Source organism: Caldibacillus debilis DSM 16016 (assembly GCF_000383875.1).
In the GTDB taxonomy this organism is placed as follows: domain Bacteria; phylum Bacillota; class Bacilli; order Bacillales; family Caldibacillaceae; genus Caldibacillus; species Caldibacillus debilis.
Map to the genome: position 1 here is coordinate 1 of NZ_KB912884.1, position 56,738 is coordinate 56,738.

The 56,738-nt window shown below is 53.8% G+C and carries 57 protein-coding genes, 1 tRNA gene and 1 riboswitch (1 of these 59 running past the window's edge); of the genes, 49 read left to right on the forward strand and 9 right to left on the reverse strand.

Features of this window, described 5'->3' with window-relative positions; genetic code table 11:
* The first annotated feature begins 397 nt into the window (after positions 1-397).
* Together rnz and A3EQ_RS0106950 are read left to right on the forward strand one after the other, a co-directional pair.
* Positions 398-1,330 carry a ribonuclease Z gene (gene rnz / locus A3EQ_RS0106935; protein WP_020154457.1) on the forward strand — a complete coding sequence of 311 codons (933 nt, stop codon included), beginning with the start codon at positions 398-400 and terminating at the stop codon, positions 1,328-1,330.
* A 455-nt stretch (positions 1,331-1,785) separates the two neighbouring features.
* Positions 1,786-2,541, forward strand: coding sequence for an SDR family NAD(P)-dependent oxidoreductase (locus A3EQ_RS0106950; RefSeq protein WP_020154460.1), 756 nt, complete (start codon positions 1,786-1,788; stop codon positions 2,539-2,541).
* Between the two features lie 112 nt (positions 2,542-2,653).
* Here the strand turns inward: A3EQ_RS0106950 and namA are convergent, their stop codons facing one another.
* Positions 2,654-3,679 carry an NADPH dehydrogenase NamA gene (gene namA, locus A3EQ_RS0106955; RefSeq protein WP_020154461.1) on the reverse strand — a complete coding sequence of 342 codons (1,026 nt, stop codon included), beginning with the start codon at positions 3,677-3,679 and terminating at the stop codon, positions 2,654-2,656.
* 693 nt (positions 3,680-4,372) lie between these two features.
* Between namA and A3EQ_RS0106965 the strand changes: the two genes are divergently transcribed.
* The 4 genes from A3EQ_RS0106965 (at position 4,373) to A3EQ_RS20760 (ending at position 8,362) form a co-directional block, all read left to right on the forward strand.
* Entirely contained in the window at positions 4,373-5,338 is a 966-nt protein-coding gene (locus tag A3EQ_RS0106965) for an MBL fold metallo-hydrolase (protein WP_020154463.1), read from the forward strand.
* 213 nt (positions 5,339-5,551) lie between these two features.
* Positions 5,552-6,346: an SDR family NAD(P)-dependent oxidoreductase gene (locus A3EQ_RS0106975; protein WP_020154465.1), complete on the forward strand. Its 795-nt coding sequence runs from the start codon at positions 5,552-5,554 to the stop codon at positions 6,344-6,346.
* Between the two features lie 312 nt (positions 6,347-6,658).
* Positions 6,659-7,945, forward strand: coding sequence for a Y-family DNA polymerase (locus tag A3EQ_RS0106985; RefSeq protein WP_020154467.1), 1,287 nt, complete (start codon positions 6,659-6,661; stop codon positions 7,943-7,945).
* A 90-nt stretch (positions 7,946-8,035) separates the two neighbouring features.
* Positions 8,036-8,362: a YolD-like family protein gene (locus A3EQ_RS20760; protein ID WP_020154468.1), complete on the forward strand. Its 327-nt coding sequence runs from the start codon at positions 8,036-8,038 to the stop codon at positions 8,360-8,362.
* Between the two features lie 195 nt (positions 8,363-8,557).
* Here A3EQ_RS20760 and A3EQ_RS0106995 read toward each other — a convergent pair whose 3' ends face one another.
* Entirely contained in the window at positions 8,558-8,767 is a 210-nt protein-coding gene (locus tag A3EQ_RS0106995; RefSeq protein WP_020154469.1) for a CDGSH iron-sulfur domain-containing protein, read from the reverse strand.
* Between the two features lie 114 nt (positions 8,768-8,881).
* On the opposite strand from A3EQ_RS0106995, the gene A3EQ_RS0107000 reads away from it, so the two are divergent.
* Positions 8,882-8,971, forward strand: a tRNA-Ser gene (locus A3EQ_RS0107000).
* Between the two features lie 437 nt (positions 8,972-9,408).
* Here the strand turns inward: A3EQ_RS0107000 and A3EQ_RS0107010 are convergent.
* Together A3EQ_RS0107010 and A3EQ_RS0107015 are read right to left on the reverse strand one after the other, a co-directional pair.
* Positions 9,409-10,314 (reverse strand): hydroxymethylglutaryl-CoA lyase, encoded by a 906-nt coding sequence (locus A3EQ_RS0107010; RefSeq protein ID WP_020154471.1) that lies wholly within the window; start codon positions 10,312-10,314, stop codon positions 9,409-9,411.
* Positions 10,315-10,360: 46 nt separating this feature from the next.
* Positions 10,361-11,290 (reverse strand): aldo/keto reductase, encoded by a 930-nt coding sequence (locus A3EQ_RS0107015; RefSeq protein WP_026499804.1) that lies wholly within the window; start codon positions 11,288-11,290, stop codon positions 10,361-10,363.
* Between the two features lie 330 nt (positions 11,291-11,620).
* Here A3EQ_RS0107015 and A3EQ_RS0107025 point away from each other — a divergent pair, with 330 nt between their 5' ends.
* From A3EQ_RS0107025 to A3EQ_RS0107070, 8 genes are all read left to right on the forward strand, one after another.
* Positions 11,621-12,169, forward strand: coding sequence for an NUDIX hydrolase (locus tag A3EQ_RS0107025; RefSeq protein ID WP_020154474.1), 549 nt, complete (start codon positions 11,621-11,623; stop codon positions 12,167-12,169).
* Positions 12,170-13,333: an endonuclease Q family protein gene (locus A3EQ_RS0107030; RefSeq protein WP_020154475.1), complete on the forward strand. Its 1,164-nt coding sequence runs from the start codon at positions 12,170-12,172 to the stop codon at positions 13,331-13,333.
* Positions 13,334-13,427: 94 nt separating this feature from the next.
* Entirely contained in the window at positions 13,428-14,072 is a 645-nt protein-coding gene (gene spoIIM, locus A3EQ_RS0107035; protein WP_020154476.1) for a stage II sporulation protein M, read from the forward strand.
* A 122-nt stretch (positions 14,073-14,194) separates the two neighbouring features.
* A complete protein-coding gene (gene fur, locus A3EQ_RS0107040) occupies positions 14,195-14,674 on the forward strand; it encodes a ferric iron uptake transcriptional regulator (protein WP_020154477.1) in 480 nt (159 codons plus the stop codon).
* Between the two features lie 256 nt (positions 14,675-14,930).
* Positions 14,931-15,161 carry a YqzK family protein gene (locus A3EQ_RS0107050; protein ID WP_026499805.1) on the forward strand — a complete coding sequence of 77 codons (231 nt, stop codon included), beginning with the start codon at positions 14,931-14,933 and terminating at the stop codon, positions 15,159-15,161.
* 4 nt (positions 15,162-15,165) lie between these two features.
* Positions 15,166-16,056 carry a site-specific tyrosine recombinase XerD gene (xerD, locus tag A3EQ_RS0107055; protein WP_020154480.1) on the forward strand — a complete coding sequence of 297 codons (891 nt, stop codon included), beginning with the start codon at positions 15,166-15,168 and terminating at the stop codon, positions 16,054-16,056.
* Between the two features lie 394 nt (positions 16,057-16,450).
* Entirely contained in the window at positions 16,451-17,629 is a 1,179-nt protein-coding gene (deoB, locus tag A3EQ_RS0107065) for a phosphopentomutase (protein ID WP_020154482.1), read from the forward strand.
* A gap of 17 nt (positions 17,630-17,646) precedes the next feature.
* Positions 17,647-18,948 (forward strand): pyrimidine-nucleoside phosphorylase, encoded by a 1,302-nt coding sequence (locus A3EQ_RS0107070; RefSeq protein ID WP_020154483.1) that lies wholly within the window; start codon positions 17,647-17,649, stop codon positions 18,946-18,948.
* Positions 18,949-19,156: 208 nt separating this feature from the next.
* On the opposite strand, the gene A3EQ_RS22710 is transcribed toward A3EQ_RS0107070, so the two are convergent.
* Positions 19,157-19,360, reverse strand: a complete 204-nt coding sequence (locus A3EQ_RS22710; protein WP_153017609.1) for a hypothetical protein — start codon at positions 19,358-19,360, stop codon at positions 19,157-19,159.
* Positions 19,361-19,941: 581 nt separating this feature from the next.
* Entirely contained in the window at positions 19,942-20,400 is a 459-nt protein-coding gene (locus A3EQ_RS0107090; protein ID WP_020154485.1) for a methyltransferase domain-containing protein, read from the reverse strand.
* Positions 20,401-21,117: 717 nt separating this feature from the next.
* Between A3EQ_RS0107090 and A3EQ_RS0107100 the strand changes: the two genes are divergently transcribed.
* From A3EQ_RS0107100 to A3EQ_RS0107165, 9 genes are all read left to right on the forward strand, one after another.
* On the forward strand, positions 21,118-22,287 hold the full coding sequence (locus A3EQ_RS0107100; protein ID WP_020154487.1) for a D-alanyl-D-alanine carboxypeptidase family protein: 1,170 nt from the start codon (positions 21,118-21,120) through the stop codon (positions 22,285-22,287).
* 107 nt (positions 22,288-22,394) lie between these two features.
* A complete protein-coding gene (gene spoIIAA / locus A3EQ_RS0107105; RefSeq protein ID WP_020154488.1) occupies positions 22,395-22,745 on the forward strand; it encodes an anti-sigma F factor antagonist in 351 nt (116 codons plus the stop codon).
* 2 nt (positions 22,746-22,747) lie between these two features.
* Positions 22,748-23,188 (forward strand): anti-sigma F factor, encoded by a 441-nt coding sequence (gene spoIIAB / locus A3EQ_RS0107110; protein WP_026499808.1) that lies wholly within the window; start codon positions 22,748-22,750, stop codon positions 23,186-23,188.
* A 12-nt stretch (positions 23,189-23,200) separates the two neighbouring features.
* Positions 23,201-23,959 (forward strand): RNA polymerase sporulation sigma factor SigF, encoded by a 759-nt coding sequence (sigF, locus tag A3EQ_RS0107115; protein ID WP_020154490.1) that lies wholly within the window; start codon positions 23,201-23,203, stop codon positions 23,957-23,959.
* Between the two features lie 675 nt (positions 23,960-24,634).
* Complete coding sequence (locus tag A3EQ_RS0107130; RefSeq protein WP_020154493.1) at positions 24,635-26,107, forward strand: spore germination protein; 1,473 nt, start codon at positions 24,635-24,637, stop codon at positions 26,105-26,107.
* 599 nt (positions 26,108-26,706) lie between these two features.
* Entirely contained in the window at positions 26,707-27,066 is a 360-nt protein-coding gene (locus tag A3EQ_RS22455; RefSeq protein ID WP_154652833.1) for a hypothetical protein, read from the forward strand.
* 13 nt (positions 27,067-27,079) lie between these two features.
* Entirely contained in the window at positions 27,080-28,399 is a 1,320-nt protein-coding gene (gene lysA, locus A3EQ_RS0107150; protein WP_020154497.1) for a diaminopimelate decarboxylase, read from the forward strand.
* A 131-nt stretch (positions 28,400-28,530) separates the two neighbouring features.
* Positions 28,531-28,743, forward strand: coding sequence for a hypothetical protein (locus A3EQ_RS22715; RefSeq protein ID WP_169382658.1), 213 nt, complete (start codon positions 28,531-28,533; stop codon positions 28,741-28,743).
* 75 nt (positions 28,744-28,818) lie between these two features.
* Positions 28,819-29,214 (forward strand): GNAT family N-acetyltransferase, encoded by a 396-nt coding sequence (locus A3EQ_RS0107165; RefSeq protein WP_020154499.1) that lies wholly within the window; start codon positions 28,819-28,821, stop codon positions 29,212-29,214.
* A gap of 339 nt (positions 29,215-29,553) precedes the next feature.
* Here A3EQ_RS0107165 and A3EQ_RS20765 read toward each other — a convergent pair whose 3' ends face one another.
* Positions 29,554-30,015, reverse strand: coding sequence for a DUF309 domain-containing protein (locus A3EQ_RS20765; protein ID WP_020154501.1), 462 nt, complete (start codon positions 30,013-30,015; stop codon positions 29,554-29,556).
* Between the two features lie 97 nt (positions 30,016-30,112).
* On the opposite strand from A3EQ_RS20765, the gene A3EQ_RS0107180 reads away from it, so the two are divergent.
* From A3EQ_RS0107180 to A3EQ_RS0107260, 14 genes are all read left to right on the forward strand, one after another.
* Positions 30,113-30,859 carry a segregation/condensation protein A gene (locus A3EQ_RS0107180; protein WP_020154502.1) on the forward strand — a complete coding sequence of 249 codons (747 nt, stop codon included), beginning with the start codon at positions 30,113-30,115 and terminating at the stop codon, positions 30,857-30,859.
* Positions 30,860-30,864: 5 nt separating this feature from the next.
* Positions 30,865-31,437, forward strand: coding sequence for an SMC-Scp complex subunit ScpB (gene scpB / locus A3EQ_RS0107185; protein ID WP_026499809.1), 573 nt, complete (start codon positions 30,865-30,867; stop codon positions 31,435-31,437).
* Positions 31,438-31,705: 268 nt separating this feature from the next.
* The gene (locus A3EQ_RS0107195) at positions 31,706-32,875 is read left to right on the forward strand and encodes a D-alanyl-D-alanine carboxypeptidase family protein (protein ID WP_020154505.1); all 1,170 of its coding nucleotides are present in this window, start codon (positions 31,706-31,708) and stop codon (positions 32,873-32,875) included.
* A complete protein-coding gene (locus A3EQ_RS0107200) occupies positions 32,868-33,458 on the forward strand; it encodes a nucleoside recognition domain-containing protein (protein ID WP_020154506.1) in 591 nt (196 codons plus the stop codon). Before A3EQ_RS0107195 ends, A3EQ_RS0107200 begins: the two co-directional genes overlap by 8 nt.
* 34 nt (positions 33,459-33,492) lie before the next feature.
* The gene (locus A3EQ_RS0107205; RefSeq protein ID WP_020154507.1) at positions 33,493-34,029 is read left to right on the forward strand and encodes a spore maturation protein; all 537 of its coding nucleotides are present in this window, start codon (positions 33,493-33,495) and stop codon (positions 34,027-34,029) included.
* Between the two features lie 331 nt (positions 34,030-34,360).
* On the forward strand, positions 34,361-35,089 hold the full coding sequence (locus A3EQ_RS0107215; RefSeq protein ID WP_020154509.1) for a pseudouridine synthase: 729 nt from the start codon (positions 34,361-34,363) through the stop codon (positions 35,087-35,089).
* 172 nt (positions 35,090-35,261) lie between these two features.
* The gene (gene resA, locus A3EQ_RS0107220; RefSeq protein ID WP_020154510.1) at positions 35,262-35,792 is read left to right on the forward strand and encodes a thiol-disulfide oxidoreductase ResA; all 531 of its coding nucleotides are present in this window, start codon (positions 35,262-35,264) and stop codon (positions 35,790-35,792) included.
* Between the two features lie 12 nt (positions 35,793-35,804).
* Complete coding sequence (gene resB / locus A3EQ_RS0107225; protein ID WP_020154511.1) at positions 35,805-37,466, forward strand: cytochrome c biogenesis protein ResB; 1,662 nt, start codon at positions 35,805-35,807, stop codon at positions 37,464-37,466.
* The gene (gene ccsB, locus A3EQ_RS0107230) at positions 37,447-38,643 is read left to right on the forward strand and encodes a c-type cytochrome biogenesis protein CcsB (RefSeq protein WP_020154512.1); all 1,197 of its coding nucleotides are present in this window, start codon (positions 37,447-37,449) and stop codon (positions 38,641-38,643) included. Before resB ends, ccsB begins: the two co-directional genes overlap by 20 nt.
* 72 nt (positions 38,644-38,715) lie before the next feature.
* Positions 38,716-39,432 carry a response regulator transcription factor gene (locus A3EQ_RS0107235; RefSeq protein ID WP_020154513.1) on the forward strand — a complete coding sequence of 239 codons (717 nt, stop codon included), beginning with the start codon at positions 38,716-38,718 and terminating at the stop codon, positions 39,430-39,432.
* Positions 39,429-41,195, forward strand: a complete 1,767-nt coding sequence (locus A3EQ_RS0107240) for an ATP-binding protein (RefSeq protein ID WP_020154514.1) — start codon at positions 39,429-39,431, stop codon at positions 41,193-41,195. Before A3EQ_RS0107235 ends, A3EQ_RS0107240 begins: the two co-directional genes overlap by 4 nt.
* Positions 41,196-41,390: 195 nt before the next feature.
* Positions 41,391-41,921, forward strand: coding sequence for an RNA polymerase sigma factor SigX (sigX, locus tag A3EQ_RS0107245; protein WP_020154515.1), 531 nt, complete (start codon positions 41,391-41,393; stop codon positions 41,919-41,921).
* Positions 41,918-43,108, forward strand: a complete 1,191-nt coding sequence (locus tag A3EQ_RS0107250) for a hypothetical protein (RefSeq protein WP_020154516.1) — start codon at positions 41,918-41,920, stop codon at positions 43,106-43,108. Before sigX ends, A3EQ_RS0107250 begins: the two co-directional genes overlap by 4 nt.
* A gap of 438 nt (positions 43,109-43,546) precedes the next feature.
* A riboswitch (FMN riboswitch) is annotated at positions 43,547-43,681 on the forward strand.
* A gap of 161 nt (positions 43,682-43,842) precedes the next feature.
* Positions 43,843-44,427, forward strand: a complete 585-nt coding sequence (locus A3EQ_RS0107260) for an ECF transporter S component (protein WP_020154518.1) — start codon at positions 43,843-43,845, stop codon at positions 44,425-44,427.
* Positions 44,428-45,043: 616 nt separating this feature from the next.
* Here A3EQ_RS0107260 and A3EQ_RS0107270 read toward each other — a convergent pair.
* Positions 45,044-45,292 carry a ferredoxin gene (locus A3EQ_RS0107270; protein ID WP_020154520.1) on the reverse strand — a complete coding sequence of 83 codons (249 nt, stop codon included), beginning with the start codon at positions 45,290-45,292 and terminating at the stop codon, positions 45,044-45,046.
* Positions 45,293-46,170: 878 nt separating this feature from the next.
* Between A3EQ_RS0107270 and A3EQ_RS22720 the strand changes: the two genes are divergently transcribed.
* The 5 genes from A3EQ_RS22720 to A3EQ_RS0107310 all read left to right on the forward strand — a co-directional run bounded on the left by A3EQ_RS22720 (position 46,171) and on the right by A3EQ_RS0107310 (position 50,265).
* Entirely contained in the window at positions 46,171-46,764 is a 594-nt protein-coding gene (locus tag A3EQ_RS22720) for a CPBP family intramembrane glutamic endopeptidase (protein ID WP_020154523.1), read from the forward strand.
* Positions 46,761-47,108, forward strand: coding sequence for a hypothetical protein (locus A3EQ_RS21695; protein WP_020154524.1), 348 nt, complete (start codon positions 46,761-46,763; stop codon positions 47,106-47,108). The genes A3EQ_RS22720 and A3EQ_RS21695 overlap by 4 nt, the downstream gene beginning before the upstream one ends.
* Positions 47,109-47,183: 75 nt before the next feature.
* A complete protein-coding gene (locus A3EQ_RS0107295) occupies positions 47,184-47,642 on the forward strand; it encodes a DUF2663 family protein (protein ID WP_020154525.1) in 459 nt (152 codons plus the stop codon).
* Positions 47,643-47,896: 254 nt separating this feature from the next.
* Positions 47,897-49,189, forward strand: a complete 1,293-nt coding sequence (locus tag A3EQ_RS0107305; protein WP_020154527.1) for a Glu/Leu/Phe/Val family dehydrogenase — start codon at positions 47,897-47,899, stop codon at positions 49,187-49,189.
* Positions 49,190-49,296: 107 nt separating this feature from the next.
* The gene (locus A3EQ_RS0107310; RefSeq protein ID WP_020154528.1) at positions 49,297-50,265 is read left to right on the forward strand and encodes a YpdA family putative bacillithiol disulfide reductase; all 969 of its coding nucleotides are present in this window, start codon (positions 49,297-49,299) and stop codon (positions 50,263-50,265) included.
* A 275-nt stretch (positions 50,266-50,540) separates the two neighbouring features.
* On the opposite strand, the gene A3EQ_RS0107320 is transcribed toward A3EQ_RS0107310, so the two are convergent.
* Positions 50,541-51,509, reverse strand: coding sequence for an asparaginase (locus A3EQ_RS0107320; RefSeq protein WP_020154530.1), 969 nt, complete (start codon positions 51,507-51,509; stop codon positions 50,541-50,543).
* A gap of 71 nt (positions 51,510-51,580) precedes the next feature.
* On the opposite strand from A3EQ_RS0107320, the gene prsW reads away from it, so the two are divergent.
* From prsW to cmk, 6 genes are all read left to right on the forward strand, one after another.
* Entirely contained in the window at positions 51,581-52,255 is a 675-nt protein-coding gene (gene prsW / locus A3EQ_RS0107325) for a glutamic-type intramembrane protease PrsW (protein ID WP_026499811.1), read from the forward strand.
* Positions 52,256-52,841: 586 nt separating this feature from the next.
* Positions 52,842-53,615, forward strand: a complete 774-nt coding sequence (gene sleB / locus A3EQ_RS0107340) for a spore cortex-lytic enzyme (protein ID WP_244874566.1) — start codon at positions 52,842-52,844, stop codon at positions 53,613-53,615.
* Between the two features lie 11 nt (positions 53,616-53,626).
* Complete coding sequence (gene ypeB / locus A3EQ_RS0107345; RefSeq protein WP_040369218.1) at positions 53,627-54,982, forward strand: germination protein YpeB; 1,356 nt, start codon at positions 53,627-53,629, stop codon at positions 54,980-54,982.
* Positions 54,983-55,643: 661 nt separating this feature from the next.
* Positions 55,644-56,303: a flagellar brake protein gene (locus tag A3EQ_RS0107365; protein ID WP_020154538.1), complete on the forward strand. Its 660-nt coding sequence runs from the start codon at positions 55,644-55,646 to the stop codon at positions 56,301-56,303.
* Between the two features lie 45 nt (positions 56,304-56,348).
* Positions 56,349-56,534 carry a DUF5359 family protein gene (locus A3EQ_RS0107370; protein ID WP_020154539.1) on the forward strand — a complete coding sequence of 62 codons (186 nt, stop codon included), beginning with the start codon at positions 56,349-56,351 and terminating at the stop codon, positions 56,532-56,534.
* Positions 56,535-56,624: 90 nt separating this feature from the next.
* Positions 56,625-56,738: the beginning of a (d)CMP kinase gene (gene cmk / locus A3EQ_RS0107375; protein ID WP_020154540.1), read on the forward strand. The gene runs 594 nt beyond the window's last position; the window shows 114 of its 708 coding nt (coding positions 1-114); its start codon is at positions 56,625-56,627; the stop codon falls past the right edge of the window.

The window sequence follows — 56,738 nt, forward strand, 5'->3', positions numbered from 1 at the left end:
AAAGACAGACAAAGGAGCGTCCGAAAACAGCGGGAAGCCCGGAAAATCGTAAAGATGAGCGCAATATTGCATGAGAGAACCCGGCCATCAGTCGGGGTGCGGCACGGATCGATCGCGGTATACACGTGCAATTCAAGTGCCGTAGGAAGATTGCGGAAGGTCATCCATAATGGCCAACATTACTGACACTTCCGGAATCGATTTACAGGAACTGGCAAAAACATTAGTTGTGGTGTACAAAATGAGGGCGCCTGAATTATTGATCTGATAACCATCCCGAGAAAATCTTGACACATACCTCTTTTTTCGGCAAGTTGAAAAAAGGACGGAAAACATTGATAATAGTATTGATTGACGGCACATGCCGACGGGATTCAGGAATTGGAGGAGTTCAGAATTGGAAATCGTCTTTCTTGGAACGGGGGCCGGTATGCCCGCGAAGCAGAGAAACGTGACATCCATCGCCTTGAAAATTTTGTCCAAGGGAGCCATTTGGCTTTTTGACTGCGGCGAAGGGACACAGCATCAATTGCTGCACACGTCGCTGAAACCGCGGAAGATCGAGAAAATCTTCATCACCCATTTGCACGGAGACCATATTTTCGGATTGCCGGGGCTGCTCGGCAGCCGTTCCTTTTTGGGAGGGGAAGAGCCGCTTACGGTCTACGGCCCGCCGGGGATCCGTTCCTTTATCGAGACCTCCCTTTCCGTCAGTTCCACCCGCCTGAAGTATGATCTTTCCGTCGTCGAGATCGGGGAAGGAACCGTTTACGAGGACGACCAGTTCATCGTGGAGGCGAAAAGGCTGGATCATGCCGTTTTAACCTTCGGCTACCGCATTGTCGAAAAAGACCAGCCGGGCACGCTCTTGGTCGACAAGCTGATGGCGTTGGGCATTCAGCCGGGACCGATTTACAAGCGGATCAAATCGGAGCCGACCGTCCGGCTGGACGACGGAAGGGTTCTCGATTGCTCCGAATTTATCGGCCCGCCCAAAAAGGGGAGGATCGTGGCCATTTTGGGGGATACCCGCCCCTGTGAAAACGGGGTGGCCTTGGCCAAGGATGCCGACCTGGTCATCCACGAAGCGACCTTTGAAAAAAAAGCGGAAAGCCTGGCCGCCGAATATTTTCATTCCACGACCCGGCAGGCGGCGGAGATCGCCAAAAAAGCCAACGCGAAGGCGCTGTGTTTAACCCATATCAGTTCCAGGTACGAATTGAAAGACAATCCCCTTTTGGAAAGGGAAGCGAAGGAAATCTTTCCGAATTCGACGGTCGCCAAGGATTTTAAAAAAATCCTCATCCCGGTAAAAAAGGACCGGCATTGAAAAGCCGGTCCGGTTTTTATCACGGGGCAAAGGAACGATGCTCCTTTTTGGCCGGCCGCGATGCCCGCCGGATCTTTCCCGGATTTTGCGAAGAAGGCCCTTGTTTGCGCGAAGGGTTTCTTTTTTTTTCGGAAAGAAGTTTTAAAATCCGTCGATTTTCCTTTTTCATTGCCGGCGAAAGAATGGCGAAAATTTTGTGAACTATTTCACTAATCTATTTACTTTTTCTCCCGTTGTTTTTATAGTAAAAATAGAGAATAAATTTTTTTGGATAATAGGGACAAAAAATGTCCTAAAGGGACATATGTTGACCAACAGAATCGGAAAGACTTGCGGACGGCAATGTTCGCCAAACCCTTTAAGGATATTGACCAAAAGAATCGGACGGAAATTCTCCCGTGTTTAATTCCGGTTCACGGGATGAAAATAAAAATGTTGGTGAAGGAGGAAAAAGGATGAAATTGCAAGGGAAAGTGGCCATCGTCACCGGTGCTGCGGTCGGGATCGGAAGGGCGGTCGCCGAATTGTTCGCCAAGGAAGGGGCGAAGGTGGTTTTAACGGACATTAAGGAAAAGGAAGGAATGGAAGCGGCAAAAAGCATAAACGGCCATTCCGGCGAAGCCCTGTTTATCCGCCATGACGTTTCCAAGGAAGACGAATGGATCCGGGTCGTCAACGAAACGATGGAAAAGTACGGGACGATCGACATCTTGGTGAATAACGCCGGCGTCTATTATATTTGTCCCCTGGCGGAAACGACCTTGGAAAAATGGAATTGGCTGATGGGCATCAATGTCACAGGCGTATTTTTGGGCATGAAACATGTCTTGCCGATTATGGCCAAAAACCGGAAAGGATCGGTCATCAATTTAAGCTCGGTCGCCGGACTGGGCGGCGCCGCCGGGCATTGCCTGTACGGGGCGAGCAAGGGAGCGGTGCGGATCATGACCAAGGATGCGGCGGTCGAATACGGCCCGTTTAACGTCCGCATTAATTCCGTCCATCCCGCCTATATCCATACGGCCATGGCGGAATACGGAGCGGAGCAGGCCAAAACGGATGTCGAGAAATTGGGAGAAAATTATCCCCTCGGCAGAATCGGAAAACCTGAAGAAGTGGCCAAAGCCTGCCTGTTTTTGGCTTCCGACGATTCCTCGTTCATCACGGGAGAAGAAATGGTTATTGACGGCGGCATGACGGTCAAGCTGTAACGGTACGGGCTCATTCCGGGAAGCGGCGGACAGATGCGGAAAAACCCCGATGCGGAAGGATGAAAGAGGGTTGCGCCCTTTCTTCCTCCGCGATCGGGGTTTCGTTTATGACTCAAATCCAGCCGCGCCTGTATTGTTCGGGGGCCTCAAGCGGATGGCCCAATTCCTTTGCGGCATGGTACGGCCAATAGGGGTTCCGCAGCAGTTCCCTACCCAAAAAGATGAGATCCGCCCGGCCGTTTTGCAAAATTTCTTCCGCCTGGAGGGGAGAAGTGATGAGGCCGACGGCTCCGACGGGGATATCCGCTTCCCTTTTGATCTTTTCCGCAAAAGGAACTTGGTAGCCGGGATAAACGCGGAATTGCGCGTCCGGAACGACGCCCCCCGAACTGACGTCGATCAGGTCGACGCCCAATTTTTTCAGCTGTTTCGCGATTTCCACATAATCATCGGCCACAAGGCCTCCCGCATGGTGGTCGGAGGCGGAGATGCGGACGAACAGCGGCCCGTCCCAAACGGTTTTTACTTCCCCGATGATTTCGAACAGCAGCCGGCACCGGTTTTCCGACGTTCCTCCGTAGGCGTCCTTCCGCTGATTCGTCAGCGGGGATAGAAACTGATTGATTAAATATCCGTGGGCGGCGTGGATCTCGATCACGTCAAATCCGCTTTTTTTCGCCCGTTCCGCCGCATCTTTAAAGGCTTTGACGGTCCGCCGGATGTCGTCTCTTGTCATTTCCTTCGGAAGCTTGTATTCATCGGAAAAACGGAGGGGAGAAGGCGCGAAAATGTCGCCGTTTTTCACCCTGGCCTTCCTTCCGGCATGGGCCAGCTGGATGCCGGCCTTGGCCCCGTATTGTTTGATGGCCGATACGAGCTTCGCCAAACCTTCGATATGGGCATCGCTCCAAATGCCCAAATCCCGGTCGCTGATCCTTCCCTCCGGAAGCACGCCGGTGGCTTCCAAAATAATGAGCCCCACCTTTCCGACGGCCCGCGAGGTGTAGTGGGTAAAGTGGAAATCGCCGGGTTTTCCGTCTTCCTCGAAGCAGGAGTACATGCACATCGGGCTCATCACGATCCGGTTGGGAAAGGTGACGTTTTTGACCGTATACGGTTCGAATAACTTGACTGCCATCATGTTGACCTCCTTCGGCACATGGAATCTGATGGTAATTATAACATTGCTTCCGCTCGGTTCAAACGATCTGATTTCTTCAGCCAAACTTTTTTCAAAAAGCGCCGGATTTCCCGGGAGAACGGAAGGGGATGGGGGACGCTTGTTCTCCTTTGCCTGCGGGAAGGGATTCGGCAAAAACCTTCCGGCGTCCCGCGGGAATGTCCGGCATGTTCAACGGTTGGGCCATCATTTTCACATTTTTGTTCAACATGGGAAGAAATTTGTCCGGCATGGAAAAAAGAACCGTCATTCGGGAAAAAACGTCCATCATCACGGGAAAAATGTCCATCATTCCTCCCGTTGTCCAACATCCGTTTGCGGTTTGTCCAAAATCAGGGCACTGATGGCAAACGTTGGTTTGCAGGAGGAGGCGGACGAACGGATACCGGGAATTCTCCATTTGCTTGCCCGCCGATGTCCATGGGCTGTCAGAAAACATTTGAGAAACATCTTCCGGATGCGCCATGTATGAACGGGAAAGGGGAGCCGCCTGCAATGGCGAATGGCTGGACGAGGCTGCCGCCGCAGCCCGTCGGCAAACGGCCCCGGCGCCGCTCGGAGCCTGGAAACTTTCGGTATTTGTTTTTCTATGATAAAGTAATAATTTAGGAAGAAGATTTTGACATTGGATATAAAGTTAGGGGAATGCATATGGCGGAATGGTGCGGTAACATCGCGAAGATCTCCTTGCCGACGCCCTTTCCCGTCGGCGATGTGAATGTTTATGTCGTAAAAGGGGAGGCGCTCACGCTGATCGATGCCGGGGTGAAAACGGAAGCGGCCTGGCAAAGGTTCACGGAAGAATTGGGCAGCCTCCGTTTAAAGCCCGAAGACATCGAACAGGTCGTTCTGACCCACCATCACCCGGATCATACCGGACTGGTGGATTTTTTGCCTCAGGCGAAAGTGTACGGCCACACCCTTTGCCAGCGGTGGCTGGTCCGCGATGAAAGCTTTTTGCAGGAGTATCGCGATTTTTATCGCGGGCTGTTTGAAGCGCTGTCCGTTCCCCCGGAACTGATGGGAAATTTGCGGAGGATGGAAAAGACGCTGGACTTTGCCGGAAACCGCCCGCTGGACGGGACGCTGGCGGAAGGGATGGAAGTGGACGGCCTACCCGGCTGGTTTGTCATCGAAACCCCCGGCCACGCCCAAAGCCATATCAGCTTGTGGAACGAAAAGGAAGGGGTGCTGATCGGGGGCGACCATATTCTCGCGACCATCTCTTCCAACCCGATGCTGGAACCGCCTGTCTCCCGGGGCGCGGAACGCCCGAAACCCCAGCTCCAGTACAATGCCTCGCTGAAAAAAATCAAAGGGTACCCGGTCCGGCTTGTTTTCAGCGGACACGGCCAGGAAGTGCGCCACGTCCACGCCTTGATCGACCGGCGGATTTTGCGCCAGCACGAACGGGCGATGCATGTGAAGGAGATGCTGGAAGACCGGGCTTTGACCGGGTTTGAAATATGCAAAAACCTTTTCCCGCAGGCCTACGAACGGGAATTGGGCTTAACCATGTCGGAAACCGTGGGGCAGCTCGATTATTTGCAATCCATCGGGGCCATCCGCGTCGAGGAAGGAGAAAAGGGAGAGAAATATTTCCGGGCAGCCGTTTGATTTCCAAAAAAAGCGGGGAAAAATCCCGGGCGTTGGCCGGTTTTCGGGGGCGGACGGCAAGGGTTCCGCCGCCGGATGCCGGCTTTTGCGGGTTCCTGCCGCCTTCCGTTTCAACCGGCCGTTTGCGGGCCGATCGTCCTTTTCGGGAGCTTTTCGTCTGCGCAGGCGTACGGCAGCCTGCGAAAACTGTCTTTACCGGGGGAGGATAGGAAAATGAACGATCGTTTGCGGGGGAAAACGGTGATCATTACGGGAGCGACCGGCGGCCTCGGGGAACAGATCGCCGTCCGCTGCGCCGAAAGCGGGGCGCGTCTCGTTTTAATCGCAAGAAACGGGGAAAAACTCGAGCGGATGAAAAGAGAGCTTGGGGACCGGTTTTCCGTCTCCGTCTCGGCTTATGCCGCGGACCTCGCCCGCCGGGAGGAAATCGAAGCCCTTTTTCCAAAAATCGAACGGGAAACGGAAACCGTCGATTGTTTGGTCAATAATGCCGGGTTCGGCCTTTTTAAGACGACCCAGGACATCACGATGGAAGAAGCGGAAAACATGTTTGCCGTCAACGTCTTCGCCCTGATGGCGTTGACCAAATTCGTTCTTCCGGCGATGCTGAAACAAAGAAGCGGCCACATCATCAACATCGCCTCCCAAGCGGGGAAAATCGCCACGCCGAAGGCCGGGGTTTACGCCGCGACGAAGAGCGCCGTTTTAAGCTTTACCGACAGCCTGCGGATGGAAGTGAAAGGAACCGGCGTGTTCGTGACCGCCGTCAATCCCGGTCCGATGGCTACCCGCTTTTTTCAGACGGCGGATCCGTCCGGAACCTACGTGGCCAATTTGGGCCGGTGGATTGTTCCCGCCGAGAAGGTGGCCGAAAAAATCGTCGGCCGGATGTTGACGGACACCCGGGAGATCAACATCCCCGTTCCCATGAATCTCGCCGCCAAGCTCTACGCCCTCTTTCCTTCCCTCGTGGAAAGGGTCGGAAAGAAGGCCTTTTATAAAAAATAGCCGGCGGCTTGAAACGCGTTTTCCGATCATGGGGGCTGTCCCGAGGGCCGGCAAAGCGGCCTTTTGCGGACGGCCTTCAGCTTTTTTGTCAATATTTTCCCTTCCCAAAGGAACTGTTTCTTCCCATCTCCGCGTATCTCCCCTTTTCTTTTCATTTGCGGCGGTTTGCTGCCGATTTTTCAAATTGTTCTTTGCCATGGCGGGAAAGCTTTTGACAGGGATTCCATAAACTTCTAATTGAAATATTTAACATAGTTATTTAAAATATGAATAAAATAAAACCGAACATATGTTTGCTTTCGGGTGAGGAAAATGGCCAATTTCCGTGAAGCGCAGCCCCCCGTGAATTACGAACGAATGCCGCAAAAGCGCATTTTATGCATCGACATGAAAAGCTTTTATGCAAGTTGCGCGGCCGTCATGGAAGGCCTCGATCCGCGCGAATGCTACCTGGCCGTCGTCGGGGACGAACAAAGGATGGGAAGCGTCGTTCTGGCGGCCACGCCGAGGCTGAAAAAGGACTTCGGCATAAAAACCGGTTCCCGGCTGTATGAAATCCCCAAAGATCCGCGCATCCGCATCGTCGAGCCGAAGATGTCCGTTTATATGCGGGTATCCATGGAAATTACCCGGCTGTTCCACCGCTACGTGCCGAAGGAGGCGATCCATGTTTACAGCGTCGACGAAAGTTTCCTTCAGCTGGACGGAACGGCCCGGCTCTGGGGAGAAGCTTATGCGGTGGCGGAACAAATCAAGGATGAACTGGAGCGGGAGTTTCAGCTTCCCTGTTCGATCGGCATCGGCCCGAACATGCTGATGGCCAAGCTGGCCCTCGATTTGGAGGCGAAAAAAACGGGGATCGCCCTGTGGACTTATGAGGATGTGCCGAAAAAATTGTGGCCGGTCGCACCGCTTCGGGAGATGTGGGGGATCGGCAGCCGGCTGGAAAGACGGTTGAATAACCTCGGCATTTTCTCTGTCGGTCAGCTTGCCAATTACGATTTGAAGAAACTGGAGGAAAAATTCGGCATCATCGGCAATCAGCTGTACTACCACGCCTGGGGCGTCGATTTGTCGGAGATCGGCGCTCCGATCATGGAAGGACAGATCAGCTTCGGAAGAAGCCAAATCCTCCTGCGGGATTACAAAAAGGAAGAGGAGATTCGCTGCGTGATTCTGGAAATGTGCGAAGAGGTAGCGCGGCGGGCGAGAGAGCACGGGATGGCCGGAAGGACGATAAGCCTCGGCATCGGATACAGCGCCGATGAAGGCGGAGGCGGGTTTCACCGCGCGCGGACGGTCGGGGGGCCGACGAACGTGACGGCGGACTTGTACCACGTTTGTCTCGGGCTTTTCAAGGAGAATTACAGCGGGAAAACCGTCAGGCAGATCTCCGTCACCCTTTCCAATGTGGTTCCCGATCAGTTCATGCAGCTGGATCTGTTCGATCCGAACCGCTGGAAAAGAAGGCAGCTCGGGTATGCCATGGACCGCATCCGCCGGAAATACGGTTCCGGATCGCTGCTCCGGGCCGTGTCCTACACGGAGGCCGGAACGGGGCGGATCCGCGCCGGGCTGATCGGCGGGCATAAATCGTGACGGACCGCGCAGGAGCCGAAGAAAAAGCGATGACCGGCGACTGACCGGCGGATATGATGACGAGCCATTTTACGGAAGGGAAGGATTCCGATGATTCGCGACCGCGGCAGGATCAAATGGTCGGCGATGATGCTTCCGGAACATGTGAAAATGTTGCGGGAGTGGGCCGAGGAAGAAAAATGGGAGGAAGAAAAAACGGCCGATGAACAGGCCCGGGAAGAATGGGACGGGATTCTCTCCCAGGCCGTCGGGTCCCGGAGGAAGGTTCGCGTGAATTATTTCCGGAACCGGCGGTATGAAATGCTGACCGGAGTTGTGCGCCGGTCCGACCCCCTCGCCCGCACCATTGAGCTGGAAGCGGAGGGGAAAACCATTGTGTTGGAGCGGGAAAAAATCGCGGGAATCGATTGGGAATAATGGGAGATGGAGCGGATCCGGGCCGCCCGGCTGGGTGGCGGAACACCGGACGGCAGGGGAGAAAAGCCTCCGTCCGGCCGCCGGATTTCCGAGTCCTCATCCACTGCGGGATTCCCAAGCCCTTATCCGCCGCAGGATTTCCCGGGCGTGCTGCGTCCGCTTCCCGAAACGGGAATTTAATTTTGCGACAAAGGATTATTCCCTTTCTTCTACCCGGACGGCGGATTGAAAACCTTCTTTTTTATGGGTGCCGTCGCAAAAAGGTTTGTTTCCGGATTTGCCGCAGCGGCAAAGGTAAAATACGGGCTTTGTGGCAAAAACCTTTCCTTCCGCGTCCACCAGTTCCACTTCTCCCGAGACCCGCAGAGGTCCGTTATCGTTGACTTGGATTTGCGCCTTTGCCATCGGATTCATCCTTTCTAATATGATTTTTTAAAAAAAATCCGTGAAAAGAAAAAAAGATGAAGACAAAAACCAAAAATTATTGTATAATAATTACCGCTGACGCGAATAGGACATGGAGAAGTACCCAAGTGGCTGAAGGGGGCGCACTCGAAATGCGCTAGGGCGGTCATCACCGCCGCGTGAGTTCGAATCTCACCTTCTCCGCTACTACCGGAGGAAAACCCGCTGACGGGTTTTCCTCTTTAATTTTGCCCGAATAGAAGGGACCAATGGCTCAAAACATGCCTTTTGGCACGTTCCTCCGTTCGTTCCGCGATTTTTTCGCCCAAACAGGGAAATCAGACCGGGCTTTTCCCGGGGTTCGAGGAAAAATCGCCCGCCTGTTTCGGCGATGAACGGAATCGGACCCTTGAACCGATCCGGAGGAAACGGAGGAACCGATTTCCGGCCGGCGGGCGGCCAACCCTTGAGAAACAGATATCGGCGAAAGGGGGAGGGCTGCCGGCAAATCCTTCCTTCGGCGGAAAACCGGAAAAGGGGGGCCCCAGAAAAAGCGGAACCGCCCGACATCGGTAATTCCCCTGAAAAAATGGTTCCCGCCTCGCTTCAAAACGGGAAAACGCGGGGCCGCCGGATTCCTTTCAGCCGCCCCTTCGCAACCGGTAATCGGCCGATTCGACGGGGCGGCTGAGGAAGGGGGCGATCCCATCCACGGCCTCCGCCAATTTTTCCCGGTCGATGTTCGTCCGGATCCCCATCCGTTCCAACATGTACACCACGTCCTCCGTTGCCACGTTTCCCGAGGCGCCGGGGGCGAAGGGGCAGCCGCCAAGCCCGCCGGCCGAGGCGTCGAAACGGTCGATGCCCGCCTGCAAGGCCGCCAGAATATTCGCGAGCCCCATCTTCCGCGTATCGTGGAAATGGGCGGTCAACAGCAGGTCGGGAAAGCGTTCCTTCAATTTTTTGAACAGGGAATAGGATTCGTCGGGAGAAGCCATGCCGATCGTGTCCGCCACGCTCAGTTCATCGGCGCCGAGGGCGGCGAAGGCCTCGGCGAGCTGGACCGTTTTTTCCTCCGGCACCCTTCCTTCAAAGGGGCAGTAGAAGGCGGTGGAAAGGCAGACCCGGATGAAGCAGCCCTCCGCTTTCAAATCCTTGATTAACGGCGCCAGTTCATGAAGGCTTTCTTCCGTCGTCCGGTTGATGTTCTTTTGGTTGAAGGTGTCGCTCACCCCGACGAAGAAGGCGGCGGCCTTCGCCTTCGTCTTCCGGAAGCGCTCCACGCCCTTCCGGTTCGGGACCAAAATCAAGTTCCGGACAGGGTCCCCCTCGGAAATCACCGCTTCCACAACTTCCCCGGCGTCCTTCATTTGCGGCACCCATTTGGGCGAAACGAAGGACGTGACTTCCATCTCCCGGAAGCCCGCCCTTTTCAAGGCAAGAATAAAAGCGACCTTCCTTTCCGTCGGAACGAACCCCTTTTCGTTTTGCAGGCCGTCCCGCGGACCGACTTCAATGATCGTCACCGATCGGGGCAGATTGTTCATCCCTACCATCCTTTTTTCAAAAATTCGCTCCGGCCTTCGGGAGTTTTCAGGATTCGATGCGGTGCAGGCCGTAGATATTCGCCTTCGTCCTCTTCCTTATAAAGGCGTATTCTTCTTCGGTCAACGGCGGTTCTTCCGCCGCTTTTACGTTCTCCCGAAGCTGTTCCGGGGAACTCGCCCCGACGACGGCCGTCCCTGTCACCGGGTTCGCCCAGACGAAATGGAGGCTCGCCGCGGTGAAGCTCCGGTTTTCCCCGAGTTTCCTTTGCAGTTCGGGGAGCAATTTTTCCAGTTCGGGATAGGAATAATCGAGGTAACCGCTTTCCTTCGCCTGGCTGAGCTTTTCGGCATACCTGTCGGTCAACAGGCCTTTCGCCAGCGCCCCGCGGACGATCAGGCTGACCCCTTTTTCTTTCAGCATCGGAATCGCTTGTTCCTCCGGCCGCCGGTCGAGGATGCTGTACTGCATCATGACGGAGACGATGCGGGATTTCCGCAAATATTCCCGGATGACCGTCGGGCGGATGGAGGAGATGCCGTAATAGCGGATGACGCCTTCGTCGGCCAATTCTTCGAAGGCTTCGATCGTTTCGTCAATCGGATCGTCCATCGTCCCGCCGTGGAGCTGATAGAGGTCGATATAGTCCGTGCCGAGCCGCCGCAGGCTTTGTTTTACCGCTTCTTTGATGTATTTTTTCGACGGATCCCAATACCAGCCCGCTTTTCCTTCCTGCCAGCGGTTTCCCACCTTCGTGGCGATGATCACCTTGTCGCGGACCGGCTTCAGCGCCTTGCCGACGATCGTTTCGTTCACGCCGTAATCGTACAGGTCGGCGGTGTCAAAATAGTTGATCCCGAGTTCCAAGGCGGTTTCGATGATCGATCTCGCCCTTTTTTCGTCGGTTCCGAGCGACATGCATCCGAGCCCCAGTTTCGTCGGATAAAGGTCGGAATGGCCCAATCTTCGCTTTTCCATCCTCTTCGCCTCCCTTTGATCTTTATTTTAATCTTTGGCTCGCCTGGAAAACAAGGAGGAACGGGCAAAATCCGGCGGAAAGGGGCGGGCGCTTTTCCGGAAAAATTGCGGCGGGAAGTAGTTTTTCGGCATATTGCCTCCGACCGAAGGCGGCCGGAGGGACTGTTGATGGTTTGGCCGAGGCTCCGTCCGGAGCCGAACCATCAAGGGGGCCATGCGGCGGAAAAAGAGGCCTCTCCTTTTCCCCTTTAGACTTTTTCCCTCCGAAGTGGTATAAATGGTTTTAGGCAGCCTGCTTGGGTACGGATCTGAAAAACGGGAGTGAAAAGGATGGAAACCTACGAAGAAAAGACATTAAACCGGAAGACGATCTTTGAAGGGCGGGTGATTACCGTCCACTTGGATGAAGTTTCGCTGCCCGACGGAAAGACGAGCACGAGGGAGATCGTCGAGCATCCGGGGGCGGTTGCCGTCATCGCCTTTACCGACGAAGGCAAAATGGTCATGGTCCGGCAGTACCGGAAACCTCTGAACCGGGCGCTGGTGGAAATCCCGGCCGGAAAAATCGATCGGGGCGAACAGCCGGAAGCATGCGCCCGGAGGGAACTGGAGGAAGAAACGGGATATGTTTGCGCGAAGCTGACCCATCTCGTCTCCTTTTACACTTCGCCCGGATTTTGCGACGAAATCCTCCATATTTATTTGGCGGAAGGGCTGACGAAAGCGGAAGGGCGGCATCTCGACGAGGACGAATTCCTCGACCTGCTGGAGGTCACCTTCGAGGAAGCGGAAAACCTGGTAAAGAAGGGCGAGATCATGGACGCAAAGACGATTTACGCCTGGCAATACTGGAAAGCTTTGCGGGAGACGGGGAAATAGATGGAACGGAAATTCGCCGATCTCCATATCCACATCGGCCGGACGAAGACGGGCCGGCCGGTGAAGATCACCGGCGCCAAAACGTTGACGCTGACGAATATTTTGCATACGGCCAAAAACCGGAAAGGGATCGACATCGTCGGCGTCATCGACTGCCATTCCCCGGAAGTGATTGCGGAAATCGGGGAGCTGATGGAACGGGGGCAGTTGATCGAACGGGGAGAGGGCGGGCTGCTATTCGAGGAAAAGATTTTGCTCATCCCCGGGAGCGAGGTGGAGGTCCATGACCGCTTTTCCCGCGGCCCGATCCACGCCTTATGCTATTTCCCGACATTGGAAAGGATGAAGCAGTTTTCCGAATGGCTTTCGGGGCAGGTAAAGAACATCCATTTGAGCTCGCAAAAAATTCGGGCGACGGGCAGACAATTGCAACGGACGGTCAAGGAACTGGACGGGCTGTTCATCCCCGCCCACGTGTTCACCCCGTTCAAAAGCCTGTTCGGCAAAGGGGTTGAGAAAAATCTGGCGGAAGTTTTCGACCCGGACGCCGTCGACGCCGTAGAGCTGGGCCTCAGTTCCGACACCGCCATGGCCGACGGTCTGAAACAGCTGCACCGCTATCCCTTTTTGTCCAACTCCGACGCCCATTCCCTCGGGAAGATCGCCAGGGAATACCAGGCCCTTGCCGTCGCTTCCTTAAGTTTTTCCGAGACGGTGAAGGCGATCAAAGGGCAGGGGGGAAGGAGGATTTTGGCCAATTACGGCCTGAACCCGCTGCTGGGAAAATATTACCGGACCGTCTGCGCCTCCTGCCTCCAACCCTCCGCCCCTTCGGGCAGATGCCCCCGCTGCGGTTCCGACAAGATCATCCCCGGCGTCAGCGACCGGATCCGGGAGCTGTCCGACGCCGGGGAAAGGCCCGCGAGGCCCCCTTATATCCACCAGGTGCCTTTGGAGTTTTTGCCGGGAATCGGCGCGAAGACCCTGGAAAAATTGTTGGAACGCTTCCATACGGAAATGGCCGTTTTGCATGACGCCCGGGAGGAGGAACTGCTGGAGGTCCTTCCGGAACGGACGGTTTCCTTTATTCTGAAGGCGCGGCGGGGAGAGCTCCCGATTGCAGCCGGCGGCGGGGGAAGATACGGAAAAGTGGCCGGCGGATGATCTTTCTCGAATCTTTTAAACCTTCCTTCTTTTTTCGCATACTCATCTCTCATTTTTCATAAAATCTAGTAAACGAAAGGGAAGGAAGGTTGCCATGGGAACTCTGCAGCGGAGAAACCGGTTGGCCGGGCATTTGCGCGAGCATGCTTCCATGTACATCTTTCATACGGTGCTCTTGGTGATGGGGGTCATATTCGGGGCCGTCATCGTCAACAGCCTGAGCGCAACCCAAAAGCAGGATCTCTTTTATTTTATCAATGAATTTTTTGTCCAAATGAAGAACGGGGAGATCGTATCCGCAAAGGAGGTCTTTTCCCATACCCTCGCCTATAACAGCAAATTTATCGGGATCATTTGGCTCCTGGGCATTTCCATGATCGGGCTGCCGATCATTTTGGTGATGCTGTTCCTCAAAGGGATGGTCGTCGGTTTCACCGTCGGGTTTTTGGTGCAGCAGATGGGCCTGTCCGGCTTTTTATTGTCGGTGGCCGCCGTCCTTCCGCAGAACTTCATCGCCCTGCCGGTGTACATTTTCGTCGTCGTTGCCGCCGTCGCCTTCAGCCTGCAAATGATCAAAAAATTGTTCGTCAAGCGCTTTTACCAGCCCTTCGCCCCGATGCTCCTCCGGTATATTCTCGTTTACGGGGCGGCAAATCTTCTCCTGTGCGCCGCCGCCGTCATCGAAGGCTATCTCACGCCCCTCCTCATGCGGGCCGTTTTGTCCTTGTTCCATCACTGATTATCAAATAAAATAATTTTTATGTTAGAATAATTATAAAGTCTAATTTAAAATTATTTCAGTTTGCAACTTGGCGGTGTTTTGATATAATGAAAATACATTGGCGAGGGAGGGGCAAATGGATGGAAAATCGCCTGGATCGGATCAAAAAACAATTACATACAGCCAGTTACAAGCTGACCCCTCAACGGGAAGCAATCGTCCGGGTTTTGCTGGAACACGAAGCCGAGCATTTGAGCGCGGAGGACGTGTACCTCTACATTAAAGAAAAATCCCCGGAAATCGGCCTTGCTACCGTTTATCGCACGCTGGAGTTGCTGACCGAACTGAAAATCGTCGATAAAATTAATTTCGGAGACGGGGTTTCCCGGTACGATCTGAGGCAGGAAGGCGCCAAACATTTCCATCACCATCTCGTTTGCATCGAATGCGGCTCCGTGGAAGAAATTCAAGAGGATTTGCTCGGGGAAGTGGAAGAGATCGTGGAAAAGAACTGGCATTTCCAGATCATCGACCACCGGCTGACGTTCCACGGCATCTGCCGCCGCTGCCAGGAAAAAGCGACGGGCGGCGAAAAAAATAAGAAAGCCGCCTCCATCTGACGGTTGTCTTTCCGGCGAAAAGGCCTTCCGGAAAGGAACCGCAGCAGTAAGTCGTAAAATTTGCTGTCCGCTAAATATCCGGTCCTGCTTTGCCGGAAAGGAACCGGAGCAGTAAGCATGCGAATATGCTTACTTTTTTTTTGCCCGAAAATCCCCCGCGCCGGCGCCGGCAAGCCGCCGCCCCGGAAGACAGGTATAAGATTCGCCGGTTTTGGCATAGGCTGTATTAAAAACTGCGGACAAAGGGTGCGGGAAGATGAAAAAAATGTTGGCGATTCTTTGGCAAACCTTGAAGGTGTTCATCCTCTTTTTGGGATGTACGATTTTCTTCTACTATGCTATGATGTGGGTGAACGAGGAATATCAAAACCGGCACCGCTACGACGAACCGGAAGGAGATGCGGTCAAGGTCTCCATTGAATCGGGAGGCTTTGAAAGCGACGATCTTTTCCAGCGATTATTCCTGTTTTATCTGATAGGGGAGTAAAAAAGTGGACGATCATATCCGGGATTTTCTCCATTTTTTGACCGTGGAAAAGGGACTGGCGGAAAATACGATCGAGGCTTACCGGCGGGACTTGAAAAAATACGCCCTGTTTTTGAAGGAAACGTTCCAGATCGCCGATCCGAAGGAGATTACGAGAATCCATATTTTGCAGTTCCTGGGGAAGTTGAGAGGGGAAGGGAAATCGACGAAGACCCTCGCCCGCCACATCGCATCCATCCGATCCTTCCACCACTTTTTATTGCGGGATCGCATCGTGGACACCGATCCGACCCTCCACATCGATTCGCCGAAACCGGAAAGGAATTTGCCCCGCGTTTTAAATCAAAAGGAAGTCGAACAGCTGTTGAATTCGCCGGATTTGTCGACGGAATACGGCATCCGCGACAAGGCGATGCTGGAACTGCTGTACGCGACGGGAATGCGGGTCAGCGAGCTCGTCCGGTTGAATTTGGACGATGTCTATCTGTCCATGGGCTTTGTGCGCTGCATCGGAAAGGGGAACAAGGAACGGATCATTCCCCTCGGCAAACATGCCGCCCGCGCCGTTGAAAACTACTTGCGGCATTCCCGGCCGAAGTTGGCGAAGAAGCGGCAGACCGAGGCGCTGTTTTTGAACCATCACGGCCAAAGGCTCACCCGTCAAGGCTTTTGGAAAATTTTGAAGCAGCTGGCGGAAAAAGCGGGGATCAAAACGCCCCTGACCCCGCACACCCTCCGCCATTCCTTCGCCACCCACCTTTTGGAGAACGGGGCCGACCTGCGGGCCGTCCAGGAAATGTTGGGGCACGCGGACATCTCCACGACGCAAATCTATACCCATGTGACGAAGACGAGAATAAAAGATGTCTATCGAAAATATCATCCCCGGGCGTAGGTTTTTTGCGGGGAACGGGGCGCGCCCGGCCGCGAGCGCGGGGAAGTCCCGATGAATCCGGCCCCATGGGCCTTTTTTCCCCCGCCGAAAACCGGGAGGTGCCGCCCGAAAGGCGCAAGGCAGGGGGCCTTTCGAATTTAGGGGGCGTACAGGACTTCCCGTTCCGACGGCAAACCTTCCTAAGGCATGGCCGAATTTTATCCGGCGTATTCCGGCTCCTTTTATGCGGATGGGAAAGCGGTGCGAGCGGTTGAAGATTTCCGGAAAGATTTTGTCAGAAATCGTTCAACCGTTTTTTCTTGTTTTCGTTTTTGCGAACCGGCTATTATAAAGGAGGAATGGTTTTTCCATCCGTTGTTCCGACGGAAGATTCTATGGAAAGGCGGTTTCAGCGATGAAATATAAAAGGGTGTTTTTGATCGTCATGGATTCGGTCGGGATCGGCGAGGCGCCCGATGCGGCCGAATTTAACGACGCCGGCGCCGATACCCTCGGGCATATCGCCGAAAAGATGAACGGGCTGAACATGCCGAACATGGCGAAGCTGGGATTGGGCAATATCCGGGAAATCAAAGGGATCCCGAAGGCGGAGCGGCCGCTGGCTTTTTATACGAAAATGAAGGAGGCCTCCGCCGGGAAAGACACGATGACCGGCCACTGGGAAATCATGGGGCTCCGCATCGATACCCCGTTTCAAGTGTTTCCCGAAGGCTTCCCCGACGAATTGATCAGGGAAATCGAGAGGAGAACCGGCCGCAAGGTCATCGGAAACAAGCCGGCAAGCGGGACGGCGATCATCGAAGAGCTGGGGAAGGAACATATGGAAACGGGGGCGCTCATCGTTTATACGTCCGCCGACTCGGTTCTGCAAATCGCCGCCCATGAAGAAATCGTCCCCCTTGAAGAGCTTTACAAAATTTGCGAAATCTGCCGGGAGCTGACCCTGGACGAAAAATACCGGGTGGGCCGGGTGATCGCCCGTCCCTTCGTCGGGACCCCGGGGCATTTTGTCCGGACGGCCAACCGTCACGATTACGCTTTGAAGCCCTTCTCCCGCACCGTGATGAACGAACTGAAGGACGCCGGCTTTGAGGTGATCGCCATCGGCAAGATTTCCGATATTTACGACGGCGAAGGCGTAACGAAGCATATGCGCACCGTCTCCAACATGGACGGGATGGACAAGCTTTTGCAATCGATGGACATGGAATTTACCGGCCTCAGCTTTTTGAATCTGGTGGATTTTGACGCCCTTTACGGCCATCGCCGCGATCCGATCGGATACGGAAAGGCGTTGGAGGAATTCGACGCCCGGCTCCCGGAAGTGTTCGCGAAATTAAGGGATGACGACCTGCTGATCATCACGGCGGACCACGGCAACGACCCGGTCCATCACGGGACGGACCATACGCGGGAATACGTTCCCCTCCTCGTTTACGCGAAGACGATGAAAGAAGGAAGGGAATTGCCCCTCCGGGAAACCTTCGCCGATGTCGGGGCGACGATCGCGGATAATTTCGGGGTGAAACTGCCCCGATACGGGAAAAGCTTTTTGCAGGAAATTTCCAGTTGAAAAGGGCGGTGACGAGTATGAGGATGGTGGACATCATTGAAAAGAAGCGGGACGGCTTCGCCTTATCGACGGAAGAAATCCGTTTTTTCATAAGGGAATATACGGCCGGCCATATCCCCGATTACCAGGCGAGCGCCCTGCTGATGGCCATTTATTTTCGCGGGATGGACGAGCGGGAACGGCGGGATTTGACGCTTGCCATGGTGGAATCGGGGGACCGGGTCGACCTTTCCCGGATCGGCGGAATCAAGGTTGACAAGCATTCAACCGGCGGCGTCGGCGATACCACGACGCTGATCCTGGGTCCCTTGGTCGCTTCCGTCGGGGTGCCCGTGGCGAAGATGAGCGGAAGGGGGCTGGGGCATACCGGCGGGACGATCGACAAACTGGAATCGATCCCGGGCTTTCATGTGGAAATCGCCAACGAGGAATTCATCCGCCTCGTGAACGAAAACCAAATCGCCGTCGTCGGCCAAAGCGGGAATTTAACGCCGGCCGACAAAAAGCTGTACGCCCTCCGGGACGTTACCGGGACGGTGGAAAGCATCCCCCTGATCGCCAGCTCCATCATGAGCAAAAAGATTGCGGCGGGGGCCGACGCCATCGTTTTGGATGTGAAAACCGGTTCCGGGGCTTTCATGAAATCCTTGGACGACGCCCGCCTGTTGGCGAAGGCGATGGTGGACATCGGGAACCGGCTGGGCAGGAAAACGATGGCCGTCATTTCCGATATGAGCCAGCCGTTGGGCTATGCCGTCGGCAACGCCCTGGAAGTCAAGGAAGCGATCGAAACGTTGAAGGGACATGGACCCGAGGACTTGACGGAACTTTGCCTGACGCTGGGAAGCCAGATGGTGTGCCTGGCCCAAAAGGCGGCAACGCCGGAGGAAGCCCGGAACATTTTGCAGGAAGCGATCGCCTCCGGCAAGGCCCTGGAGAAGATGAAAACGTTCGTTCAAGCCCAGGGGGGAGACGTCCGGGTGATCGAGGATCCTGAACGGCTTCCGAAAGCCAAATACCAAACGGCGCTGAAAGCGGAAAAAGCGGGATGGGTGGAAGCGATCGTTGCGGAAAAAATCGGCCATGCGGCCATGCTTTTGGGGGCCGGCAGAACGACGAAGGATTCCGCCATCGACCTGTCCGTCGGGATCGTCCTCCATAAAAAGGTGGGGGACCGGGTGGAAAAGGGCGAGCCCCTGCTTACGGTCCACGCGAACCGGGAAGACATCCGGGAGGTGCTCCGCCTGCTGGAAGAAAATATCCGCATCGCGGAAACCCCCGTTACCCCTCCGCCCCTGATCTACGAAATCATTTCGTAGCCGGACGGCCGCGGGGATTTCCCCCGTAATCGACCGTAATCGCCGGAGCAGGCCGGACGCCCGGCGGCTCCGGCACGGGCTGTGGAATGAAAAATGGTTTTTTCCGGAGGGCTGTTCCAAAAGGTCCGTAAAACGACCTTTTCCGGACGCCCTTCTGTTTTTGTTTTCTCAAAGGATCTGCTTCAGTCTCCGTATGTATTCCTTTTTTTCAGTGGGGAGGCGGTTCGCCGCCCGTTTTTTCAAATGCGGGCAACACAAATAAGCCCCATTTCTTTTTGGGAGCCACGGTTTCGACCGCTTCCGGCGTGATCGGTGAAGCTTCAGCTTTTCTTGAAAGTCCCTGCTTGTTCCGCCTTTTTTCTTTCGCCATTTGTTCAAGTGCGGCGACGATTCGCTGGAATTTCTTCTCCAACTTCTGATCGTCCTTTTCTATGGATTTGCGCCAAACGAATGCGCATTGGTTGGCATCGGCTCCGTTTTTCGTTCCATCCGGAAAATGATGCTCCGGTTTCACGAGCCCTTCTTGAAGCAAAAGATCGATGGAGAATAGATTTCGTAAATGACATCTTTCATCCGTTTCGGCGGAATTCGGTTGACTTTGAGAACATCCGATGTTTGATCACCGGATCGCCATATAAAATCAATGTATTCTTTCAACTGCCTTTCGACTTGGCGGGGGGAATAGATCCGATTGGCGAAAATATGCGGGATGACTTTCCTCATCGGATCGCAGGCCGGGCGGTTTCTCCGCCAGGAGAGAGGATAACGAAGGGACCCGGATCCATTTGTTTGGGGTTGAAAATATCAATATCCTTGGAAATATAAATTAAGAAAACCGTCCTTTTTTGGCAGGGTTGTGGTGACTCTATTAAGCCAAAACAGAACGGTTTTCTTCTTTATTTTTGCCAAAAAAGCGGCCCAAAGGGGAACGCTATGCGAACCCTTTGGGGACCGCCTCTTAAACGATGAGTTCTGCCTGCATGATTTTTATTTTTATGTCTTTTCACCGACGACAAGCCCCAACGACAACCAGCGGCCTCCGTCCTGCAGGATCAATTCCTTTTCTCCATCGTGATACCGCAAGTTATCCACCCACCACTGATCGCCTTCTTCAAAATAATAGCTTTCCGTGACGGATAACCCATGACGGAGGAATAACTCACGATTCCAGTCAACGGTTCGGAAAAGCCGCTCGAAAATCCGGATTTGTTCAAAATGAGCCCAATCAGGCGGCACCGGAATCGGTCGGCACATGGGTTCAGCGATACCGGTCCGCGCCCCGCGCCTGGCAACCCGAATCATTTCGGACAAAGCCAACGGGCGTTCGTTTCCGATCATCTCAAATGAGCCGATACTAAATACGGCATCAAAAGTGTTATCAGCAAAAGGCAGGTGTTGCGCGTTAACGGCAAGTGCCGGAACTTGATTCGCAAACCCCTGGTTCGGAAGCATATTCGTGGATGGTATGGAGATCTTCCCAGGGTTCAAGGGTTACTACAGTTCCAGTGTTTTGCCAGGACAGCGGTAACTTGGCCGGTTCCGGCCCCTCCAGTACGCGCATGCCAGGTTGGATATTGACCGCCTGAATCAAAGGCAATGCCATTTCATCGGACCCGGGTCCTAGAGGTTTCCGGTTTTCAATTTCCAAAAAAAGGATTTTTCTTTACGCTTCGATTTATTTCGTACCCCCTCACTGATTGAGGGGAATCGCGCGTTTATCGGTCCGTCAACGCGATCCCCTCGGATTTGTGCCCGTGAATGATCGCTCTGCTTTTCATCGCCACCAACCCCTTCTATATGTATGATAGTGGACTAAATCCCCACTTTTAACAATAATTCCTCTCACGTATGTCTAAAATTTTTCCCGGTACAAGACAATCAATAGGCAAAAAAGAAGATGTCCTGCAATATAAGGACCGCACGACACTTTCCCAGAAGGAGGCGGAACGGTCTGAGGCTATTGGCCGCCCGGGGCCGTCCCCTCTTTCGCCTGTTCCTCCCCGGCAGAGAAGACTCGTTCCGCGAAAAAGGCCGGACGAAAGCGAAAGCCCGGACATTTTTCCCATCGCCCCATTTTCCTCTCCGGGACGGTAAATCCTGTATAAAAAAGGGAACATTGGAAACAATGGAAAAGAAAAAGGCCGATTTTACAATTTCGGAGGGAACAAAATGAAAAAGCTGATTTCCGTCTGCCTATCCTCGATCTTCTTTCTTGCGGTTTTCCGCCCGCTCACGGGAGCGGCGGAAGAACAGGGCCTCAAACTCGCCGAACAATCGCGGGCCGCATTGCTGATGGAAAGGGATACGGGGACGATCCTTTTTGAAAAAAACAGCCATGAAGCGCTGCCGCCGGCCAGCATGACGAAGGTGATGTCCCTGCTGCTGATCATGGAGGCGCTGGATGAGGGCAAGCTGAAGCTGAACGAAAAGGTAAGAACGAGCGAGTACGCCGCTTCCATGGGCGGTTCGCAGATTTTCCTCGAGGCCGGGGAAGAGATGACCGTTGATGAACTGATCCGGGCGATTGCCGTCGCCTCCGCAAACGACGCGACCGTCGCCCTCGCCGAACGAATCGCGGGATCCGAGGAAAATTTCGTCCGGATGATGAACGAGAAGGCGAAGGAGCTGGGGCTGAAAAACACCCGGTTTCAAAATTCCACCGGGCTTCCCGCCGAAAACCATTATGCGAGCGCCTACGATATGGCCGTTATGGCAAAGGAATTGCTAAAACACGAAAACATCACCAAATACACCGGGATCTATGAATCCTATTTGCGGGAAAATACGGACAAGAAGTTTTGGCTCGTCAACACCAACCGGCTCATCCGCTTTTATCCCGGGGTCGACGGCTTGAAGACCGGATACACGAGCGAAGCGAAATATTGCCTGACGGCAACGGCCAAAAAAGGAAATATGCGGGTCATCGCCGTCATCTTCGGAGCGCCCACGACCAAGGAGCGGAACAAGCAAATTACGCAAATGCTCGATTATGCCTTCTACCAATACGAAAAAAAGACCTTTTTGGCGAAAAACGCCCCCGTGGATCAAGTGACCGTGGAAAGAGGGGAACGTAGAAAAATCCCCGCCGTTACGGCCGGGGAGCTGTCCGTGCTCCACAAAAAAGGGGAAAAGCTGGAGGGGGTTTCCCGGGTGGTCAAGATCAAGGACCGCTTGAAGGCGCCCATCAAAAAGGGGGATCCCGTCGGTGAAGTCGCCCTCGTAAAGGACGGCCGGGTCCTGTCAAAAAGCCCCCTGATCGCCGGGGAAAATACCGGCAAGGCTTCCTTCTGGACCACCTTTCAACGGATGATGGGCCAATTTACCAAGCTGCAAAACTAAAAAAATGCCGGAGGGCATCGATTTTTCACTAGTTTTGTCAGGAGGAAGGAATCTCCTTCCGCTTTATCGAATTGACTCACTATATGACGGAAGGAGGCTGTTGTATAGTGAGTCTGTCCATCGATATGGAGATCAGGCAACATGTGCTGTGCGTCCGTTTGTCGGGCGAATTGGACCACCACACTTCGGAGCAAATGCGGGAAAAAATCGCGAAGGTCATCGAAGACAAAAACATCCGGCACCTCGTTTTGAATTTGGAAAAATTGACGTTTATGGACAGTTCCGGTCTCGGCGTCATATTGGGCAGATATAAACAGATCAAGCAGGCGGACGGTGAAATGGTCGTCTGTGCAATCTCCCCGACGATCGAGCGCCTGTTCCAAATCTCCGGCCTGTTCAAGATCATCCGGCTGGAACCAGGCGAAGAGAATGCGCTGAAAAGATTGGGGGTTGCCTGATGATGAACAACAGAATGCGGCTCGAATTTCCCGCCCTGAGCCAAAACGAATCCTTTGCCAGAATCACCGTCGCCGCGTTTGTGGCGCAGCTCGATCCCACGATGGATGAGATCAACGAGATTAAAACGGCGGTGTCCGAAGCGGTCACCAACGCGATCATTCACGGCTACGAAAACGATCCGGAAGGGATCATCACGATCGAGGCCGCCATCGAAGACCGTTCCGTGGAAATCGTCATCCGGGACCGGGGCGTCGGCATCGAAAATATTGAAGAAGCGAGACAGCCGCTGTTCACCACGAAACCGGAACTGGAACGTTCCGGCATGGGATTTACGATTATGGAAAATTTCGTCGATGAACTGGAAATCGTTTCAAAGCCGAACGAGGGAACGACCGTGCGCCTGAAAAAGCGCCTGGAAAAATCGAAGGCGCTGCGCAATTAAGGGGAAATGTCTATGGATGTGGATGTGAAAAACGGCGCAAATGCGCCGCAACTGAATGATGACGAGATTAAGGAGCTCATCCGGAAAAGCCAGGAGGGGGACCAGGACGCCCGCAACCGGATCGTCGAAAAAAATATGCGCCTCGTCTGGTCCGTTGTCCAACGCTTTTTGAACCGGGGGTATGACCCGGACGACCTTTTTCAGATCGGATGCATCGGTTTGCTGAAATCCGTAGACAAATTCGATTTGACCTATGACGTAAAATTTTCCACCTACGCGGTCCCGATGATCATCGGCGAGATCCAGCGGTTCATCCGGGATGACGGAACCGTGAAAGTCAGCAGGTCCCTGAAGGAGACGGGCAACAAGATCCGCCGGGCGAAGGATGAGCTTTCCAAGATCCACGGCCGTTCGCCGACCGTCAATGAATTGAGCGAATTTTTGCAGATCCCCGCCGAAGAGATTTTGCTCGCCCAGGAGGCCGGGCTGTCGCCGGCGTCGATCCATGAAACGGTGTATGAAAATGATGGCGACCCGATCACCCTGCTGGATCAAATTGCCGACCACGATGAAGGAAAATGGTTCGACCAGCTCGCCTTGAAAGAAGCGATTGAAGCCTTGGACGAAAGGGAAAAACTGATCGTCTACCTTCGTTATTACAAAGACCAGACCCAGTCCGAGGTGGCGGAAAGGCTCGGGATCTCCCAAGTCCAAGTCTCCAGGCTGGAAAAAAAGATTTTAAAACAGATGCGCGACCGGATGGAACTGTAGCCTTAAATTTTTTGCCGAATCCCAGGCGTATGCCGCCCCTCGGATGAGGACAGCGGAGGCGGAAGGAAGTTTTCGCTGAAGTCCGGGAAGCGGTGGTGAAGGGCGGCGCAAAGGTTTCTTGCGGAGGACGGCCTTCACCGGGAACCGGATTTTGATGAAGTCCAAGAATTTGTGAAAGATGCGGGCGCAAAGCTTCCATTTCCGGAAGCCTGTGTTCCTTTGGCTGGGGCAGGAGTTTACACAAACGGGAGGACTTGGTCCGGACTTTCCGCCGGGTTTCCGGGGGAGGCGATGAAAAATTTCCGGGAGACGCAAAAAAAGCGGCTGCCGCAAACATGGGAACAAAGCCGGTTTCCGGCTTGGTCACGCAAAATACGGATTGCCGCAAGCGGCGGCGCCGGTTTCAATCCCGTGACGGGCGGGGTTGGATAAGAATATCGCAGAACCGACCGTGCCAAAACAGCCGGTTAATTTTTTTGCCCTTTTTCCAATATTTTTCTTCATGGGATCCGGGAAAAGTCCCATACTAAATAAAAGCGGCGGTCCGAAAAGGACCGGGACGAAAAGGCCTTTGCCTTTCCGGGCGAAGGCGGGAATCCGGGGATCCGCCCGGCTGTTTCGCACGGAAAGGGATCTGCGGAATCCGTCCGATCGTAAACGGGAAGGGGTGGAAAGATGCCGCAAAAGGGAAACAAGCAGCCGATTCCGAAACGTTTGGACGCCGTGGAAGATTACATGAAGGAACGGATCGGGCTGCACGAGTCTTTCGATTTTGGCGTGCGGAAACTGGTGGTTTTGCACAAAAATGTACATATCTATTACACCAACGGATTGTGCGACACGAAAACGGTGATAGACACCCTCAGGGAAATCGTCCGCTTGAAAAATGGCGAAACCTTGTCCGCGAAAATTTCGGAAGCGATCAAGAACCGCATTCCCCATCAATCGGTGGAGACCGTCGAAACCCTGGATGAGGCGGTCGACCAAATCCTGTCCGGGTTGATCGCCCTCTTCGTGGAAAACGAAGGGAAGGGGATCGTGGTCGACACGCGCAAATATCCGGGCAGGCAGCCGGAGGAGCCGGATACGGAGAAAGTCGTCCGCGGTTCCCGGGACGGCTATGTGGAAAACATCGTCGTCAACACCGCCTTGACGAGGAGGAGGATCCGGGACGAACGGCTCCGTTTTGAAAATTATAAAGTCGGGGAACGTTCCAAAACCGACGTGGTCATCGGGTATTTGAAGGACGTGGCCAATCCCGAATTGGTGGCGATCATCCGCAAAGAAATCAAAGACATCCAAATCGACGGCATCACGATGGCGGACAAGACCGTGGAAGAATTTCTCGTCAAGCAAGGGTATAATCCTTTCCCGCTCGTCCGCTATACGGAACGGCCCGATGTGGCGGCCACCCATCTTTTGGAAGGGCATGTGTTAATTTTTGTGGACACGTCCCCGAGCGTCATCATCGCACCGACCACCTACTTCCATCATGTCCAGCATGCCGAGGAATACCGCGAATCCGCCAGCGTCGGGACCTTGATCCGCTGGGCGCGGTTTATCGGCATTCTCATCTCGGTTTTTTTGATTCCTTTATGGCTTTTGTTTGTATTGGAGCCGGATCTTTTGCCGAATTCGATCGATTACATCGGACCGGAGAAAAAATCCCATGTACCGGTGATCCTGCAAATTTTTCTCGCCGACTTGGGGATCGAGCTGCTGCGGATTGCCGCCATTCATACGCCGACCCCCTTGTCGACGGCCATGGGCATTATCGCCGCCGTTTTGATCGGGGAGATCGCGGTGGATGTGGGCCTGTTCATGTCGGAGGTCATCCTGTACGTTTCCTTGGCCGCGATCGGCACCTTTGCCACGCCCAGTTATGAGCTGAGCGTCGCCAACAAGATTGCCCGTCTGGTGCTCGCGCTGCTGGTGACGATATTCAAGGTTCCCGGCCTCGTCATCGGTTCGACCGTGCTCTTGATCTTTCTCGCTTCCATCCGTTCCTTGGACACCCCTTATTTGTGGCCGTTTATTCCCTTTAATCCAAGGGCTTTCATGCAGATTTTGTTCCGCCGTTCGGTCCCCGGGTCGAAGATCCGGCCGGACATCGTCCGTCCCCGCAACCGTTACAAACAGCCGGTTTGAAGAAACCAACACGGCTTCTGCATTGGACTTCTGTGGAAATGCAACCGTTATAAACAGCCGGTTTGAAGAAGGGCTGCGCCGGCAGAGTTTTCGAAATCCCGGTTCGCTTTAAAAACCGGGATTTTTTCCCGGCTTTCATCTCCGGAAAATCATCATCAGCTTCCGCCGGATGGGAGCATCCGAAAAACGGGCCGAAGGTTCGGCGGAAAAAGGTTCAGGGGCTGCAGGCCAGGCGAATCCATCCGGTGTCCGGCGGAAAAATCGGCCGTTGCATTCATCGGGCCGTCCGTTCCAGCCCCGCCAGGATTGAAAAACGGATCAGGTGTCAATCCGCCCCGGATGCGATGTTGGACGTTTTTCCCGCGATGATGGATATTTTTTCAGTGATGACGGTCATTTTTTCTCCCATGCCGGACAAACTTTTTTCCATGTTGAACAAAAATGTTAAAATGATGAACCGATCGTTAAAAATATCGGACAGTCCGATCCGATGTGGGACAATTTCTTTATGTTGTTGAACAATCCGGCCGAAATGTCGGACCATCCGTCCGGAAAGCCGAAATGAATGTGGAACGTTTTACCCGGGATATTGGACGAACTTGATCTTCAATCGAACGTTTGACAAAAAAGTCGGACATTTTTCCTTCGATGTTGAACCATCCGATCCGAAAGAAAAGAAACATGTTGGACATTCCGGTCCGGGAAAAATGAATGCCGGACATTCCTTCGCCATGCCGGCCAATCAGCCGCCAATCAGCCGCCGATGCCGGCCGGCTTCGCGTTCAGCCTCCCGGGCGGTTTCGTTTTCCGCCTATTCCAAGATTGGCAAACGGCGGAATAAGGGGAAAATTTTTCCGGGTGCGGGAGCAAATCGCGGTGCACGCGTCCCGCCGTATAAACCGGCATTGCATCCTGTCCCAACTTGTGATAAGTTTTTCTTAATGACTGTCTGGAAGTAGGAGTCGATGTGTGATGCGATTTTACGGCACCATGCGCGTAAATGCACGCGGCCATTTGGAAATCGGGGGTGTGGATTCGGTCGATTTGGCGAAAAGGTTCGGGACCCCCTTATACGTCTATGATGTGGAACTCATCCGGAACAGGGCGAAAAGCTTTTTGAAGGCTTTTCGCACGATGGGAGTGGAAGGCCAGGTTTCCTATGCGAGCAAAGCCTTTTCCAGCATCGCCATTTTGCAGCTGGTCCATCAGGAAGGCTTGGGCATTGACGTGGTTTCCGGGGGCGAACTGTATACCGCGATGAAGGCCGGCTTTCCCCCCGAAAAAATTCATTTTCACGGAAACAACAAAAGCCCGGAAGAAATCCGGATGGCTTTGGACTATCAAATCGGCTGTTTCGTCGTGGACAATTTTTATGAATTGGAACTGCTTCACCGCCTGTGCGAAGAAAGATCCCGGAAGGTGAACATCCAGATCCGGATCTCCCCGGGAATTGAAGCCCATACCCACCACTACATCATCACCGGGCAGGAAGATTCCAAGTTCGGCTTTGATCTGGGAAGCGGCCAGGCGGAGGAAGCGTTGAAAAGGGCGCTGTCTTTGCCCTTGTACAACGTGCAGGGATTCCATTTCCATATCGGTTCCCAAATATTCGATACCAAGGCCTACCGGCTGGCCGTCAAAAAGATTTATCAGCATCTCGCCCGTTGGAAGGAAAAATATGCCTATGAACCTGCGGTTTTAAACCTGGGCGGCGGTTTCGGCATCCGTTATACCCAGGATGATCATCCCCTGCCGGTGGAAAAATACGTCGAGGCCATCGTCGGCGAAGTGAAGAAGGAAGTGGAGGAAAGGGGCCTGTCTTTTCCGAAGATTTGGCTGGAACCGGGCAGGTCGATCGTCGGGGACGCCGGCGTGACGCTGTATTCCGTCGGTTCGATGAAGGAGGTTCCGAATATCCGCCGGTATGTGGCGGTGGACGGGGGAATGAGCGACAATATCCGCCCGGCTTTGTACGAGGCCAAATACGAGGCGGTAGTCGCCAACCGGGTATTGGAACCCCGCGACCGCGTCGTTTCCATCGCCGGGAAATGCTGCGAATCCGGGGATATGCTCATCTGGGACTTGCCCGTCCCCGATCTTCAAAGCGGAGACATTCTGGCCGTCTTTTCCACGGGAGCCTACGGTTATTCCATGGCCAGCAATTATAACCGGCTTCCGCGCCCGGCGGTCGTTTTCGTCGAAAATGGCGAGGCGCGGCTGGTCGTCAAGCGGGAAACGTACGAGGATCTTGTGAAAAACGACCTGCCTCTGACCGCGTATACGAATATTTAAAATGATGGCGGGTGCGAAAGGGAAGCGGCGGAAACAGCGCCCGAATGCGGGACGGCCGCCGGACCGGGCGTTCGCCCGGCTGCGGAAGACCGCACAATTCGGCGCAAAACAAAGGAAGCAATGGGGATTAAATGGGACTTAAGCCAGCCGGCACCGCCCTTTTATCGCACACCGGGATAGCTCTCGCTCCGGGCGGCTGGCGCTCCTTCCTTTTTATCGTAAAATTTCATGTTTCCATGCGGGGTGGATGCGGGACAATGAGAAGGAAAAATATCCTGTTGTTTTTGCTGATCCTGGTCATCGCGCTGGCTTGGGGAATTTATTACTGGCTGTTCCTTGTCTAGAATGTTCTTGATTCCCCGGTTAAATATTGTTAAAAATAGTTGTAGTAACAATTATTTAACTAATGAGGGGTTATGATGCTGATACGTTTTAAAAAAGGTTTTGAAAAGATCGCCATGGGTTTGTTATCGCTCATGCCGACGGAAAAAGACATCAAAAAGCTGCAGGAAACGATAAAAATTTACGAAACGGACGATCGCTGGCATTTATTTTTGTGGAAGGAAGCGGAGGATATCGTCGGACTGATCGGCGTATGCAAAACGGACGACAAGACGTTGGAAATCAGGCATATTTCGGTAAATCCTTCCTTCCGTTCCCAGGGAATCGGTAAAAACATGGTCAGATCTTTAAAAGCGATGTACCCCGAATTGGAATTGAAGGCGAACGAGATCACGGACCCGTTTTTCCAACGGTGCCAAAAGGATGAGGAGAAGGCGGACGGAACCGAAAAGGATGGGGAGACAAGCGGCTGAGAAAAGCCGCTTTTTTTGATCCTTCTTCCCTTTTTCGGCTATGCCGGAAGGAAGCCGCCTTTCCCGGCAGCAAGCGGAGCGTGGCCTTGCGATTCGCGGACGGCCGGAAGCGGGCGGGGCGTGCCTTCCCATGGGCGGGACCCCGCGCCGGACGGCATGCCTTTCGCATTCAACGGAAGCCGCATTGCTTCCGTTATCGGCAGGCACCAGGCGGCGGACAAGCCATCTGAATCCGCGAAAACCCGGCACGTACCCTTTCCGGATGGGCAGAAACCAGCGGCGGGCCGTTCTTCTTTGCCGCCCGCGGGGCACCGGCGGCGCAGCGGGCAAAGCACCTTTTCATTTCCTTGGTGCTTCTCCCTCGCCGGTTTTCCGGACGCCGCCGGCCGGCTCCCGCTCCCCTTCCTCCCTTTCCCGCTTCCGGGCATATTCCACGTATTCCCGGCGGACGCCCGGATCGGTCAAAGGGAGATCGACGTCTTGATAGGGCCGCCCTTTTCGGATGTTTTCCCGTGTTTGCTCCAGCAGGGACAAAAATTTTCCGCTGTCGAAGCCCAGCCTTTTCAGGGCCTCCTCCTCACCGGAGAGGCGGAAAAGGGATTTTTCGATCAATTTGCCGGCCCCTTTCCCATTCCCCCGGCGATAATGGTGAAGGGCCGCCGCCACCTGAATGAGCCCGACCCATATGCCGTTTTTTCTTCCTTCGCTTTTCCAATGATTTTCGAGAATTTCATGACATTCGTAATAATCCCTTCGCCGGTGAAACTGGAATAAGTATTCGAGATAAGCACGGGGAACCATGGGGGCCTCCTTTGCCTGTTTCGATTTTTGTTTGCCACGGGGCGCAAATTTTTTATACTTAGTATTAGTTTAACAAAAAATCGTGAACGGTGATCCTATGCAAATGAACGTAAAGACGGCCGGTTTTGAAGGTCCGCTGGATCTCTTGCTCCATTTGATCAAACAATTGGAGATCGATATCTACGATATCCCGATGGCGGAAATCACCGAGCAGTATTTGTTATATATCCATACGATGCAGGAACTGCAGCTGGACGTGGCCAGCGAATACTTGGTCATGGCGGCCACGCTGATCGCCATCAAAAGCAAAATGCTGCTGCCGAAACATGAGGAACCGTTGGAAGACGACGGGTTTTCGATAGAATATGAGGAAGATCCCCGGGAACCGTTGGTGGAAATGCTGATCGAGTACCGGAAATATAAGGAAGCCTCCGAAGCGTTGAAAGAAATGGGGGAAAACCGGGCGCTCATGTATACGAAACCGCCCAGCGACCTGTCCGAATACCGGACGGCGGAACGCCCCCTGGATCCTTCAAACCGTCCGACGATTTACGACATGCTGGGAGCCTTTCATAAATTGCTGCGGCGGAAGCAGCTGCAGAAGCCGTTGAAGACGAAAATCGCCAGGCAGGAATATTCCATTGAAAAACGGATGGAGGAAATCGAAGGTTTTTTGAGGGAAAAGAAAGGATGGACTAATTTTTACGATCTCTTTCCCGAATATGACAAGGAATATTTGATCGTCACCTTTTTGGCGATCTTGGAGCTGATGAAACAAAACCGCATTTTCGTAAAACAAGACGGCATTTTTGCCGACATCTGGCTGACGGTAAATGAGGGGTAATGGACATGGACATCGTGAACTGGAAAGGAATCATGGAAAGCTTGCTCTTCGCCAGCGGGGATGAAGGACTTTCGGTAAAAGAACTCGCGAAAATCATGGATATCGACGAATGGAAGGCCCGGGAAATCCTTGAGGACCTGCGGAAGGATTACGAAGAAGATCCGAACCGGGGCATCGCCCTGATCGAAGTGGCCGGAAGTTTTAAACTGGCCACGAAAAAAGAGAACGCCGTTTATTTGAAAAGGATGGTGGAAACTCCTTCATCCACGTCACTGTCCCAGGCGGCCCTGGAGACGTTGACGATCATCGCCTATAAACAGCCGATCACCCGGGCGGAAATCGAGGAGATCCGCGGGGTGAAAACGGAAAGGCCGCTACAGACCCTCTTGGCGAAGGGCTTAATTCAGGAAGTCGGGCGGAAGGAGGGGGCCGGACGTCCCATCTTATACGGGACGACGGAGGAATTTCTCGATTATTTCGGATTAAAGGATTTAAAAGAACTGCCCCCCCTGCCCGATGAAGGGGATGTCGCCCCGGATGAGGAGGATTTGTTCGCCCTCCGTTTCGAAGAAGATTGAGCATTTTGGCACCGGCTGGTTTCAGCCGGTGTTTTTTGCGTGCACCCGGAAAAGCCCAGCCGGCGGTTTCCGCAGGCCGCCCGCAAAAAATCGGAATCCGTCCGGACCGGCGAACCGGAAGGCCGTCCGTGCCGCAGAACACCCGATGGGGACAGCGCGTCTTTGCCGCGCGGCACGGAGGAACCGGCGGCCGTCCGGTTCGCCTGAACTGTCATAACTCCGGCGCTTCCGCATAAACTTGTACAAAACCTTAAAGGAGAAAACGGACATGGCTTTTCCGGGATTGCGCTATTTGCTCCTCCTTCTTCTTTTTTTCTTCGCCGGTTCCCTTCTTCCGGACGAAGCGCGGGCCGCGCGGGCGATCGACGATTCCGACATCCGGTCCCCCTGTGCCGTGATCATCGACCAAAAGACGGGGCGCATTTTTTTTGAAAAAAACGCCCATGAAAAAAGGCCGATCGCCAGCATCACGAAGATCATGACGGCCATCCTCGCGATCGAATCGGGAAAACTGGACGAGTGGGCGCCCGTAAGCGGACGGGCGGTCCATACGGAAGGCTCCTCCATTTATTTAAAGGAAGGGGAAAAGGTGCGCCTCATCGATCTCGTCTACGGCTTGATGCTCCGCTCCGGGAACGATGCGGCCGTAGCCATCGCCGAGCATGTCGGCGGGAGCGTCGAGGGCTTCGTTTATATGATGAATGAGAAGGCGGCCCTTCTGGGAATGGCGGATACCCATTTTGCCAACCCCCATGGACTCGATGAGAAAAATCATTATTCGACGGCTTACGATATGGCCCTTTTGATGAAGTACGCCATGGAAAACGAAACCTTCCGCAAAATTTCCGGGACGAAGGTCTATCTGGCGGAAAGCCGCGGGAAGGAGGAGTACCGGGTGTTCCGGAACAAAAACCGCCTGTTGACGGAACTCTACCCGAATGCCACCGGAGGGAAGACCGGCTATACGAAACAGGCGAAACGGACGCTGGTCTCCAGCGCGGAGAAAAACGGGCTCGATCTGATCGCCGTTACCTTGAATTCCCCTTCCCAAGACGACTGGCAAGATCACATCACCCTTTATGAGCGGGTGTTTGATTCCTACCGGATGACGAACATCCTTCCGGAGGGCACCATAAAGGCGGTCCGGCTCCCTTTTTACAAGAACCGCGTCTACCTTGCGGAAGGATTCGCCTATCCGCTGGCGAAGGAAGAAAGGCGTTCGGTCAGCGTCCGCTACCGGATGCTGAAACCGAAAAGGGAATGGGGAAAAAGGGGCGGGGATGCCCCTCCGATCGTCGGGAAGGCGGAAATTTATTTGAATGGGGAAAAGATTCGCACCATGCCGATCTATCTGAAAGCAAAAAAGGATGAAGGGAATTTTTTTCAGCGTTTCCAGCGCATATTCGCCAGGATTGCCGGGGTCAGCGGACATGATTAATCTCATATGGGTCGCACTGACCGTGATCGGTCTGTTGTTTGCCGCGATGAACGGGAAAATGGAAGAAGTGAACGGAGCGATTTTGAAAGGCGCCCAGGAAGCGGTCACGTTATGCATCGGGCTGATCAGCGTCCTCGTATTTTGGCTCGGCCTGATGCGGATCGCCCAGGAATCCGGTTTATTGCAGTCCCTGACCGGGCTTTTCCGCCCGCTGGCGAAGCGGCTGTTTCCCGAGGTTCCCGAGGGCCATCCGGCGATGGGATATATCCTTTCCAACATGATCGCCAACATGTTCGGGCTCGGCAACGCCGCGACGCCCATGGGCATCAAGGCGATGGAAGAGCTGCAAAAATTGAACGAGGACAAGAAAACGGCAAGCCGTTCGATGGTCACTTTCCTGGCCCTCAACACTTCCGGCTTGACCCTCGTGCCGACGATGGTATTGTCGATCCGCATGAGCTACCGGTCTTCGTCTCCGGCGGAAATTGTCATCCCCACCTTCTTGACGACGGTTTGCGCGACAATTGCCGCCATCCTCATTGACAGGTATTTTTACTTCCGCAGACAACGAAGAAAAAAATAGGGTTCCGGATTGGAAAACGAAAGGGGGAAAGGCGATGGAATTTTTGTCTCTCGTCTCGATGTGGATCGTTCCCGCAACGATCGGCTTGATCCTGCTTCACGGCACCTGGAAAAAGGTGCCTACCTATGAGTCCTTTGTAGAGGGGGGGAAGGAAGGGATCCGGATCGCCGTATCGATCATCCCCTTTTTGGTCGGCATGCTCGTCTCCATTTCCATTTTCCGGGCATCGGGGGCCATGGAGTTTTTTGTGGAAAGCTGCAAGCCTTTCTTCTCGGCCTTCGGCATCCCGGCGGAGGTATTGCCCCAGGCCCTCTTGCGCCCCGTTTCCGGCACGGCGGCCCTGGCGATCATGAGCGACCTCATCGCCACCTACGGTCCGGATTCCTTCATCGGCCGCCTGGCCTCAGTCATCCAGGGGAGCACCGATACGACCTTTTATGTGCTGACCGTCTATTTCGGAGCGGTCGGGATCAAAAAGATGGGCGATGCGCTGAAGGTGGGCCTGCTTGCGGACGCCGTCGGCATTTTCGCCAGCATCCTCATCGTCATCCTCTTTTTCGGAACGGGTTGAAGGGAGAAGCGGAGGGATTGGCTGAACGGGCCGTTTTCGCCGGCAAAAGGAAGCCGGTCCGCTTCCTGATCCATTCGGCCCGGTTCCGCCCGGCGGACGGGGTTTTTTCCGGGGGCCAAGCTACGGCCGGGCACATCATCCAATATCCAATAGCGGACGGAAAACGGGGAAACGCCCGTTTTTTTTCATTTTCTCCGGAAAAATCCCTTCGGCCCTACCCTTTGTTTTTCCTCGGGATGCCGAAATGAATACGAACGTTTTGAGATATTTGCCGATTTATGTCATAATTTTTGCAGGAATCTAGTTGTTACTTCAAAGGAGGGTGCAGGCTTTGGAAAGGCTGCAAAAAGTCATCGCCCGTGCCGGAATCGCTTCGCGACGAAAGGCCGAGCAGCTGATCACGGACGGAAAAGTGAAAGTGAACGGAGAAGTCGTGCGGACCTTGGGCGTCAAGGTTTCCGAAGAGGATAAAATCGAAGTGAACGGGATCCCGCTGGAAAGGGAAGAACCGGTTTACTATCTGCTTTACAAGCCGCGGGGAGTGATCTCTTCCGTCAGCGACGACAAGGGAAGAAAAACGGTGGTCGATCTCATTTTGGAAAACGACAAGCGGATTTTTCCCGTGGGAAGGCTGGATTACGATACATCGGGGCTTTTGTTGCTGACCAATGACGGCGAATGGGCAAACCTTTTGATGCACCCGCGCTATCAGATTGAAAAGACTTACATCGCCAAAGTGAAGGGGATACCGTCCCGCGCGGCGTTAAGGGATTTGGAAAGGGGAGTCATCCTCGAAGACGGGCCGACCGCTCCCGCCAAAGCGAAGCTTGTGTCGGGCAACCGGGAAAAAAATACGGCCATTGTCGAACTGACCATCCACGAAGGAAGGAACCGGCAGGTCAAGAGGATGTTCGAGAAAATCGGCCACCCGGTCGTCAAATTGAAACGGGAAAGATTTGCCTTTCTGACCTTGGACGGGTTAAACGCCGGCGATTACCGCCCCCTCACCCCTCACGAAGTGAAGAAGCTGCGGGTCCTTGCCTTGACGGGGGAATATTGAGGGCGCAGACGGAACGGCAGCCGGTGCTCCGCCTTCACGGCCCTTGCCGGGGAGGGTGGGCGCCGTAAAAAAATCTTTAAATAACTTTCACACAAACGTCAAAAAAGTTTTCGGCAAGGTGACACGATTAATGGTATAATTTACAAAACTGTGTCATGCTTGGGAGGAAGGGATGACATTGACAAAAAAGAAACGATTTGTGATCCGTTCCGTTATTTTGGCCCTGTTGGCGCTGGCGGTTGCTTATACATTGTACGCGAATTTAAAAGGGGACAGGGACCTGGTGCGGGAAGGGGATCCCGCCCCGGACTTCGTGTTGAAGGACTTGAACGGGAACAGCTACCGCTTGTCCGATTACCGGGGAAAAGGGGTTTTTCTCAATTTTTGGGGCACCTACTGCAAGCCCTGCAAAAAGGAGATGCCTTATATCGACCGGGCCTATCGGAAGTATAAGGACCGGGGGGTCGAGGTGATCGCCGTCAACGTAGGCGAGACGGACATGACCATCCAAAACTTTGTCGACAAATACGGCTTGTCCTTTCCCGTAGTCGTCGATCGGGAAGGGGAAGTTCAGGACGCCTACGATATTTTTCCGCTTCCGGCCACTTTCCTCATTGACGCGGACGGGAAAATCGTTAAATACTATGAAGGGGAATTAACGGAGGATTTGGTTGAGCAATTTATGGAAAGAGTAAAACCGTAAGGAGAATTCGGCATGAATCAGGTGAAATGCGAATGCGGCCACGTGAATCCGCCGGGAACGATCCTGTGCGAATCGTGCGGGAAGATCCTCGTCGAGTCGGAAGAGAAAAAGAAAGTCCTGGATATGCGCTACGAAGGCACGGCAAGAAGGTCGCAAACCTACAACCGGACGTTGGTGGACAAAATCTGGAATTTTTTCTCCTCCGTGAAGGTCGCCGTGGCCATCATCGTCGTGACGCTGATCGCTTCTGCCATCGGGACGTTTTTGCCCCAGAAGTCGACGCTTCCTCTTTCCGTATCGGTGAAAGAATATTATGAAAGCGAATACGGATTCGTCGGCCGCTTGTTTTACGCCCTGGGGTTCCACAACCTGTACGGCTCCTGGTGGTATATGCTGTTGATCGCCCTGATCGGGGTGTCCCTCGTCATTTGCAGCTTGGACAGGGTTGTCCCCCTGTACAAGGCGTTGAAAAAACAGCGGGTCACCCGCCATGCGGGGTTTTTGAAGCGGCAACGGCTGTTTTCCTCCGGCGGGGACATCAAGGAACTGGATGCCCATTATGAACTGCTGAAGGAGCGGCTGAGGAAAAGGCATTACAAGGTCCTGGAAGAAAACGGGAACCTGATGGCGGAAAAGGGACGTTTTTCCCGTTGGGGCCCCTACGTCAACCATCTCGGATTGATCATCTTTTTGATCGGGGTCATGCTGCGTTTCGTGCCCGGCATGTACGTGGACGAAAGCTTAACGATCAAAGAAGGGGAAACGAAGGCCATCCCCGGGACGAACAAGCAATATTATCTGAAAAACCACGCATTCATCGTGGAGACTTACGATCCGGAAAAGGACAAGGCTTTTGAAAAAACGCTGAAAGAAAGGGGCCCGATCGTAAAAAACTACCAAACCAACGTCACCCTGTATAAGGCCGAAAGCCCCGCCGTCGCCGGCGAACAGCCGAAGTTGGAAAAAGTGAAGGATTATCAGATCCGGGTAAACCAGCCTTTAAAATTTGACCATTATTCCGTCTACCAATCGGGGTTTTTGCTGAACGAGATAAGCGCCATGACCTTCGCCCTTGCCGACAAGAAGACCGGAAAGGAGTTCGGCACCTTCCGGGTGGATTTGGAGCGGCCGCAAAAGAAGTATGACCTGCAGGAAGGATACTCGGTGGAAATCCTCAGCTATTTCCCCGATTTCGTAATGGGAGAGGACGGGGAACCGACCAGCAAATCGCAGAAGCCCAACAACCCCGCCTTCGTGTTCAAGATGGTCGCGCCGGACAAACCCGACGGGGAGATCAGCTTTGTCGCGATCCAGCAAAACCTCGAACCTGACGGGAACAATCAATATCAAATCAAGTTCAAATCCGTGGAAACGGTCAACTATTCCGGACTGACGGTCCGGAAGGATCACACCCTATGGATTCTGGCCGTCGGCGGACTGATCTTCATGATCGGCGTGATCCAAGGCTCCTACTGGAACCACCGCCGGATCTGGATCCAACGCGTCAACTCGGAGGTTTGGATCAGCGCCCATACGAACAAAAACTGGTTCAGCCTGCAAAAGGAAATCGCCCGGATACTGGAAGGCATCCGTTTGCCCGTGCCGCAGGACCAGTTGAAGGATGGGAATAAGCGAAACTTGGAGGGAGTTCTCGATGGCACAGTTGAGCAGTAATCTTCTTTTCGCCGCCTTTGTCGTTTACTTGATCGCCATTGGTTTTTTCGGCGGCTCCATCCGGCAGAAAAAGGGCCTGGAAGACCAATATCAGGAACAAAAAGGGAATGTGAGCGGCAATATCGCCATCGGTTTGACGATCTTGGGTTTTCTCCTGCAGATCGGATATTTTATCACGCGATGGATCGCTTCCGGCCATGCGCCCGTCAGCAACATGTTTGAATTTGTAACCTTTTTCAGCATCATGTTCGTCGGCGCCTTTATCATCATTTATTATCTCTACCGGTCGGCCACCCTCGGGCTCTTCACCCTGTCCATCGCCCTATTGATTATCGCCTACGGAAGCATGTTCCCGCGGGACATCACCCCGCTGATCCCGGCCCTGCAAAGCCACTGGCTCGTCATTCACGTCATGACGGCGGCCGCGGGGGAAGGAATCCTGGCGATCAGCTTTATTTCCGGACTCATTTATTTGATCAAAATGGTGGACCAGGAAAAACGGTCAAGAAAAACCGCCTGGCTGGAGCTGGTCCTCTATTTCCTCGTCGTCGTCCTCGGGTATGTCCTGATTTCCGGCGTATTTCAGGGAACGGGGTATAAGGCGGAATTTGAATGGATTGACAAAAACGGGCAAACCGCCGTCCAGGAATACCACCTTCCGGCGCTCGTCGGCCCGAACGGCTGGCAGCTGCAGACGGAGGGCCGGATGGAACCTTTCGCCGAACTTCCGCCGATTTTGAACGCGAAGAAGGTCAACACCGTCTTATGGTCGTTCATTGCCGGCACCGTCCTTTACCTGTTGATCCGGCTCATCGCCAGGAAGCGGATCGGGGAGATTTTGCACCCCTTGACGAAAAAAATGAACGGGGATTTGCTCGATGAAATCAGTTATCGTTCCGTCCTCATCGGATTTCCCGTATTTTCCCTCGGCGCCCTCGTCTTTGCCATGATCTGGGCGCAGATCGCCTGGTCGAGATTCTGGGGCTGGGATCCGAAGGAAGTCTGGGCCCTCATCACCTGGCTGTTTTACGCCGCCTTCCTCCATTTGCGGATCTCCCGGGGCTGGCACGGGGAAAAATCCGCCTGGCTGGCGGTGATCGGTTTCGCCATCATCATGTTCAACCTGGTGTTCGTCAATCTGGTCATTGCCGGGCTGCACAGCTATGCGGCACCATGAGAAAACGCTTCGCGAGAGGTTGCAGCCTTAACATAAATATTTATGGAACGATGAATCGGGAGGTTCATTCGCATGGATAAAGAAGTGAAAATATTAGTGGTGGATGACGAGGAAAGGATTCGCAGGCTGTTGAAAATGTACCTGGAGCGGGAAAATTACCTCATCGATGAAGCGGCGGACGGAAATACCGCCCTGAAGAAGGCGCTGGAAAACAATTACGACCTGATTTTGCTCGATCTCATGCTTCCCGGAAAGGACGGCATCGAGGTCTGCAAGGAATTGCGGGAAAAGAAGGCGACGCCCGTCATCATGCTCACGGCCAAAGGGGAAGAAGCCAACCGGGTGCAGGGCTTTGAAGTGGGGACCGATGATTACATCGTCAAGCCCTTCAGCCCCCGGGAAGTGGTCCTCCGCGTCAAGGCCCTGCTCCGGAGGGCGAGCACGACCAGCTATTTGCAAACCGATACGTCCGCCAAGGATGTGTTGGTCTATCCCCATTTGACCATTGACAACGACGCCCACCGGGTGCTGGCCGACGGGGTGGAAGTCAGCCTGACCCCGAAGGAATACGATCTGCTCTACTTCTTGGCCAAAACTCCGGACAAGGTGTTCGACCGGGAACAGCTGTTAAAAGAAGTGTGGCATTATGAATTTTTCGGCGATCTCCGGACCGTCGACACCCATGTGAAGCGTCTGCGGGAAAAATTGAGCAAGGTTTCCGAGGATGCCGCCAAAATGATCGTCACCGTCTGGGGCGTAGGCTACAAGTTTGAGGTCGTGAATGAATGATCTGGAAAAGCGTTGTCGGCAAGCTTTGGGCGACCATTCTCCTGCTCGTCGCCTGCGTCCTCTTCATATTGACCATCCTGCTGATGCAATTTTTCCGGAACTACATTTTGGACGAAATGACCGGCCAATTGATGAGCACCGCGTCCAAAATCGCGGTGATGCTGAAGCATAACGAGGATACGCGGACCGGTTTGGACGTGGCCTGGGAACTGATCAGCGAAGAAACGAAGGTCGTGGTCGTAACCGATGACAACCGGGTCTACTATTCGCCGAACCAAAGGGGAGAAAAGCTGTCCCCGTCCTATTTCCGGAACGATCCGGACTTTTCCGAAGTGTTTTCCGAAGGGGAAACGGTGCAGAAACGCATCCGTCTGCCGGAGGAAGGGGACGCCGGAAGGGACGGCGAGGAGGTTCTGGTCATCGGCAAGCCTTTGAACGAGGGAAACGGGAAAAAGGGCGCCGTGTTCGTCTACCAGTCGCTTGCGGTCATGAAGGAAACGAGCCGGGCCACGACCCGACTGATCTTCTTGGCCGCTGTCATCGCCTTTATCATGACGACCGTTTTTGCCTTTTTCCTGTCGACCCGAATCACTTCCCCATTAAGGAAGATGCGGGTTGCCGCCTTTGAAGTGGCCAGGGGAAAATTCGACACCAAGGTTCCGAAACTGACCAACGATGAAATCGGGGAATTGGCCACCGCCTTCAACCAGATGCGCAAAAAACTGAAGATCAACATGCATGCCCTGAATCAGGAGAAGGAACAATTGGCGGGGATATTGAAAAGCATGGCGGACGGCGTGATCACCTTCAGCAAGGACGGAACGATCCTTCTGACCAATCCCCCCGCCGAGTCCTTCCTCCAGCTCTGGTATTACGAACAGGGGGGCGATGATCTGCAGCAGCTGCCGCCTGCCCTCGTGGATCTGTTCGCCAAAGCGGTGGAGACGGAGCAGGAACAGGTCGGGGAAGTTTCCTTCCAGGGGCGGTATTGGACGGTGATCGTCAGCCCCCTGTACACTGAAGGAAATATCCGCGGCGCGGTGGCCGTCCTCCGGGACATGACGAGGGAAAAGAAGCTGGATAAGCTGCGAAACGACTTCGTCGCCAACGTCTCCCACGAATTGCGCACGCCTATCGCGATGTTGCAGGGTTACAGCGAGGCGCTGATCGACGACGTGGTGACCACGGAAGAGGAGAGAAAGGAATTTATCAAAGTCATCAACGAAGAATCGGAACGGATGGGCAGGCTCGTCAACGAACTTTTGGACTTGGCGAGGATGCAGTCGGACCAGTTCCAATTGAAAATCGAGCAGGTTCCCATCAAGCCGTTCTGCAACCGGGTCATCAAAAAATTCGCCGGGCTGGCGAGGGAAAAGAATATCTCCCTGGAATCCCGCATCGAGTCCGGCGACGAATCTTTTCCCTTCGATCCCGACAGGATGGAACAGGTGCTGACCAATCTGATCGACAACGCCCTCCGCCATACGCCGGAAGGCGGAAGGGTGGAAATCCGCCAAGGGATCCGGGATGACAAACTGTGGCTGGAAGTGTCCGACAACGGATCCGGGATCCCGGAGGAAGACCTCCCCTTCGTCTTCGAACGTTTTTACAAGGCGGACAAGGCAAGGACGCGGGGAAGGTCCGGGACGGGCCTCGGCCTGGCCATCGTAAAGAACATCGTGGACGCCCACCGGGGAACGATCGAAGTGAAGAGCAAAATCGGCCAAGGTACGACTTTTACGGTGATGATCCCGCGAAAATGATCGGATCCGCTGGTTTTTTCCCGTTTTTTCTTGTTCCACGGGAAACCCGGCCCGACGTGAAAGGAGACGGGGAATTTTGCCTCCCGGGCAAAATTCTTTGCCGATCTCCTTTCTTTTTTTTCCGCGACCATCTATAGTAAAATTGTAACTTTTTATTCGCTCCTGCCGACCAATAGATAGCACGGGGAGGATCTTATGGACTCCGTATTTCATGAAATATACAAAAACTACCATCAGGATGTCTTCCAATTTCTTTTTTATTTGGTAAAGGACAGGGAACTTGCGGAAGACTTGATGCAGGAAGTTTATATAAGGGTTTTGAAATCCTACGGGAATTTTGAAGGGAAAAGCAGCGTGAAAACGTGGCTCCTGTCGATCGCCAGGAACGTGGCCATCGATCATTTTCGCAAGGAGAAAAACTGGAAAAAAAGGATTTTTTCCCGGTTCGATTGGAAAGAAAACCAATTGCGGGACGTTCAGCCCCTTCCCGAAGATACGGCGATCATGAATGAGAAGGCGAAGCTGCTTTACCGGTGCCTGGACCTATGTACGGTGGATCAGAAAGCCGTTTTGATCAGCCGGTATATTTACGATCTGTCGATCAAGGAAACGGCGGAGGTTTTGGGCTGGAGCGAAAGCAAGGTGAAAACGACCCAGCACCGGGCCTTGAAGGCGTTGAAACGGGAAATGGAATCGGTCTTAAACAAGGAGGTGGGGGACGAATGAAGGACAGAAGGCTGAATGAGCAGGACATCATCGAAGGATTCCGGCATTTGCCTCCCATTCATGACCGCCGGGATGCGGAAGAAATTTACCGGAAGGTCATGGCGGGCATGGAACAGGAAAAAGCGAAGAAGAAGCGAAGGGTTTTCCTGCCTTCCTTTGCGGCGGCCGCGGCCTTGTCCTTCGCGACGGTCCTCGGATTGTACCTGGCCGGCGGCGGACATCTCCACATGCCCGGAAAAGACGCCGGAAAATTGGAAATCTACTCGGAAAGCCAAGACGCCCCGGCGCAAGAGGAAAGCGAAAGGGGACTCCTTTCGCGCGAGGGCGCGGATACGGCCAACATCCAAAAGGGGGAAAACGTTCCGAAAAAATCCTTGTTGTTTTCCGATGACTTGGACGACGGCGGACAGTTCGTCACGCTGGCCATTCCGGACCCGCAATTCCAAAATATGATCCCGGTCACCTTCCTCGTAAAAGGCGGGGAAGGGGAAAATTGGCTCCAGCAATATACGGAGATGATGAACGAAGTCCATGAAGAAGATCTGGGCCTTGGGGAATATTATCCCTATCGCGGAAAACTGTCCTTCGAAGAGGGGGACGGGGGGATCCGGCTGATGTTGAGCGGGGAAGAGGCCGCGCAGATCTCTTCCGGGACGATCGGGGAGGAAATGCTGAAGAAAAGCTTTGAGGTGTTGCGCTATTTAAATCTCCGCAAAGTCACATTTTATACGGACGGCAAGAAAGAGATTTTTCTCCCCCATACGGGTTGGATCGAAGGGTACGACATCCCGCAGACGCCGAGATACGGCTATTTCCTTTATAAAACGGAAAACTTCACTTATTTGACGCCCGGCCCCAATGCCTATTCGACCGTCAAGGAAGCCCTCAAGGAGATGAAAAAGCGGATCGAGACCCATCTGTTGGCCCCGTCCATTCCGGAACCGTACACGGTTTCGGCGGAGGACCGGGGAGGCGGCCGGCTGGAAGTCCGTTTCCGGGAGGCGGTGACCCTTCCGAACGATGAAGCCGCGATGCGGATGATCGAGGCGATCTTGCTTACGGCCAAAGATTTCGGATACAAGGAAGTGCTGTTCCAAAACGTGAAGAACGACGCGGTGGGGGATTACCGTTTGCAGGAGCCGCTTGCGGTCCCGCTCGCCCCGAACATCGTCGCCGAAATGCGCTGATCCTGACGGAAAGGGGGCCTTTTGCCCGGCGTGCCGATCGTCATGCGGGGACCGCGGGATTCCTCCCTTCCTTGGATGATTCCTTCGGCGCCTTTTCGGCGGATTCCCTTTCGCCCGGTAGACGATCCCGGGCTCTTTTTTTTCCCGGATGGCGTTCAAAAACCAGGAAAAAACAGCGAAAAACGGGAAGGGAGCGCTTCGCCGCAGGCCGCCTCCCGCGGCGCCCTGCTGCCCGCGGGGAAACAGGCATGGAATCAGCTGCCGTCATTTGCGGAAGCGAAAACGTCCGGAAAACGGGGAGCGGCGGCCGAAAACATATTGGCAGGGAAAGTCCCTTTATAGAAGCCGGACGGTTTCCGGAACTGGTTTTCGAGCCAAATCATTTGCTTTTCCTGCAATTTCCGTTATAATAGTAACTGTAAAACTGAAAATCGGATGATTCATCTTCGGGGCAGGGTGAAATTCCCGACCGGCGGTGATAGGACGCAAGGTCCTTAAGCCCGCGAGCCTTTATGGCAGGATTTGGTGAGATTCCAAAGCCGACAGTTACAGTCTGGATGGGAGAAGATGAAGGTTTCGTTCCTCGTGCGTTCAATAAGGCTTATTGAACGTGTACTTTCCTATTGCCTTCGATTCTCCCTCAAGAACGGTTCTTGAGGGATTTTCTTTTGGCGAAAAGGAGGCGAGACCTTCTTCTTGTCGTGAGATGAATCACGGAAAACAGGAGGAAGGACATGGAAAAAAGGAATGTGAAAAGGTTTGCCGCCATCGGCATGCTAAGTGCGCTTTCCTACGTACTGATGCTGCTCAATTTCCCGCTGCCGCCCTTTCCCAAATATTTGCAGGTGGATTTTAGCGACATTCCCGCCCTCATCGCCGCCATCGTCATGGGTCCGATGGCGGGGGTGGCCGTCGAGCTCGTCAAAAATGTATTGGACATGATCACGACGGGCAGCGAAACCGGCGTGCCGGTCGGACACTTCGCCAATTTCGTCGCGGGGGTCGTCTTCATTTTGCCGGTCTATGCCATTTATATCCGGCTGAAAAACAAAAAGGGAATGGCGATCGCCCTCATCGCCGGGACCGTCACGATGGCCCTTGTCATGAGCGTCATGAACTATTTTATTCTTCTTCCCCTCTATGTCATGTTCATGAACTTCCCGGCTTTAAGCGGCCCGGAGGCGCTGGAACTGGTCGTCACGGCCATCTTCCCGTTCAACGTGGTGAAAGGGCTGATGATTACCGCGCTTTTTATGCTCATTTTTGCAAAAATCCAGGATTGGCTGCTGAAGCAGCAGCGGGCGTTTAAAAAGGCATGAAAAAGAAAAACGAATATTGGCCCGGCAATGGCCGATATTCGTTTTTAATTTTTTTCGAATTTTTGCCGATAAAAAGAGGGCGGGGCTTCCGGATTGCCGGCTGAAAACGGGGAAATCCGGTCCCAAAAGCGGAGCCGGCCCGGAAAAAGGGAACGGAAGGAACCCGGTCCGCGAAGAAGAGGAGAGAAAAGGCTACGCTTACGTATGTGTAAATTTTTTTCGGTTCAGGATCGATCCAATAAGCAAAAAAGAGGAGGCTTCCTACAATATAAGTTCCGCTCGTGGCCCGGCACGGGTCCATATCGGTATGAGGGCTCCTGAAATACCGATCCAATAACCGCCCCGAGAAGATCTTAACCCATACTTCTCTTCCGGTACCGTCGAACGGAAGGAGCGCCGTCTCCTTAAAAAGGGCGGGCAGAGGGCATAGGCCGGGAGGCACCCGGCGGGCCGGCCGGAATTTTGCGGTTCCCTGTTTTCGGGAAAGCATGGATTGGTTCGCCCGTTCCCCTTGCGGACGGCGCTTGTCCGGTTCCCGCGGTTTCGGGCGTCTGCCCCGCTTTTTACGGCAAGCCTTTTCCGAAAAAAACTCCGGCTTTCCGCCGGAGAGGGGTCATTATTCGAATTTGTTCGGATCGCCGTCAAAAGGTTCGTCGGCGACGCGAATGGATTCGGTGGGGCAGCCTTCGTATGCGTCCATCATATCATCGATGAGTTCTTCCGGTACTTCCACGACCCCTTGATTGTCATCCAATATGCAATAGGCGATGCCTTCGTCGTCGTAATCATAAAGGTCGGGAGCGGTGGCTCCGCATGCCCCGCAGGCGATGCATGTATCTTTATCCACAATCGTATATTTTGGCATAGAAAACCCTCCGTTATTTGGCAAAAAATATATGCGAACCAAATGGATCTTGTAAAGGGTACAACATCATTGTAAAACTCATGTTTCAACTTTTCAATAGAAATGCATGCGAAAAGGAAAACTGTTTTGCGGAAAACGGGACTTGAAAACATAAAAATAAAAAGCCGTTTTGTCCCCGTTCCGTCGGAAACCGGGGCTTTTGGCGGGCCGGACCAAAAGAATTCAAAGCCGTTTGGTTCCCATTTCGTCGGAAGCCGGGCGATAAGTCTTCGGAGACGGATGCCGGATCCCTGCACAAGGGGAAGGTCCCGGGCGAAATCGGGCCCAAGGCAAACTTTCCGGACGGAGCGCGGATTTTTGAACGGGGCGCCGGCTTCCCAAAGTGTGCGCCGGCACCGGCAAGCCTCTTTTTCTTCGGGGGATCGCGAAACCCGTTTTATTGTATACTATGATTAACGGAGGTATACGATCGGAAGGAACCCCGAAGGAAAAATGGGGATTCATCGGGCGTTTTCCGATTTTGCGGCCGGTACATGCCCGCGGGGAATGCGTTGGCGGCTCCCCTCCGGACGCGGAAGGCTGCGGCTTTGCGCACGGGTGTCCGGACCGGAAAACCTTTCGCTCCGTTTCGGCGGAACGGGCATTTTTCCCCGGATGCCGGATGCACCGGAAAGCCGGGCGATGGAAAACCGGCCTCATCTTTTGCCGGGGAGGGGCGGCCCTCTCCTGTGGTGCCGGTTTTTCACGGAACCGGGACGGCGCGCCTTGCTGCCCCCGGAAAATCATCCGTCCGGCTGACCGGGGAAGGGCCGCCGAAACAAAGCCGGCCGGGAAATAGCCTCCGGAAACGGCGACGACAAGAAAGAATGGGAGTTCTTATGAAAAACAGGCAGCAAGCGATCATTCGGCAATTGACCGACCGGGAATTGACGTTGAACATCTATTTGTCCCAGCTGCTCCTTTTCCTCCTTGCGGGAGTCGGGAGCTTTCTTTTCATGGGCGGGCCGGGAAACTTGTTCGCCCTGATGACATGGGGGGAGGGGAGACATCTTTTGATCGGGATCACGGTCGGGTTCTTCGTGTTTGTCGCCGATCTTTTCCTGATGTCCCTTTTGCCCCCTTCCAGTTATGACGACGGAGGGATTAACGAACGGATTTTCCGAAACCGTCCGGTCCATTACGTCATCGGTTTGGCGGCGGCCGCCGCCTTTTGTGAAGAGCTGCTGTTTCGGGGGGTGATCCAAACCGAATTCGGAATGGCAGCCGCCAGCCTCCTTTTTACATTGGTTCATGTCCGGTATTTGTACAAATGGATTTTATTTATCCAGACCCTTTGCGTCAGTTTCCTTTTCGGTTTTGTTTTCGCCCGGACGGGGAATTTGGCGGCTGTCATGGTGATGCATTTTACCATCGACGTCCTGCTCGGGCTTTATTTGTCCGGCATTTCGGTAAAAGGAGGCGGACGGACATGATCTTCGGGCCGGAAAAAGAAACGGGGCGAGGGCGGGATGGGGCGGATCGTTCCGAATATATGGCCGATCGGACGGCTTCCCCCGCAGGCGATCCGTTCGAAGCGATGATGGCTTCCCACCTGCCCCCAAGAAAGGAAGTCCACGGTAGACAAAAGCCGAAGCACCGGAAAAAAAGGAAACGGCGGCTGAAATATCCGCTCATCACTTTGCTGGCGTTCCTGTTTATTATTTTGCCGCTCGTTATCATCTATATTTACTTGCATTACGATTTTTCCCCGGCGGACAAAAATCCCGCCGGACACAAGGATGCGTTTGAAAAGGTCGACATCGATCCCGGCTTTTGAGGCGGGACCGGCCGGTCATATTTCCGCGCCTCCGGACATACCTTTGTAGTAAAAAGCGGATGGTGGTCGGTTCGGATGGAAGAGGTTATCAAAAATCTGGAAGATTGGACGGATCCCGCCACAAAACAGATGCTGCAAAACCTCGTCGAGCGGAAACGGAAATATGACCGGCTGAAAAATCAGCATCAGCTGATCTTGTTCGTCGCCGTTTCCTTCAGTTGTTTTTACTTCTATTACGTTTACCGGCTGATTTATTTGCCCCATTTCCATTCCGTAACCGCCCTTTTTTCGGCCTTTTTCGACGACCGCTACAATCCTTTTTTTCTCTTTGCCCTTCTCGCGGTTTACGGGATCACGGGGATATGGAAGCGGAAGGCGGACGAGGCCGAAGAGGAATTCGAAGCGCTGAGGCGGGAGATCATCGACAAAAGCAAAGACCTGTGGGACGACGGCGGGTCGTGGAAGAAAAGGCACATCGTCTTTGAAATCATGAAAAATCATTTCGACATCAATCTGTATCACGAAAACAAATGAGGCCGCCAAGGATCCGCCGGAAAACCGGCTGACGGAAAAAGGCCGGCGGAAAGCCCGCGAAGGGCCGGATCGGCCGGCGGCGACAAGGGACGGGGCATTTTCCGAAAAAGGATTTATATATGGAAAATTTTACAAATCATTTTGTTTATGAAAAATGAAAATCTTCGCGATACCTTCTTGCATTCTAGTAAGGATGGAGTATACTAGTCATGAAAAGACTTTGATCTTTGTGAAAAATAGCGGGAGGTTTCCAAATGGCGGCTCAAGAGGGGACAGAGCAAGTACACAAAGAAGGCAGCGAAAAAAAAGAGGAACATGACATCCTGACGGCAACGCAGACCATCATTCACCAAGCGCTGGAAAAGCTCGGCTATCCCGAAGAAGTTTACGAGCTGTTGAAAGAACCGTTACGGATGATGACCGTCAAAATTCCCGTCCGCATGGATGACGGATCCGTTAAAGTGTTTACGGGCTACAGGGCCCAGCATAACGATGCGGTCGGCCCCACGAAGGGAGGAATCCGCTTCCATCCCGATGTTACTGAACGTGAAGTGAAAGCCCTTTCCATATGGATGAGCTTAAAATGCGGGATCGTCGACCTGCCTTATGGCGGGGGCAAAGGGGGCATCGTCTGCGATCCCCGGAAACTGTCGTTTCGCGAACTGGAAAGGCTGAGCCGCGGATATGTCCGCGCCATCAGCCAAATCGTCGGACCGACGAAGGATATTCCCGCCCCCGATGTGTTTACGAACTCGCAAATCATGGCATGGATGATGGATGAGTACAGCCGGATTGACGAATACAATTCCCCCGGCTTCATCACCGGCAAACCCCTCGTATTGGGCGGTTCCCACGGAAGGGAATCGGCGACGGCCAAAGGGGTAACGATCTGCATCCGGGAAGCGGCGAAAAAGATCGGATTGGATTTGAAAAATGCCCGCGTCGTCATTCAAGGGTTCGGCAACGCGGGAGGGTTTTTGGCGAAATTTATGCATGACGCCGGGGCGAAGGTCGTCGGCATTTCCGACGTATACGGGGGGTTGTACGATCCCGACGGGCTGGATGTCGACTATTTGCTGGACCGCAGGGACAGTTTCGGCACGGTGACGAAATTGTTCAAAAACACGATCACGAACAAGGAATTGCTGGAATTGGACTGCGACATCCTCGTGCCGGCGGCCATCGAAAATCAAATTACGGAAGAAAACGCCCACAATATCCGGGCGAAAATCGTCGTGGAGGCGGCCAATGGCCCGACCACGTTGGAAGCGACGAAGATCCTGACCGAACGCGGCATCCTCATCGTTCCCGACGTGCTGGCATCCGCGGGCGGAGTAACCGTCTCCTATTTTGAATGGGTGCAAAATAATCAAGGTTATTATTGGACCGAAGAAGAAGTGGAAGAGAAATTGGAGAAGGTGATGGTGAAAGCCTTCAATAATGTCTATAATACGGCCCAAACGCGAAAGGTGGACATGCGGCTGGCGGCCTACATGGTCGGAGTCCGGAAAATGGCGGAAGCCTGCCGGTTCCGGGGATGGGTCTAAGGTTGCATCTCATCGGTTTTTATTGAAAAGCGCCTGTTCGATCTCCTATTATTATAAATAGGAGATCTTTTTCTTTTGATGCCTTGTGCCGAAGGAGTGCGAATGACATGCAACAGGAAAAATGCGTGATCGTCGGATGCGGTCCCTGCGGGATGGCATGCGCCATTGCCCTTCAAAAGATCGGGATCAATCCTTTGATCATAGAAAAAGGAAATGTTGTCCATTCCATTTATCAGTTTCCGACCCACCAAACCTTTTTCAGCTCGAGCGACCGGCTGGCGATCGGGGATGTGCCCTTCATCACGGTGGAACGGAAGCCGACCCGGAATCAGGCCCTCGCCTATTACCGGCATGTGGCCGCGATCAAAAAATTGCGCATCCGGAAATATGAAGAAGTCTTGGAAGTGAAAAAGCGGGAGAACGGCCGCTTCTTCATCAGGACGACGAAGGGCGAATACGAGGCCCCATATGTCGTCATCGCCACCGGCTATTACGATCATCCGAACGAAATGGGGATCCCGGGCGAGCATTTGCCGAAGGTTTTCCATTATTTCAAGGAAGCCCATCCCTTTTTCGACATGGACGTGGCCGTCATCGGCGGGAAAAATTCCAGCGTCGACGCCGCCCTGGAATTGCACAAGGCGGGGGCGCGGGTGACGGTTTTGTACCGCGGTTCCGGCTATTCTTCCCACATCAAGCCGTGGATCCTGCCGGAATTTGAGTCCCTCGTCCGGAAAGAGGAAATCCGGATGATTTTTCACGCCAATGTCTTGGAAATTACGGAAGATGCGGTCATTTATGAGGTGAACGGCGAACGGAAGAAAATCAAGAACGATTTTGTTTTCGCGATGACCGGCTACCACCCGGACCATTCCCTGTTGCGGAAAATCGGCGTGGCGATCGACGAGGAAACCGGAAGGCCGAAATACCATCCCGACACGATGGAAACGAACGTGGAAGGCCTTTTTATTGCCGGCGTGATCGCGGCGGGAAACAACGCCAATGAGATCTTTATCGAAAACGGCCGGTTCCACGGCGATTTCATCGCCGGCGCCATCAAAGAACGGGAAAAATAAGCCGGGAGGAAAAACCGTTCGGGATCGCGAAAAAAGCCGGGGCATGCGGCTAAAAGGGCCCGGACGGGCGCCATCCGGCGAAGGGATCGAAGAAGGAGAAACCGGTCCCAGCGCGTGCTGCCGCTCCGGACGGCCATGTCCGCGGGAAGGGATCCTTCCGGTCATGCGGGCGGGCATCCGAAAAAAAACGGGGCGGCCGGGGGCGCAAAGGGGAAGACCGGCGGGGCGGAAGGGCCGGGTCAAGGGAGGCGAAGGCGGAAGGGAACCGGTTGCCTTCATTGGAAAAATTCCTTGATTTTTTCCGGATCCTTTGTCCGTTCCAGCGCCAGCATCAGCTGGATCCTCGCCTTTTGCCCGTTCAGCCCGTTGGAAAAGATGATCCCCATCCTTTTCAATTGGGCGCCTCCCCCCTCATATTGGTAGACGTCCTCCACCGTTCCGTTGAAACAGCGGGAGACGAGGACGATCGGGATCCCCTCTTCCAGCAGTTTGCGGATCCCGGGAAGGACCTGCGGCGGGAGATTGCCCTGCCCCAGCGCCTCGATCACCAGTCCGTCGATCTTCATTTCGCTGAGGGCGAAGAAGAGGGATGCGTCCATGCCCGCATAGGCCTTCAGCAATTCGACCCGCTTCGACAAGGCGTTCACGGGGATTTTTTTCCTTCCGATCGGCTGGTGGTGGAAGAGGATCGCTTTTTTCGTGATGATGCCGATCGGACCGTATTGCGGGCTCTGGAAAGTGGACACGTTGCTTGTATGGGTTTTCGTGACGTTTTTCGCGCTGTGGATCTCATCGTTCAGCACGACGAGCACCCCTTTGTCCCTTGCCTCGTCGTGAACGGCCGTACGGACGGCGGCGATGAAGTTATACAGCCCGTCCGACCCGATTTCGTTGCTTGAACGCATCGCCCCGGTAACGACGATCGGGATGTCGGTGTCCACGGTTAAATCAAGGAAATAGGCCGTTTCTTCCAGCGTATCGGTCCCGTGGGTGATCACGGCGCCGTCGATCCCGTTTTTTTCGAGATGATGTTCGATGCGTTCCTTTAACATCAGCATTTCGCGTGGGGTGATGTGGGGCGAGGGCAGCTGAAAGGGTTCTTCGACGATCAAGTCCGCCAGATGGCCCGCCGCTTGGGCCGATTCCAGCAGCGGGTTCGTCCCCGACGGTTTCACTTCCCCCGAACGCTTGTCTTCATACATGGAAATCGTTCCGCCGGTATGGAGGATCAATATTTTTTTCACGATTTTCCCTCCTTCAAACTTTTACGCAGAGACTCGGAATCGAAAAAGCTGTTAGAGAAATGGGGTTTGCGATGATTTCCGTCGTTTCCGCCGGGATTGCCCCCGGCCTGGCGCTCCTCAGCTATTTCTATTTGAAAGATGAATATGAAAAAGAACCGGTTTTCCAAGTGCTGAAGACCTTTATCCTCGGCGCGGCATTGGTGTTCCCCATCATGTTTATACAATATGTCCTCGACTACGAGCAAGTTTTCCCCGCCAGGGTCTTGCGCGCCTTTATCGTTGCGGGGTTTTTGGAAGAATTCTTCAAATGGTTTTTTCTTTATTATACCGTTTTTAAATTCCGGTTATTGGACGAACCGTATGACGGCATCGTATACGGGGTCAGCATCTCCCTCGGTTTTGCCACCGTGGAAAACATCCTGTTCTTGATGGCGAACGGGATCCAGTACGCCCTCGGAAGGGCGGTCTTGCCGGTTTCCAGCCACGCCCTCTTCGGCGTCATCATGGGCTATTATTTGGGAAAAAGCGAATTTGCCGGGAGGGGAAAACCGGTCTATTTGGCATTGTCGGTCGTCCTTCCGATCCTTTTCCACGGCCTCTATGATTTGATTTTAACCTTTTTCCACTGGTATGTTTGGATGCTGCCTTTTATGCTGTGCTTATGGTTTTTGGCGATGTGGAAGGTTAAAAGGGCGAAGGCGGCGAAATTTTCCTATGGAAGCTCGAAAAAGAGCTTTACCGGATGAACACGGGCCGGGATTCCGCCTCCCTCCGGTTTCCGGAAGCTTCCGCCGACGGCCGAAAACGGGCGGCCAAACCCGCAGGTCCTCCGAAAAGGGCCTGCGGGTTGTTTCCGTTCCGCGTCCTTATTCGGCCGCCCCTTTACCCGCTCCGGCCAATCCGCCTGCGCCTTCTCGCCCCGGGTCCCCTCCCGCGCAAAACCGCTCCGCCCGTCTCATCCGACGGATGTCCCGCCGCCCGAATTCCCCTTTCGGGTCCCTTTTTCCGGCCCTTCCCATCATGGGCGCAAACGGACAAGATTGCCCGAAGAAAAGATTTTCGCGGAGGTCCACAGGGAACCTCTTTTTTTTTGAAAAAACATGTTTCGAGGATGTTTTCCCGGAAAACCGCATCCTTTCCTCGCGGGCGTTTAAAACGGTGTTCCCGGAAACATCCCCCTTTTTCGGAAGAAAAGGGAGAATAATTTTGCCAATCGGGAAAAAAATATAGCCATAAGCTGCCACATACAACGGAGGGAAGGATATGCGAATCGGGAAATGGACGAAGCGTTTTGTCTTGCTTGCAAGCCTGTTGCTGTTGATTTTTTCGCAAATGCACGGAAACGAAACCCGCGCCTTTTCCAATCAAGTGATCCAAGTGGGCGCCGTCGGGGATGACGTGATCGAGCTGCAAGCGAGATTGCAATATTTGGGGTTTTATAACGGAAAAATTGACGGCGTGTTCGGGTGGAGGACCTATTGGGCGCTGAGGAATTTTCAATACGAATTCGGATTGAAGGTGGACGGTTTGGCCGGGACGAAAACGAAGGAAAAACTCGTGAAGGCATCCCGGTATGATGAACAATTTGTCAAAGAACAGATTCGGAGCGGGAGAAAATTTACTTACTACGGCGGCGTGGATTTGAACAAGCAGACGGCGCCCTCGGGACAGGGGCAAAAGGCGCCTTCCGGGGGAAAGACGTCCGGAGGGCAGGCGGCGAAACCGACGGCGGTCAACGTTCCCGGCGGTTTTTCCCAAAACGATATCCAACTGATGGCCAACGCCGTTTACGGAGAGGCCAGGGGCGAACCTTATATCGGCCAGGTGGCGGTGGCCGCGGTCATCCTGAACCGTTTGGAAAGCCCGTCATTTCCCAACACGGTGGCGGGGGTCATTTTCGAACCGGGGGCCTTCACCGCGGTGAGCGACGGGCAGATTTGGCTCACTCCGAATGAAACCGCAAAACAGGCCGTTCTCGATGCGATCAACGGATGGGACCCGTCCGGGAACGCATTGTATTATTTCAATCCGAACACGGCGACCAATCCGTGGATATGGTCCCGTCCCCAAATCAAGAAAATCGGCAAACATATCTTTTGCAAATAGGAGTGACTGCCATGCGAGGTGTTTTGATTGCAGCATTGATCGTCCTTCTCGTCGGGACGGGCTACTGGGGCTACCAGGAGCATAAGGAAAAAAACGCCATCTTGATCAACGCGGAAAACAATTACCAGCGGGCCTTCCACGAATTGACGTACAACATCGATATTTTGCACGATAAAATCGGAACGGCGCTGGCCATGAATTCCCGAAAGTCCCTGTCTCCCGCCTTGGCGGAAGTCTGGCGCATGACTTCCCAGGCGAACAGCGAGGTCGGGCAGCTTCCGCTGACCCTCGCCCCCTTCAGCAAAACCGAAGAGTTTTTGTCGCAAATCGGCGATTTCACCTATAAAACCGCCGTCAGGGACTTGGAAAAGGAACCGCTGTCGGACGAAGAATACCAAATGTTGAAATCGCTCTATCAAAAGTCGGCGGAGATCCAGGACGAATTGCGGAAAGTCCAATATCTGGTCTTGAACAACAGACTCCGATGGATGGATGTGGAAACGGCGCTGGCCACCGGGAAAGGGAACACGGACAATTCGATCATCGACGGGTTTAAAACCGTTGAAGAAAAGGTCTCCGGCTATTCGGAAACTGATCTCGGCCAATTTTTATCCTCTTCCATCAAGAAAAAGGAGAAGGGATACAAAAATTTAAAAGGAAAGACGATTTCCAAGAAAGAGGCGGCGGCCATCGCGAAAAAGTACGCGAAAGCTTCGGGCGGCGCAAAGGTCAACGTGTCGGAAGGCGGAAAGGGGTCCGATTATGCGTTCTACAGCGTGACCGTTAAGGACCGGAGCGGGGAGACGGACATGGACATTACGAAAAAGGGCGGATACCCGATTTGGATGATCAGGAACCGGGATGTGAAGGAGCAGAAAATCAGTTTAAACGAGGCGGGAAACAAGGCGGCGGAATTTTTGCAAAAGAACGGGTTCGAAAACATGGAGATGCTGGAAAGCGCCCAATACGATCATGTCGGCGTCTTTACCTTCGTCGCGCGGGAAAAGAATGTCCGCGTGTACCCGGACGCGGTCAAAATCAAGATCGGCCTCGATGACGGAAGCCTCATCGGCTTCTCCGCCGAAGAATACTTGGCTTCCCACAACACGAGGGAGATTCCGGAACCCGCCGTACAGGAAGCGGAGGCGAGAAAGCGGCTGAATCCGAATTTGAAGGTGATGGACCAAAGGTTGGCCATCATCCATAACGACGCCAACGAAGAAGTCCTTTGCTACGAATATTTGGGCGTCTTGGGGGACGACACCTACCGGGTGTTCGTCAACGCCGAGGACGGAACGGAAGAGAAGGTGGAAAAACTGCAAAACGCCGAACCGATTTATGAAAATTTGATCAACGGAAAGGCATGAAAGGATTTGCGGGCCGAAAGGCCCGTTTTTTCTTCCTCCGGCGGTGCTTGGCGGAGGCGGGCGAAAAAAAGCGAGAAGCCGTCCCGCGGAAAGGGTTGATAAATGCGCGGATGCCGGGGAATTTCGGTCTATCCGGGAGGCTGCGGTTCCCGTTCGTCGAATGACCGCCGCGGATGATGCCGGGGGCCTTGCCGGGCCCCATTTGGCACAAGACGGGTTCTATCCGCTAAGCCCAGGAAAGAGCTTCCGGTAATTCTTTCCGGGTCATTGCCGGAAAAAGGCTGCCACAAAAGCACGATTAGCCGTGAATTGGAACGTGGAACGGTCACCCGAATGAAATCAGCTAGGGCATCTCCAAGCCCACTTCCCGGAAACCGCGCAAATCCGCCATGAAGTATAGCGGCAGACTGCGGCGCCGAATTGAAATAGGGAAACCGGCGCCCTCGCCGATCTTGGGCATCGCCGCCTGAACGGCCATGCGGGGGAGGCGTCCGCCGGCTTGCGGATACCGTCTCCGGGCGGGCCGGCGCCCCCGCCCATCCCGGACGCCCGTGGCTCGGGGAATGCCATTTCCGCCGATTTTAAAAAATTCTTTTTCTTTAAAAAAAGAAGTGCCATAATAATAAAGTAGACGATCCATTTTTTTGTGGGAGATGGGGAGATGTTACGAATCGGAGATTTTTTGACGATCGAAATCCAGGAAGGCACCCGGCTGGAAAAGTTCCGCAGCAAAGTCGCCGACTTGGACGAAGAGTCCCTGTACATCGAATATCCCGTCAATTTGCGGACGAACCGGACTTCCTTTCTGATGATCGGGACCAACATGCAAGTCTCCTTTACCAGGGACGACAGTTCTTATCTTTTTTTTACGGAAGTGACCGGGCGGGTGAAAAGGGAATTGCCCCTGCTGCAATTAAAACGGCCGGGGGATGATGAAATCCATCGCATCCAAAGGAGGGAATTCGTAAGGATCAAATGGCCGGTGGACATCGCCGTCCATCCGATCCGGAATGAATTTTCCCCCTTTTGCACCGTGACCGACGACATCAGCGCCGGCGGGTTGTCCTTTTACGCCCCGGCCTCGGTCCCTTTGGCCGAAAACGATCCGTTTATCAGCTGGATCGTTTTGCCGTTGCAATCGGGCTACCAATACTTAAAATTGAAAAGCGCCGTCGTACGAACGGAAAGAGCCAGGGAAAACGCCAATCTCCTTTCCGCCCAATTTTTGGAAAAAACCGCCCAGGAAGAGCAGCATCTGATGCGTTTTGTATTCGAAGTGCAATTGGCTCTCAGGCAAAAGGAAACCCGTTTCCGGGTATAAATTTCGCAAATCGGCCGAACAATAGTAGAAAAAAGGTTTCAGGTGATGGCTGTGGAAAGGGTGGAGCGCATTCTTTGGAAGCTGGCCGCCGTTCAATTGGTCCTGCTGCTTTTGTGTCAAATTTTGTTCCACCATTTTGACTTCTTTCCGGAATTGAAAAAACAATTGCACGTCGAAGGAGTCGGTGAACAAAATTTGACAGAAATCATCGAAACGGTAAATTCTCGGTAAGCAGGTATAAATCCTGCTTTCTTTTATGTTAAAATATTGATTGTTGATCGATTCTTTATGAAATACCAATTCATAGAAGCGGGAGGCAATATGACGAACCAACGGAGGATAGCGATCGCCATCGACGGCCCCGCGGCGGCGGGGAAAAGCACGGTGGCCAAAATCGTCGCCAGAAAATTGAACTTTTTATACATTGACACGGGC

Bases quoted from the DNA above. Each gene is read 5' to 3' on its own strand.
- A3EQ_RS0106950 (WP_020154460.1), top strand. From the start codon at position 1,786: ATGAAATTGCAAGGGAAAGTGGCCATCGTCACCGGTGCTGCGGTCGGG.
- namA (WP_020154461.1), bottom strand. From the start codon at position 3,679: ATGGCAGTCAAGTTATTCGAACCGTATACGGTCAAAAACGTCACCTTT.
- A3EQ_RS0106965 (WP_020154463.1), top strand. From the start codon at position 4,373: ATGGCGGAATGGTGCGGTAACATCGCGAAGATCTCCTTGCCGACGCCC.
- A3EQ_RS0106975 (WP_020154465.1), top strand. From the start codon at position 5,552: ATGAACGATCGTTTGCGGGGGAAAACGGTGATCATTACGGGAGCGACC.
- A3EQ_RS0106985 (WP_020154467.1), top strand. From the start codon at position 6,659: ATGGCCAATTTCCGTGAAGCGCAGCCCCCCGTGAATTACGAACGAATG.
- A3EQ_RS20760 (WP_020154468.1), top strand. From the start codon at position 8,036: ATGATTCGCGACCGCGGCAGGATCAAATGGTCGGCGATGATGCTTCCG.
- A3EQ_RS0106995 (WP_020154469.1), bottom strand. From the start codon at position 8,767: ATGGCAAAGGCGCAAATCCAAGTCAACGATAACGGACCTCTGCGGGTC.
- A3EQ_RS0107010 (WP_020154471.1), bottom strand. From the start codon at position 10,314: ATGAACAATCTGCCCCGATCGGTGACGATCATTGAAGTCGGTCCGCGG.
- A3EQ_RS0107015 (WP_026499804.1), bottom strand. From the start codon at position 11,290: ATGGAAAAGCGAAGATTGGGCCATTCCGACCTTTATCCGACGAAACTG.
- A3EQ_RS0107025 (WP_020154474.1), top strand. From the start codon at position 11,621: ATGGAAACCTACGAAGAAAAGACATTAAACCGGAAGACGATCTTTGAA.
- A3EQ_RS0107030 (WP_020154475.1), top strand. From the start codon at position 12,170: ATGGAACGGAAATTCGCCGATCTCCATATCCACATCGGCCGGACGAAG.
- spoIIM (WP_020154476.1), top strand. From the start codon at position 13,428: ATGGGAACTCTGCAGCGGAGAAACCGGTTGGCCGGGCATTTGCGCGAG.
- fur (WP_020154477.1), top strand. From the start codon at position 14,195: ATGGAAAATCGCCTGGATCGGATCAAAAAACAATTACATACAGCCAGT.
- A3EQ_RS0107050 (WP_026499805.1), top strand. From the start codon at position 14,931: ATGAAAAAAATGTTGGCGATTCTTTGGCAAACCTTGAAGGTGTTCATC.
- deoB (WP_020154482.1), top strand. From the start codon at position 16,451: ATGAAATATAAAAGGGTGTTTTTGATCGTCATGGATTCGGTCGGGATC.
- A3EQ_RS0107070 (WP_020154483.1), top strand. From the start codon at position 17,647: ATGAGGATGGTGGACATCATTGAAAAGAAGCGGGACGGCTTCGCCTTA.
- A3EQ_RS0107090 (WP_020154485.1), bottom strand. From the start codon at position 20,400: ATGCTTCCGAACCAGGGGTTTGCGAATCAAGTTCCGGCACTTGCCGTT.
- A3EQ_RS0107100 (WP_020154487.1), top strand. From the start codon at position 21,118: ATGAAAAAGCTGATTTCCGTCTGCCTATCCTCGATCTTCTTTCTTGCG.
- spoIIAB (WP_026499808.1), top strand. From the start codon at position 22,748: ATGAACAACAGAATGCGGCTCGAATTTCCCGCCCTGAGCCAAAACGAA.
- sigF (WP_020154490.1), top strand. From the start codon at position 23,201: ATGGATGTGGATGTGAAAAACGGCGCAAATGCGCCGCAACTGAATGAT.
- A3EQ_RS0107130 (WP_020154493.1), top strand. From the start codon at position 24,635: ATGCCGCAAAAGGGAAACAAGCAGCCGATTCCGAAACGTTTGGACGCC.
- lysA (WP_020154497.1), top strand. From the start codon at position 27,080: ATGCGATTTTACGGCACCATGCGCGTAAATGCACGCGGCCATTTGGAA.
- A3EQ_RS22715 (WP_169382658.1), top strand. From the start codon at position 28,531: ATGGGACTTAAGCCAGCCGGCACCGCCCTTTTATCGCACACCGGGATA.
- A3EQ_RS0107165 (WP_020154499.1), top strand. From the start codon at position 28,819: ATGCTGATACGTTTTAAAAAAGGTTTTGAAAAGATCGCCATGGGTTTG.
- A3EQ_RS20765 (WP_020154501.1), bottom strand. From the start codon at position 30,015: ATGGTTCCCCGTGCTTATCTCGAATACTTATTCCAGTTTCACCGGCGA.
- A3EQ_RS0107180 (WP_020154502.1), top strand. From the start codon at position 30,113: ATGCAAATGAACGTAAAGACGGCCGGTTTTGAAGGTCCGCTGGATCTC.
- scpB (WP_026499809.1), top strand. From the start codon at position 30,865: ATGGACATCGTGAACTGGAAAGGAATCATGGAAAGCTTGCTCTTCGCC.
- A3EQ_RS0107195 (WP_020154505.1), top strand. From the start codon at position 31,706: ATGGCTTTTCCGGGATTGCGCTATTTGCTCCTCCTTCTTCTTTTTTTC.
- A3EQ_RS0107200 (WP_020154506.1), top strand. From the start codon at position 32,868: ATGATTAATCTCATATGGGTCGCACTGACCGTGATCGGTCTGTTGTTT.
- A3EQ_RS0107205 (WP_020154507.1), top strand. From the start codon at position 33,493: ATGGAATTTTTGTCTCTCGTCTCGATGTGGATCGTTCCCGCAACGATC.
- resA (WP_020154510.1), top strand. From the start codon at position 35,262: ATGACATTGACAAAAAAGAAACGATTTGTGATCCGTTCCGTTATTTTG.
- resB (WP_020154511.1), top strand. From the start codon at position 35,805: ATGAATCAGGTGAAATGCGAATGCGGCCACGTGAATCCGCCGGGAACG.
- ccsB (WP_020154512.1), top strand. From the start codon at position 37,447: ATGGCACAGTTGAGCAGTAATCTTCTTTTCGCCGCCTTTGTCGTTTAC.
- A3EQ_RS0107235 (WP_020154513.1), top strand. From the start codon at position 38,716: ATGGATAAAGAAGTGAAAATATTAGTGGTGGATGACGAGGAAAGGATT.
- A3EQ_RS0107240 (WP_020154514.1), top strand. From the start codon at position 39,429: ATGATCTGGAAAAGCGTTGTCGGCAAGCTTTGGGCGACCATTCTCCTG.
- sigX (WP_020154515.1), top strand. From the start codon at position 41,391: ATGGACTCCGTATTTCATGAAATATACAAAAACTACCATCAGGATGTC.
- A3EQ_RS0107250 (WP_020154516.1), top strand. From the start codon at position 41,918: ATGAAGGACAGAAGGCTGAATGAGCAGGACATCATCGAAGGATTCCGG.
- A3EQ_RS0107260 (WP_020154518.1), top strand. From the start codon at position 43,843: ATGGAAAAAAGGAATGTGAAAAGGTTTGCCGCCATCGGCATGCTAAGT.
- A3EQ_RS0107270 (WP_020154520.1), bottom strand. From the start codon at position 45,292: ATGCCAAAATATACGATTGTGGATAAAGATACATGCATCGCCTGCGGG.
- A3EQ_RS22720 (WP_020154523.1), top strand. From the start codon at position 46,171: ATGAAAAACAGGCAGCAAGCGATCATTCGGCAATTGACCGACCGGGAA.
- A3EQ_RS21695 (WP_020154524.1), top strand. From the start codon at position 46,761: ATGATCTTCGGGCCGGAAAAAGAAACGGGGCGAGGGCGGGATGGGGCG.
- A3EQ_RS0107295 (WP_020154525.1), top strand. From the start codon at position 47,184: ATGGAAGAGGTTATCAAAAATCTGGAAGATTGGACGGATCCCGCCACA.
- A3EQ_RS0107305 (WP_020154527.1), top strand. From the start codon at position 47,897: ATGGCGGCTCAAGAGGGGACAGAGCAAGTACACAAAGAAGGCAGCGAA.
- A3EQ_RS0107310 (WP_020154528.1), top strand. From the start codon at position 49,297: ATGCAACAGGAAAAATGCGTGATCGTCGGATGCGGTCCCTGCGGGATG.
- prsW (WP_026499811.1), top strand. From the start codon at position 51,581: ATGATTTCCGTCGTTTCCGCCGGGATTGCCCCCGGCCTGGCGCTCCTC.
- sleB (WP_244874566.1), top strand. From the start codon at position 52,842: ATGCACGGAAACGAAACCCGCGCCTTTTCCAATCAAGTGATCCAAGTG.
- ypeB (WP_040369218.1), top strand. From the start codon at position 53,627: ATGCGAGGTGTTTTGATTGCAGCATTGATCGTCCTTCTCGTCGGGACG.
- A3EQ_RS0107365 (WP_020154538.1), top strand. From the start codon at position 55,644: ATGTTACGAATCGGAGATTTTTTGACGATCGAAATCCAGGAAGGCACC.
- A3EQ_RS0107370 (WP_020154539.1), top strand. From the start codon at position 56,349: ATGGCTGTGGAAAGGGTGGAGCGCATTCTTTGGAAGCTGGCCGCCGTT.